The sequence below is a fragment of the Paenibacillus sp. 01T431 genome (genome assembly GCF_056398625.1).
This window is the reverse complement of sequence record NZ_JBFTPT010000029.1, coordinates 1-57,671: the sequence shown is the minus strand read 5'-3', so window position 1 is coordinate 57,671 and position 57,671 is coordinate 1. Positions and strand designations below refer to the sequence as shown.

Here is a 57,671-nt window from a genome sequence, read left to right as displayed (position 1 = left end):
GCTAAGCAGCTTGTCTCCAAGCGTGCGTTCGATTTCACGGCATTGCCCCGTTGTACGCGTATCATTCCATAAGATAGCGTTGCGAACAGGATTTCCTTCACCGTCCAGCAGTACAAGTCCGTGCATTTGACCGGAGAAGCTAATCCCTTCAATTGACTGGGCATCGATGCCTGCTGTTGATGTCAATTCACGCAAAGCCTCAACTGTACCTTCTACCCAATCATCTGCCCGCTGCTCGCTCCAACCGGAGTAAGCATGAAACAGCGGGTAGCTGCGGGAGACTTCCCCAGCTACCGTGCCATCACGGTCAACAAGCAGCACTTTAACGGCGCTCGTTCCTAAATCTATACCGATTACATAGCTCATTTGTCAGAGTCCTCCCGACTTAAACGCTAAAAATAACTTCGCTCAACATAAGGCGGATTCGTTCTTGACGTCCGGACTCATTTTTAATTGGATTGTTTTGAAGCGCATATTGCTCAAGTGAAGCAAGCGTTGCTTTGCCAGACACGATATCCGCGCCGATGCCTTCTTTAAAGCTGCGGTAACGGTTGTCAACGATGTTGTCGAGAATTTTCTCTTCCGTCAATTTGGCAGCTGCTTTCAAGCCCCAAGCGAAGCTGTCCATACCAGCAATGTGAGCAAGGAACAGATCATCCGTTTCGAACGATGCACGGCGAACCTTCGCATCGAAGTTAACGCCGCCGCGGCCAATACCGCCAGCTTTCAATACTTCAAACATCGTTAGTGTAGTTGAATATAGATCGGTTGGGAATTCATCTGTATCCCATCCAAGAAGCAGGTCGCCTTGGTTCGCATCAAGCGATCCAAGCATGCCGTTAATTGCAGCCGTACGAATCTCGTGCTCGAACGTATGACCAGCAAGCGTAGCATGGTTCGCTTCAAGGTTAAGTTTGAAATGATCCTTCAAGCCGTATTTTTGCAGGAATGAAATCGTTGTTGCTGCGTCATAGTCGTACTGATGTTTAGTTGGCTCTTTTGGTTTTGGCTCGATCAGGAATTGCGCGTCGAAGCCAATTTCCTTCGCGTAAGCGATTGCCATATGATACAAGCGTGCTAGGTTATCAAGCTCAAAGCCCATGTCCGTGTTAAGAAGTGTTTCGTAACCTTCGCGGCCGCCCCAGAAAACATAGTTTTCCGCACCAAGCTCTTTACCCACTTCAAGACCTTTTTTGAGCTGCGCACCAGCATAAGCATAAACGTCAGCATTGCAAGTTGTGCCAGCGCCATGAACAAAGCGCGGATTTGTGAACATATTAACAGTGTTCCAAAGCAGCTTTTTACCGGAGGATTTCATGTTGTCCTTCAATAAAGCTACGATGACATCAAGATTTTTGTTCGTTTCTTGCAGCGTTTCGCCTTCAGGTGCAATGTCCACATCGTGGAAAGCAAAGAAAGGAATATTCAATTTAGTCATGAATTCAAAGTTAGCTTCAACACGCGCTTTCGAGCGGTCAAGGCCTGTATATTGATCCCAGCCGCGAACCATAGTAGCTGATCCGAATGGGTCCGAACCATTCGCATTAAATGTATGCCAGTAAGCAACTGCGAAGCGAAGATGCTCTTCCATCGTTTTGCCCATAATAACTTGGCTTGGATCGTAATGTTTGAATGCAAGCGGATTGTCTGAGCCCTTACCTTCAAATTGGATTGTGTTAATATTTTTAAAATAAGTCATCGTAATCAAAATCCTCCTTCATGGATTAGAAGTTTATGATAGTGCTTACATAAAGAATAACATGCCTCCACTTAGTTTGTCTATTAAACAAACTAAGTTTTTGTGTTAAAATAAATGCAGTACTTATTTGGCTTAGCTGTCTCAAAATCCGCATCCCCATCTAGTAGGCTCTAGATTAGGCTTTTCATGATACAATAATAAATATTTTCATTTGGACGGAGGCATTCTTTTTTGAAAAGGAAACCAACAGGCGACTTAGCGCTCATCAAAAAAATAAATACAGCCATCGTGCTTGAAGCGGTGCTTGGTTATGCCCCGCTCTCTCGAGCTCAAATATCGGAGTTGACCGGATTAAACAAGGCGACTGTTTCCAGTCTCGTTCAGGATTTGATCGACACCCATCTCGTCGTTGAGAATGGTCCCGGACTATCCAGCGGCGGGCGCAAACCTGTCATGCTGCTCTTTAATGGTACGGCTGGTTATGCTGTCGGCATCGATCTTGGTGTCAATTATATTCGCGGCCTGCTCGTAGACCTCGAAGGCAATGTGATTGCAGAGCAGCAGCGCAGTCTGAAGCAGCAGGATGCTGATCATGTAATTGGGCAGTTAATTTCATGTATTGAGCTGCTTATTAATGATGCGCCGGAGAGCTCGTACGGGATTGTCGGAATCGGCGTCGGCGTACCAGGTATCGTGGATGACAATGGCACGATTCTTTTTGCACCAAACTTAAAATGGCGGCAAGTTGAGCTGCAGCGGCAGCTCGAAGAGCGCTTCAACCTTCCCGTTACGATAGACAATGAAGCGAATGCGGGCGCGCAAGGAGAGCAGAAATACGGGGCAGGACGAGGCATCGCCAACCAAATTTATGTCAGCGTCGGGATCGGTATTGGAACAGGCATTATTTTGAACAAGGAATTATATAAGGGCGCATCAGGATTCTCAGGTGAGCTCGGCCATCTCTCGATTGAGTATGATGGCAAACCTTGCAGCTGCGGCAATCGGGGCTGTTGGGAGCTATATGCTTCGGAGAATGCTTTGCTTGAGAGTACAGCATCGTTAGGCTTTAAGAACTTGGAAGATCTGCTGCTTGCTGCAACAGCTGGAGATGAACGCGTTATTGCGCATATACTCTCGATTGGCGATTATTTGGGCGCAGGCATTGCTAATATCGTCAACGTATTTAATCCTGACGTTGTCATTATTGGCAACCGTATGAGCCGTGCTGCTCAGTGGCTGGAGCCAGCCGTACAAGCTGCCGTCGATCAGCGCACACTATCGTATCATCGCGAACGTATGCGAATATTGTTTGCAGAGCTTCAAGAGCAGTCAGCTGTACGCGGCGCGGCATATTACGCGATTAGCACATTTTTCACGAAGATTAAGAGCGGGCAGTAGCTTCGTTATGCATTGCTGAACATTGCTAAACATTGCTAAACATTGCTATACAAATAGTAATTTTTTTCTCATGGCTTGCAGCAGATCAACTCTGATGCAGGCTTTTTTTAACAGGACAACATTAAAATAATAAATCGCCCAGCTTGATCTGCTCCTTTTCACCCCCTCTTTTTTGCTCTTTGCACGATACCTCTCGGAAAATAAAAGTGCTCACATTTAGGTTTAGTACGGCTACTTAGGTTATTGTATGGCTGTAACTTTGATCAGTATTTTTAATCAGTAATGGTACTCAGTAATGTTACTCATTAGTATTGATCAGTATTTTTATTAAGTTTTTTTATTCAGTATTGTTAATCAGTTAATAGCTTCGATTTAATACCATCTTCTTTTAGATTGGTGTTTTAAATAAGCATTATATTAATTTAAAAGTTAATTATAAAAGATTTAAATTAATTATTCATTGACAATTCGGTCTAATATTCATTAAAATCAATAATATAAGAACTTATTATTAACTTTTAAATTAACATAATGGAGGAATGAAAAATGGAACAGCAGCAAATCCCTCGCCCTGAATACCCAAGACCTCAGTTTACTCGAAATTCATGGCTCAATTTAAATGGTGAATGGCAATTCGAAATGGATCCTGGAAAAAGTGGTATCTCGCGCGGATTAAACCAAGACGAGCAAAAGCTAACTCAACGCATCATCGTCCCCTTTTGTCCAGAAAGCCGGCTGTCAGGCATTGGGCATACAGATTTCATTCCAGCCGTTTGGTACAAACGAAGCTTCAAGCTTCCTGACAACTGGAACGGCGGACATACATTATTGCATTTTGGAGCGGTAGACTACGAGGCTCAGGTGTGGGTTAATGGCAAACATGTAGGAAAGCATCGAGGCGGTTACAGTTCTTTCTCATTCAATATTACTGATTCCCTCCAGCAAGGTGAAAATGTGGTTACCGTATATGCCGAGGATGATACTCGCTCTGGCTTACAACCGCGCGGCAAGCAGAGCGGTACCTACCATTCACAAGGCTGCGACTATACCCGCACGACTGGCATATGGCAAACGGTTTGGCTTGAGCATGTGTCGGAAACATATATAGAATCCTGCCGTTTCGTTCCAGACCCGGAGAACAGCTGCCTGCACGTAACTGCCAAGCTGTCTGGAAGCACAAAAGATGTACAATTCCGCTGTAATGCGCTGCTCGATGGCCTGTCGGTAGGAAAACAAACGGCAAACGCCGGCTCGATGTCCGTTTCATTAACGCTGCCCCTCTCCAAAATCAAATTATGGAACACCGATTCACCTGTTCTTTATGATCTGGAGCTTGAGCTCATTCGTGATGGTGAAGTATTGGACTCAGCTTCTTCATATTTCGGTTTGCGTTCCATTCAATTGGATGGCAAGGCGTTCCGTATTAATGGCAAATCCGTATTCCAACGGCTCGTTCTTGATCAAGGCTTCTATCCTGAAGGCATTTATACAGCACCTACTGACGATGATTTAAAACAAGATATTGAAATGTCGCTCGCACTTGGTTTCAACGGTGCAAGATTGCATGAGAAAATGTTCGAGCCTAGATTCCTATATTGGGCAGATAAGCTTGGATATTTGGTGTGGGGAGAGCATGCTAACTGGGGTCTCGATATATCAACAGCTGCCAGCCTTGCTCAATTTCTACCGGAATGGATTGAGGGTGTGGAACGAGACTTTAACCATCCAAGCTTGATCGGATGGTGCCCATTTAATGAAACATGGGACTCATCGCGCGGCACTCGTCAAGATAATGACGTACTTCGCGTCGTTTATGAAACGACTAAAGCTATTGATCCAACGCGACCGGTCATCGACACAAGCGGCAACTTCCATGTTGTAACGGACATTTTTGATGTTCACGATTATGATCAAAATCCTGTTACATTCAGGGAACGTTATCGGCCGTTTGCCGAGAAAGGCGAGGCGTGGGTCTCCTTCCCCGATAGACAAAGCTATAACGGCCAACCTTATTTCGTCAGTGAGTATGGCGGAATTTGGTGGAATCCTAACCAGTCCGATGAGAAAAGCTGGGGCTACGGGGATCGTCCACAAAGCGTCGAGCAATTTATTGAAAGATATGACGGCTTGACCAGTACTCTTCTTGAGAATCCTAATATGTTCGGGTTCTGTTATACACAGCTTTATGACGTGGAACAAGAAGTGAATGGGCTTTATACTTACGATCGACAACCGAAGTTTGATGTTGAACGAATTAAAGCGATCAACAGCAAAAAAGCAGCTATCGAGGATTAGTGCTCATTAGTCTCAAACAAAAAACAGGCATGCTGCKATGGCAGCATGCCTGTTTTTATTGCTTTTCTACTTACAATTGACCTAATAACCCGCTCCATTATTGAACACGATGTACGCCAACAATATCTAATGTTTGTCCATCGATCGTTATGTCTACTGATTTCGTTTTCACTGTGCCATTATTATAGTAAGCAGAGAATATGAATGTAAAGGTGCCTTTAGCAAGCTTTGTGAATGATGCATCCCAAAGTTCACCGTGCCAGCTGGTTTGCCCTGCGTTTAATGCGGTTAGAGACGTTTCGTAAGTACGCATACGCACCTCTACCCGATCCGCTTTTGTAGCCGTGCCTGTAATGGTTGTATCTGCCTCCAGTATAAATTTCTCTCCCGCCCAAAATACCGAATAACCGCGCGGCGAATTCTCATCTCCTGATTGTTTTAAATTAAAAGCCTTACGATGCTGATCCCATTGCTCCGTATGTCGTACATAAGCATTGACATGTAGCGGCAGCACCTGCAACGTTTTGGTCACGCTAACCGGCTCAGCTATACCGTCGCTAACCGTTAGCTTCATACTCCAAAGTCCTACCGTTGTTAACCTCAGTGAAGGCCCTTTTACCGGATAGTTTGGACCATTAACGGTATAGAAATAGCTGTTCTTCACGCCGAGCGGACTTGTCAGCTCATAAGCAATCGTAAGCGTATTGCCATCAGCATCTGTCACATTCGATAGAAAAGTTGTCATATCTCCTTCATATACAGGTTTGGGCGTCCAATCAAAGTCAGCCGTCGGAGGTCGATTGGTAACGAAATAAATATATTCATAATGCCCTTCATTGCCGGCAACGTCATAATCGATTACGGTAAGACGATATGCTTGTCCAGAAATCAACCCAGCAACTTTGTATGATTGCTTAGAAAGTGCTAAAGGAATGCTGTATTCCGTTTTACCGTCACCATTTAAATCAATATTCGTCACACTGCCATCAGCGTTCACTTTTTGCAAATAGAAGGTGCGAGCAGCATGTCCCGAGGAAGGTTCGGCATCATAGAAAGTATTAAACTGAACCGTTACGGCCGTAGGTTCAACAGTAAGCTGTTCATTCACATCTGCAGGTTTAACCGTATCGACAAAGAAAAACCCGTTGCTTGAATACGGTCCCCATATATAGCTGTCGTTCGCTCTCGCTCTCCAGTAATGCAGCCCCTCAGCTAAAACAGGTGTTGTGTAATTAGCAGCAGCCAAAGCAGAGTTCGTGTCCACTACCATAACACCGCTCGATGCTTTGAACACCTCATAGTCTATCGCTTTAATGGGATGGTTCTCTGGATCAATCGTAAACGCGTGCAGCTGTGGACGATTTGAGTTTGTATAAATAGGATTATTAGCATCAAGCCCGTTAAATGAAAGTAAATAGGTTTGCGGTGGGAGATCCAGTACAAAATATTTAATATTACTTAAATTAGACCATCCCCCTGCTGAGTAAACCTGCCCTTGCACCTTAACGACGCGACCAGGAACGATGCTTTCCGCAAGCATAGGATACGTAAGTGCATTTCCTTCATGCTCAATATACAAGGCCGTTTCATTGTTATCGACATAGTTTAGCATTAGTCGATATCGCTCTTGTGGATCATTCTGAGCATCATAATATGTCCATCGAATCGTCGGTTCTTTAATCAGCACCGTTGGTGTTGTTGGAGTTGTTCCAGCAGGAACCGTAATGGTCATAACAGGCTTCGTTTGGTTAACTGGCAGTATTCCGTCCTTATAAACAATCGATTGCCCCCAATAAGACCATGCTCCGTGTATATCTCGAACTTGCTCCTGTACAATCAGCTCCACACCAGGGCGATTATAGTACTCTCGTTTCCCGACTGTCCATGTGGTTTGATCAGCCCACCGTGTACGGAATAACTTGTCTGATAAAATATGAGCAATATCAGGATCATAAGAGGTATCAAATGTTTCATAATCTAGTGCTTCACCATCTGCAAAAACCTTGCCTGTAAACCTAACATCCGGCTGTGCGACCGGTCGTCGATGTACATAAAGCAGCTTTTTCACTGGCTCTGACCATTTGCTATAAGCAGAAAGACCAGGATTGTCTTTAGCACGGAAGGTGATTTCATATACCCCAGGTTTCTCTAGCGCGTTTATGGTTGATCCATACGTTTTTCCGCTATAAATGCTCAACCCTTCTGGATTTTCAAAGAAGTTTGGATTATGGCTGTAGCTCCACTCTTCTGCTCCCATTGGATCTTTTTCAACATCATTGAATAGTTTCTCATAAGAGATCGGATCATTGACGAGAACGGAATCATAGGTTTGTTCGATGTAAGTGTCACCATAGTTCGTTTTCTTTACATTAGAGAATACAGCGTTGGATTGCCCAAGTGACATTAATCCCGCGTAGCCTCTTGTATACGTACCATCGGCAACCTCTAGTACTTTCGCATAATTCACATATACACGCTGGATGCCATTAACCGATTCTACTTTAATCGGATACGTGTTAAATGCAGTTCGTGTCATAGGTGTAGATTGCAATAACGTTTTCGCACCATTGACTACACGGAATAGCGACAGGGTGTTCTTGCTCCACTCCATTGCAAACATATTCTTCTCATTCTGAATCTGAAAAGCAGCTCCGATAACCTTGTCGTTTCTTATATCACTTACATTTGCATGAAATTCTAAGGCGTAGTTTTTCATAGCACTTCCAGCATCATAGAGCAGTCCGCCCCAATCGTCGCTCGTAATTTCAACGGTATTTGCATCTATTTCCTTTAATGTTCCATTAGCGTTAGCTGAAACAAACGGCATGACATTTCTTTCGTAAAAAACATAAATGGAGCCATCAGGTAAAATAGGGGTTGATGTTCCTGATTGCTTTTGATTATTTCCTGGTTCTGGTCCGGAATATGGCGTCTGGGCAATGACACTATTGGTTGTTGCGTTATACAACGTGGCCCATATTTTTTTAGGTGCATCGGGATCACCCCAAGAGGTTCCCACACCCATAAACACAGGATAAATAATCTGATCGTATTGATTGATAAATATTTTACCAAGGTTTGCACCGTAATCTACACCTTGAAAACCGCCGTGTTGGTCTCCATAGTAATTAAAAAATGCATTATACGATTCGTGCGTTCTGCCTTGGGAATACGTCAATAAATTGGAAAATACGATTGGATTTGCATTTGGTGCTACATCTGAATAACCTAATGAATGTGAACTTTCGTAACTGACAATCCTTCTTCCAAAAGCGCTCTTAAATATTTCTTCACCGTAATAGTTAGTACCGCTCTCAATTGCCTCAAACATAGTAGTACCTGTTTTACTACTACCCATGGACACATAATTTACATATACAAATCTTTTTGAATCAGATATGGAAGCCGCAGATAGTCCAATTGCACCCCCTACAGTAACGGTACGAGTTACACCATTTTTTTTCACTTGTACAACGAGACCTCTCACTCCTCCTAATCCAGAAGAATAGCGATCTTCAAAGTTATACGTAACGTACGCATCTCCGTTATCATCTTCGGTCAAGTTGATGTTTGTAATAAATCCACGATCCAAATTCTCTCCTGGCGCTTCCCACACTAAGCTTTTCGTTTTTAAGGAGTATTTGAAAATTCGCAATTGATTATTGTAACCATAGTTATATTCTTCTGGCACATCATACGAGAATTTACTAGCCACATACATATATTCGCCATCATTTGATATTTGCACAAGAGCCGGTCCAATTCCGCTGCCTAGTCCGCTAGGTGATGTTAAACTAGATTGCAAATTAATTGAATCAAGATATACACCATTTTTATCGTACCTCGCAATGACCGCTAAATACGGGTTGGCTGCATTTTGTCTACTATCTTTAAAGTAAAATGTTTCATCTCCGCCAATTTCCATAAGTGTGAAGTTACTTGGGGTATCAAAATTAACCGTCCTTAAAAGCTCACCTGTAATTGAATTTCGTTCATAAAATGTATAGGGATAGTTAGGCAAGCTATAATTTTGATTATAAGAATATAGTCGGTTTCCACCGAAAACCTTGTTGAATAATATTTCTGTAACTGGCACACTCCAAGTGGGTTTAGCAACAATATCTGCAGCAAGCTGATATTTTGTTCGTGAGTTCGCTCCATTTCCTGAGTTCGGGTATCCCACAGAAAAGTTTGTGTATACTCCATTTTTTGTCGATAGTGTAGTAGCATCCGCTTTCCATGCCGCTTTTTGGGCATTTCCACCTTTGTATGGCGTTTTAGCCGTCCAAGAACGGAAAATCGATTGTGTTGAATAGTTCGTAACTGGTGGACCGCTGTCTTCTCCCTGTCCTGGCTGCTGTGTAGTTCCAAACACGTTGAAGTTAGCAGACGGCGCGTAGTTCAGAATATCAGTAGTGGCAATGCCCGAAATGCCTTTTAACCCATAGTCTTCTGTCACGGTAGCACGATATTGCCTCTTCCCTACTTTGGAGTAATTGAGCGAGTGCGTTGTTTTAAAAACTCCATCATATAAGGGTTTCCACGCTTCTTCCTCAAAGTTTCCATCACCATCTTGGTCATATCGCTCTTCGAGAAAAAGATGATTTAGAATATCGCCGTCAGGACTCTCTGCATCAATATAAAGCATGAATCCGTTACCTCGATATGATTCTTCAGGTGCTATCACTTCGACTGTAGGTGGTTCATCAGGTATAACCTCCATAATCAAATCATCCCATTCACTAACTCTTCCAGTCGTGTCATAAACCTTTCCTTCGATACTATATTCGCCTAAATTAGCAGGCGTTACGGTGAACCAACCATTTGTATAGGCTGCATCCCCTACTTTTTTATAGCGCATCTCCGACTTGCTAAAATCTATTTTTTCGCCTCTATCCTCTAATGGTGTATACGAGTTTAAAAGATTGTAAGGCCGCTCTAAGGGTCTTCCTTGTATTACACGCGTTATTCCCGATACAATGGCTACTGGTTTGGGATCGACAACCCGAAGCAATGCAGTATCTTTTTGCGATCCGCCAAATTCATCAGTTACGATAATTTCAGCCGTATAAAACCCAGGATTTGAATACGTCTTGTACAAAAACTCAAAGTCTGTATTATTTGGTAGTACTGCGCTCAAGTTGTTCGTGAATGTCCATGTGTAGCCATTCAATCCTTTTGACCGATTTATAAGCGAGGACTTTTCCCCAGCAATGATACTAGGGGGATCAAATTCTATATCCGCTTTCAAATCAGGTTTAGGTGTAGGTGTTGGCTCAGGAGTTGGCGTAGGGCTTGCGCTTGGGTTAGGCGTTGCTTTATTTGCCACGTTTATTATCAGCTGCGCCCATTCCGAAACTTTTTTTGCGCTATTGGTGACCCGCAGCTCAATTATGTATTTCCCTTCAGCAGCAAAATCTTTTGCTGTTGGTTTTGTCGCAATCGTTTTACCTGTTGGGTTTTTATATTTCCATTCTCGAATGGTGATTGATTCCTTGCCTGGTGAATAGGAGAGTTTGTCATCAAGCATCGGCTCTGTTGCCGGCTTCATGGTTATTTCGGGGGTTGTTCGATGGTCTCCCTCTTTATGAGAGATGATAGCTATTGGAGTAGTGGGTTCGTTCTTTTTGTTGAATGCAATTTTAAAATCTTTGGTGTTGTTATTTTCGTTTGATTCGATGACGGCTTCACCAAAATCAGTCTTCGCTGTGAAGCTCTTAATTCCGCTTGATGTAGAGGATACATTAACGGTAACTGTTTTGATTTGTCCGGGTGGTATGTTTGAAATGATTTCTGATTTAATTGTTGTCCCAACTATGCCCACTGTAAAAGCTCCGCTACTTACCGTTTTACTTTTATTCTCTGTAGTAATTTTAATTGGTACAGAGTCGCCAACCCATGCATCTGCCGGATTGACTATTGCGCTAATAACAAGATCAGGTTTTGAGGGCGGCGGCGGAAGCGGTTCAGCTGGAACTGTAAAGATTTCATACCACCATGAGCCATCAGGTTGCCATATGTTCCACATTTGTATTACGCCGGGAGAAAACTTCGTGCGTGCTTGTTGAACAATGGCATAGTTCCATAGTGTATCTGCTGTCCAATTAGTGCCTTTAAGCTTGTTATAGCTTTCTAAAAAAGTTTTTGAATGTATATATGGGTCATTCATTTCTGTGAGCCATTTATTCACATCTGGATGCAATGATAAGTTTGTCTGTCTAATGTCTTTAGATTTTCCTATCGCAGTATCCCAAGGAGTTTTCACCCAATTTTTAGCTACGCTCTTTGTCACATTTGAGTCACTTTCAAACATCCAATTACGATAGAGGTTGCCTTCATAATCCCAACCAAGAAATCGATATTGTCCTTTTTTTAAATCTTGCACAGATTTGTCGATATCCGATGGACAACCGTATACGATAACATTTGAACCAATGTTAGATTGATTCAATAAAAACTTTTCATTTAATGCTCCTTTAGAATTTTTCAACGGTATATCGTAGAAGTCAATGTACACTTTTGCTTCATCACTATATGTAGATGGCGCAGGACAATTAGTAGCAGCATTCACGTATGCTGGTATTGAAGTTACTAAAAATGAAATTGTTAAAGATAATAATAAACAAGCTCGAAGAAACTTCCTCACTTAGTTAACCTCCGATCCAAAAAGACACTCCGGTATTATCGCTACCTTTGTACACTACAAAACTTCTGCCATCGTACGTTGTTTCAACCTCACTAGCAGAGTCTTTATTTTCAACTCCATCCACCTTTATATAACTGCTATATGCCTTTTCATAAGATTTTGGATAATAGACTTTTAGTAAGTCTTTAACTAAAGCCTTAACATCTGCCGAAGAGTCATATGTATTTAAAGTAGTCCTCTTTAAATCCGGTTTATATTCTATGGTTACAGTGTTATCTGAAAAAACATCAGTTCCCTTTAAGTTGATCAGCAGAGCATGTCTAGATAAAGTGGTGTTCCCCTTAAAACTAGGCAAAGATTGAACAAGTGTATTTAGTTCCTCTCTTGTTTTCGGATAAGCCACCGGCTTCCCATTCTTCGCCATCAACGTATTCAGAATCATCACCACTGCCTCAGCACGAGTTGCATTCTTCTCCCCGCCCATCGAACCATCGGGATAACCCTTCATAATTTCCAGTTTCTTTGCCACAGCCAAATAACCCGACTTTACGCCTTCGGCATCTTTACCTAGCGCACGGATCGTCATACGCGCGATCTCTTCTCGCGTAATCATACGATTTGGTTCAAATGTATTTTCTGGATAGTCCCCAACCTTAATAATGGATTGCTTCAATCCTGTTGCAATGTACGAGCGGAACCAACCCGTATCATCAACAAAAGGCGTATCTGTATCTTCCACTTTCACCTTCATCGCCGCCACAATCGATTTCAAAAATTCTGCGCGTGTCATGTTCGCATTTGGCTTAAATGTTTTTGCATCATAACCATTAATCCATCCTTGATTAACAGCCGTCGCAATTTCATCCTTTGCCCAATGCGTTTTTGTATCTGTAAAAGCAACCGCTGCCGCAGCTGTCTCCGTATTTATCACAATCGTCACCAATAACGTAATTGCGAGCATGATTTGTCCTATTTTCCGCATATTTAACCACTCCATTTATTAGGATGATAAAAATTCACCAGTGAACTAAAAAACATTTTTAACACATTTTTTTACAGCAACATCATAATCATTCTTCTTGCCCGTCTCTTTTCCCTTCTTTTCTTATCCCCTTTCCCTCCAAAGTTTCCCGTATTTCGACAACATTCCTTCCCCCCATCAGCAGGCCACTCTCCCAAGAAACACTGCTGAAGCAACGCAAAAAAGCACGCCCCTCCCTCTATCGAGGGAATAAGCGTGCTTCGCTATCCTACATATCAACTACAGCAAATGTTACTTCACACCGGAGAATCTGTCAATATATAGGTTTAATCACTTCTATCGTTAATGTTTTTTGATTTTATTATATTCTGCTGCTTTTGATTCTTTTTATAATATCTCATAATAAAAGATACAATAACGAAAACCGATCCTAATAACCCGATATACATATAGTAATCAGGATTGTCCGTATTAATTAAGCCGCCGCCTCCAAAGATGACTGCTAGTGGAATCCCAAATATGAGCAATAATCGATCCACCTTCATATACAGACCTCACCCTCCAAGTTTTAAAGATACATTTAACGCTTTGAAATTCACATCATCTTTTATAGATTAACAATCAACTTACCAATCAACAACGAAAATAGATTTAGTGTTTTCCGAAATCTATTTTGCGCACGCACATTTTTGCTTTAATAAAAAAATACAGAGCATTGAGGTTTATTCCCCATCCATGCTCTGTATCCCTATTCATTATGACTATACTTTCTCTCCAACTAAGAACTAGACTGAACAACAAGCGGTTTATGCTTGAACAACGGAACAAGGAGCAGCATTCCCAAAAACATAATCGATCCTGCGACGCAATAAATGCCGACGAGCGGAAACACCGTTTTGAGCTGTCCGGCAACAAGCGTCATAATAACCATCATCCCCATAAACATCGGGGTAAGCACGCCATTGACCCGTCCCGTATAGGACTCCTCCGAATATTGCAAAATCATTGTGCTAATACCGATTTGAATCATCGGGAAGCCTAAACCGCTAATAAATTGCAGCACTAATGTAATGGGTATGCTTGTTGATAAGCCTACACCAATCATACAAAGCGAGCTCATTAATAGGCCAATTGCGAGCAGCTTTTGCGGAGCTACTTTTTTGGCTATAACCATGACAGCCCCGCCGCCAACCAGCATCGCTATCCCGTTAACCATCAGAATATATTGCAAAAACTCCTTAGGCTGACCCAGTCGTTCAAGCACGATGAACAAGCCAAGCGTCTGCGCAATTCCTACCGCCGTACCCGCTAATGCAAACGTACCACCAAGTGCTTTTAAGACTGGACTGCGCCATACATATTTGAATCCATCCTTGAACTCCTTCCAAAAATGCTTCTCTATTGCAGCGTCTGTTTTCTCCACTTCACGATCACGCGGAATTCTGAACAAAACGACAGCGGAGAGCAAGAACGCTACGCCCATGACTCCAATGGAAACTTCGATGCCGAACTTTTGATACGATATGACACCAAGTGACGGACCAAGCACCATGAATATCGCCATAAGCGATTGGAACATCGCCATCGCCGATTGCAATTGTTCTGCGGGAATATGCTGCTTAAACAGCTTCATAGCAGAGGGCTGTGAAAATTGCGATAGGATTGCCGATACAAACGTTGCAAAATACACCATATGCCATGAACCGTAAAGCAATGTAATCAGTACAACAAACACAGATAACGCTGATAAAAAGTCACACCAAATCATCGTGAGCCGCGGCTTCCAGCGATCTGCAAATGTTCCTCCGATGAATGAGAATACGAAAATCGGTAAAAATTCCACGAAGCCCATCAAACTAATCGCAAACGGGTCCTCGTTCGTCTTGTCTGTCACATACATCAGAATAGCGAAGTTCCTTACCCAAATTCCAATTTGAAGCAATACGTTTGAAAATATAATCGTTTGAAAAAACTTGTTCCGAAGCAAACTTTCTCCCGCTCCTGTTACTTCTTTAGCAGACATTTCAATCAGCACTCTCCCTCAACCAAAAAATGATTTATTTCTCCACCTTCTCGGCTGGGCCATGATAACCCTTTTCACCATAAGGCTGCAGCTTTTGGGCCCATAGCTCCTTTAAATCGTTGACTTCTCTGTTGTATTGTCGCACCATGTCAACGGGTTGACGGCCTTCCGGGTCCAATACGTCTTTATAATCATAACGAATTTTTTGTTCCAATTTAACGGTCTCTAGAACGAGAAAAGAAAAGTTTTCGAAGCCAAATTGCTTCCATTCCTTCTGCAGCTCCTTATTCGCATGACCATTCATATTCAGTACAAACTGCTCTTTTCCCCAAAGGGCATCTAAATTAGTGGAGCTTCCTAAATAAATTTTTCCGTTCACATTATTTTTGATCTGAAAAACACCCATCTGCCGCTCACGCTCTTGGTATTCAGCTGTCAGCTGCTTCCTCTTTGCCTTATCCATTTTTGGTTCACCCTTTCGTTCTTCCTCTTGCTCCTGCACTTTAGCCTGAGCTTTCTGTTTGTCCGTTTTTCCTTGCTTGCCTTTAGCAGATTTCTTTGGGGTTGTCATTTGCTCAACCTGCTCGGTCGACCCACTCTGTTCAAGCTCATTTTTCTTAATTCCTGAACCCTTCACCCAATACACTTTGCCATCATCTTTACGATCCAAGTAGCCATAATCGATCAGATAGCGGCGCAGTGTTGCATAATCCTCTTCCCAAAAAGAAATTAACCGCTCATTCACTTCTTTCTCCGTATAGCGGACTCCGCTTTTGAAATAAGAGGCGATATGACGCAGCACTGCTACTTTACGTTTCTCCTTGCGCGGAAATGAAGCGAGCGGACCTTCAGGACCATCCGGAAAATATTGCTTCAAAAGATCTGCGTATTCATCCTCTGTAATCGCATAACGTTCATCTATTTGTGTAGCCGTCCGATGTACAGGCACGAATCGCGGAGCCCCAGTGTTGCCATGGTCCATCATTTCAATAATCGCGAGCAGCAGCTTTGCTTGCTTGGCCTTCTCCTTCAGCACGAAACGATGATTTCGAATGGTCGAAGCGCTGCCTATTCCAGTACGGCTCATCATTTCATTGTCAGTCAGCTGATCGGCAAAGCCTTGAATAAGCTCCTTCTGCAAGTCGGTCAGACCCGTCTGCCGCTTATCCAGCTCAAGTAAATAATCAAGCATGGAACCATGCTCCTGCTGGACATGATAGGCTGCATATTTACGCGCCTCATACCAGCGTCCAGACTGTTCATCCCGAAAAATCTCTCCATCCTCAAAACGTTCTCCGCAAATAAGGCAATAATAAAATCCTTCGGCTTCCTCATATACATAACCCTGCTTCAGTTCTTCTACCGACGCCGACCAAAAATGTTCTTCAGTAACCATTTATACAAACACCTCTCAATAACGTCTACTTATTTTATAAACATTATATAATTATGTTTGGTTTTTATCAAATACTTTTTCAAACAAAAAAAAGTCGCCTTAAGGAAATATCCTTAAAACGACTATTCTGTCACTCCTATTCGAGTTACACCGATTCCTTCCTATCCTTTGGCAGCATAAGCGCCAGCAAGCCCATCAGCGGCAACACGCTGCAAGCGACCATAACAAAGCTGAGTGAACGGGCGTCCGCCAAATATCCGAGAACAACCGCACCAAGTCCACCCATTCCAAAAGCAAGACCCGTTATAAGCCCTGAAGCCGTCCCTACCTTGCTGGGCATTAGCTCCTGCGCATACACGACGCTGACCGAGAAGCCGGATTGCAAAACAAAACCAAGCACTACGATTACTGGATATACCCAGGCTAGAGGCAGATGCGGCAAAATGAGAGCGAATGGTGCTGCACCTAGAATGGAAATCAGCATCATTTTTTTGCGTCCGATCCGATCCGCCAATATACCGCCAAGAAAGGTGCCGGCAACACCAGCTGCCATAAATAGAAATAATGGAATCTGTGCTTGCTTAATCGTCAGATGATAGGCTTCCACCACATAAAACTGATAAAAGTTACCGATCGCTGCCGCATACCAGGATCGTGCAAATACGATCACGAACAAGATAGCAAGTGCAAACGCAACAACCTTGGGTGCAAGAGCGGGCTTCGCGCTGCCTGCCGCTTTGCGCTGCATTTTGCCATCGTGTACAGCTAACTGCGTCTTATACCAAGGAACGACTTTCGTCAAAATAATAATGGCTGTAGCAGCAAGCAATGTCCCCCATATAGCGCCCTTCTGTCCAAACGGCAAGAAGATCAGCATCGTCATCAACGGACCGAGCATTTGACCAAAATTACCGCCAACCTGATAGATCGACTGGGAGAAAGCTCTGCGATTGCCTGCGGCCAAATGAACAACCCGAGAGCCCTCTGGATGGAACACGGCTGAGCCAAGCCCCACAAACACAACCGCGAGCAGCACCAAGTAGAAGTTCGGTGCGAAGGCTAAGCCAACCATCCCGAGCATGCTGGCACACATCCCGACAAGAAGCATCCAAGGCGCAGGCCTCTTATCCGAGATCAAGCCCACAACAGGCTGCATAACGGATGAAGTCATATTGAGCGTAAAAGCAATCCAGCCGATTTGTGCCAAGCTTAACCGCAGAGATTGCTCCAATACGGGAAACAGCGCGGATACAACCGATTGCATCATATCATTCATGAGATGAACGGAGCTGATACAAATGAGTATCGAGTATACAGTAGCAGATTTTATCGCTTCTTTATTGATTTTTCTCGTTTCTTGCTGTGCAGACATGTTTAGTAGGACCTGCCTTTCTTAACGAAAAACACTCGTTGCCCTCAACGAAGCGTGCAGCAAGCATGAACTAAGCTATTGCAAACTTCATGCAAACAGGACTAGGCAGTTCAAGCTCCGAATCCAGCTTGGACAGCAGCCCGCTTTCCGCATCTACTGAAAATACAGTAATATTGCCAGTTTTCTGATGAGCAACTAGCAAATGATCGCCGCTTGGCGTAAGGACAAAATTTCGCGGCGACTCTCCGCCGCAATCGATATGCTGAATAAGCGAGAGCTGTCCATTTCCTTGATCCACTGCAAAAACAGCAATACTATTATGACCACGGTTAGAGCTGTACAAATAACGTCCTGAAACTCCTAAATGAATATCAGCTGAATCGTTATATCCATTGTAGTCCGCTGGCAATGCTGATATCACCTGGTTTGCTGTTAATGCGCCCAGTTCCGCATCCACATCAAATTGTGTAATCGTCGAATCCAGCTCATTCATCACGTAGCCTGTGTTTAAATGAGGATGGAAAATCAAGTGACGTGGACCAGCACCCCGATGAACCTTGCTAATCCCATGAGGAATAAGCGAGCGCCGTTCCTCATCAAAGCGATAAATAACGATCGCATCGATACCCAAATCGACTGCACATACATAAGAAGAACCAAACGGAATGATGCAATGAGCATGCGGTGCATCCTGCCTTGCTGCGTTTGGACCGAGCTCACCGGCATTTTGCTGAACAGATGTTGCCTCCTCCAGCCCGCCATCAGCCTTAATCGGTAATAACGCAACGTTTCCGCCTGTATAGTTGGCAGCTAAGAGAACCTGCCCCGCATTGTCCGTGCTAATGTAGCAAGGATGAGCGCCATATGTAAGCAAGCGGTTGCCTGTAGATTTCAACAAGCCCGTTGCTTTATCAATCTCAAACGAAGCGACTGAGCCGCCGCTAGCATCTCCGGTTACTTCAGTTTCACTAGCCGCATATAAGCTGCCGCCACTTGGATTTAAAGTCAAATAAGAAGCGTTTTCGAGCCCGCTAAGACGCTGCAATATCGCTAACTCACCTGTCGTTTCGTCAAACGTACACACATGAATCGTTGAGTCCTCCGCTGTTCCATATGACCCGATATAAAGGATGTTTATGGGTGTCGGTTGTTCCTTTAAATTGCTCATTTTTTATCCTACCTCTCTGACTTTTTGGCTTTACAGTGACCATAGCATAAGCGGCTTCATCAAACAATGTCTTTTTTTTATAAAAGACTTCACAAATACTATTGTGACATGTTACAATGTAAGCGCTAACAAATTCAGCGATTCACATTTCTAAAGGGGGAATTGAGATGATGAATGTTGTAATGAGCGAACGGAATGTGTATGAGGATTTCGAGTTGGAGACAGACGTGCTCTATTTCAAGCTCGGTATGCAAGGACTCGTAAGCTTCCATGGCAGAAACTATAATATAAAGAGACGAATGACTGCCGAACAGATTAGCCAGTTGACTAACGAACGCAGCTTCTATCAAGTCAGCTCTAATTGCTACATCAATATCGGAAAAATCAAGACGATTGATGCTGGTACGATTTATTTTGACTCCGAAATAACAGACTCTAAGCAAGTAACCGTAAATCGCCGCAAGCAATTCGTAATCCAACAGCTGTTTTCACAGCGTGCTTCAAGCAAAGAATATCGGATAACAAAATAGTTGTACATACAACCGCCCCATTTTCCGCTATTATCGGAATAGGGCGGTTGTTTGTTGTCTACCGTCCTGCTATTCTAAAGTTGAATATTATTATATTTTTTGCACAAATGAAGTCAATTATTAATCACTTTTAGGAGGACTACCATGTCTACGCAAGGACAAGCGTTTGAAAAATTATTTCATGATGAGCAAGCTGTATGGCTGCAATGGGGCGCATATGAAGCAGCTGTATTGCCAGCAGTTGGTGCCAATCTTATTGCGTTTCGCGATAAAGCAAACAACTATACCTTCCTTCGCGAACCATCCCTAGAGGAAATGGATAGCTTCAGAGAGAATCCGGGCATTCACGGCATCCCCGTTCTGTTCCCCCCAAACCGTTATGAAGATGGTACTTTTACATGGAACGGCAGAACGTATAACTTTCCAGTTAACGAAGCAAAAACGGGCAACCATTTGCACGGATTTTTCCATACAGCAGCTTGGAGTGTCGAGGATTTTGGCACAAACAAAACGGAAAGCTACGTATCGCTCAAAATTTCAATCGATGAAAGCCACCCGATCTACACGTATTTGCCGCATCGCTTCACGATTAAGCTTCGTTATGCTTTGAATGATACGGGTCTACTGCAGCATGTATCGGTACATAATGAAGGAACGGACGTTATGCCTTGCCTGATCGCTTTCCATACAACGATCAATGCACCGTTCGCAGCGAATAGTACAGCAGATGATTACCGCTTCACGCTAACAACCGGCAAACGCTGGGAGCTTAACGAGCGGATGCTGCCAACAGGCAATTACCAGACGCTAGTTGCAGACGAGGAAGCCATGAAAACAACAGGCATCTCCCCATTCTGGGAGCCGATGGATAATCACTACACAACCGAGCCGCAAAATGGCCGCAACGCGATGGAGCTGACCGATACACGCAATGGCGTAACGCTAGTCTACGATATTGGAACAGCTTACAAGCAGTGGATGATTTGGAACAACAACGCTACGCCAGGCTTCTTCTGTCCGGAGCCGCAGCTGAATCTCGTCAATGCGCCAAATGTGAACTTGCCAGCTGAGCAAATCGGGCTTGTCTCACTTGAGCCAGGCGGCATTTGGGAAGAAACAAGCCGCTTGTACGTTAGAAAATAGGAACTGATCAAGGATAGCAGCCATTTCGCTGCTATCCTTTTTTTTATGTAGAAATAGATTTTTAACGAAGCCGAATCATTTTTTCCATCCAAATACAGGACAGGAGTGACTATTGTCGAGAAAGGCTGTAAAATGTAAGCATAAGCCCCTCTTATGTCGAAAACTGAAGGGAGAATATGATGCGGCAATCATTATGGAAAGCACTTGTCATTACAAGCTTCTTATCCTTTATTCTCATCATCATTCCACAACCAACTGTCCACGCAGGTTTAATTGATCGAATCAAAGACATTTACAATACACCTGAGAAAATAAGCGAGCTCCAGCAGCAGTATATTGAAGCCACAGAAGCACTCGCTAAGCAGCAGCAGCAGCTTGAGGAATCTGCAAAGGCTGCAGCAGAGTATGCAATGAAGCAACAGGAGCTGCTTGAACAAAACAATCAGCTTATCGCGCAAAATGCCGAGCTGCAAGCTGAGATGGATCGCATGAAGCAGGACAAACAATCGTTTATCAGCAAGCTTATTAATACTGTCATTATAATCGCAGCTGTTTTTGTTGCTTATATCGTATCCCTGAGAGTTTGGCGTTATGTCGTATGGCGCAAGCAGCGCAGCACAAGCAGTAGAGACAGCAGAGGCAGCAGAGGAATTAGCGGATGAAAATAACCGTTCCTGCCCAAGTCGGCCATGTGCATCTCACCCTTGATACTGCGGACAAGCTTCATGTTCTGCATCCAAAATCAATCATCGCCTTTCAAGGCGATCCGCAAAATCGCGAGGATCGTTTCATGGATTTAGCTGGCATGTATCGCAAGAAACGCTGGATTCGCTCCCTTATTTCTGGACCGGCCGAATTCATTGTCGGCTTGCCTGCAGGCTGCTCGCTCGAAACGCTGCACATCGATGAGAAAAGCGACTTGCTGTTTGATTTCAGGCATATTATCTTTTTCTCGGACGGCATGAAGCTAAAGTCTGTCGTGCAGAAGCTCAAAAACGCATGGATTACGAAGGAATTTGTGAGAATGCGATTTTCCGGGCCGGGCTTGCTCGGTATCATTACCGCTGGTGATGTGAAATCCATTCAGCTCCATCCGGATCGTCCTTTGTATGTTGAGACTGGAGCACTCGTCGCATATCCAGAGCATGCTTCCATCCAGCTGTCCGTTTACGGCAACAAGCTCGCAAGCCAGCATATGAATGTGCAGTGGGAAATTCGCGGCACCGGCCCAGTACTTATCCAAACAGGCTCCCGCGATGCCGAACTGGAGGAGCAGCTGCAAAACGGCGGGTTTATCAAAAGAATTCTTCGCGAAGTGCTGCCGTTTGGCGGCATCTATATCAAATAAAACAGAGGCCAGCCGACCGTCAGCAGACGGAAGACAAGCCTCTTTTTATTTTAAACCCCTTTAATTGAAAACTGATGGGAGTATGCTTGGTTCGCAAAGAGAATGTATTCCTTCTCCGGAAGCTGTCCCCAGCTGTCATGTCCGCCCACGCCGGTTTGCTTATGGTTGACGCGTACGACCGTTTTGTTGCTTGGCGGCAGCAGATGAATATGATCATGCGCCTCCAGCTCCAATGGCGTATAAGGCAGTACATTTAGTTCAAAATGTGGCGCACCCTTCAGCACGATACCCTCGCCCTTTGCATTCGTAACCGCAGCATGGCGAACGTCCATCTTATTGCCGCATTCCTGTGGCCTGATATACGGTACAAGCTGATCCTGAACACTGCCAGCGTAAAGCCCAAGCTTGCCTCCCGTTTGGCGATCCCAATACGTCTCGTCTGGGCCTTTGCCATACCAGCTTACTTGATCAAATGATGCCGGCATCTGGAAGAGCATGCCGATTTCCGGAATTTCCGGTAAATCCGCTCCAGGCTGCAGCTTCTCGTATACATTAATCTCTCCGTCTCCACTTACTGTGTATATAATCGACAGCAAGGATTCTGTCGTGGTAGGCAAGCTATACTGCACATGAATTGTTGCACTGCTTGCCTCAAGCTTCCAAGTCATCGCTTGCAGAACGCGCTCCGTCCCCGCTTCACGCCATGTTGCACAGCGCACATGCTGCTGATTGCCTCGATCATTATCCGTGTATGCACGCCAGAAGTTCGGAGTCAATCCTTGCAATAACCGCTCTGAGCCATTCCATTCGTAGGAAGTAAGACTGCCATTTGCTAGATCAAATTGCGCAGTGAAGCTTTCGCCGCTTACGTGAAGCGCCGTTGCCGACTGTTCAGCATGAACAGCAGGCTTAGCTGGTACAAGACCAATAATCGGCTCAATAGGCGCAGGCAGCACAAATTGCTCAAACGCGATTTCATGACCCGCTTCGGCCCAAAGGGTTTGCTCCTTCAGCAGCAACTGTACCGTTAATACAGCCTCTTCCGAAATGGAAGAAAGCTTAGGCAGCGTATAAGGAATCGTTAACGTTTCCTCACTCTCCGGTTGTGCGGCCGCTTCTACCGTGCCTGCCTCCACAGAAACACCGTTAATCGCTATTTGCCAAGCAAGCGTAAAGCTATTTAAAGCGCTGAATAGATGACGATTGGTCACCTTAATGGTGCCATTCTTCAGATCAATCGCTTCAAACTTAGCATTTTGGTATACCTTCTTCACCTCTTGAAGCTTAGGCGACACAGTACGATCTGCGAAAATAAGGCCGTTGCCGCAGAAATTGCCATCATGCGGCGATTCGCCAAAGTCGCCTCCATACATCATTTTCACTGTGCCGCTCTCGTCTGTTACTCGAATGGCTTGATCGATCCAATCCCATATAAATCCGCCCTGCAACACAGAATACTTCTCAAAAACCTCCCAATACACATGTAGTCCCCCGCAGGAATTGCCCATCGCATGACTGTATTCGCATAAAATATAAGGTTTTTTCGGATTGCTTCTCGCATACTGTTCAACGCCCTGAGGGCTCGTGTACATATGGCTTTCGATATCAGAAGCTGCATCCGATTCGCGGTAGTGAAACGCTCCCTCATAATGAACGACGCGCGATGGATCAGCTTCACGTAAAAAATCATGCATTTTTATGAAATTGTCTCCGCCAAATGCTTCATTTCCAAGCGACCAGATGACGATAGACGCATGGTTTTTGTCTCTTTGCATCATCGAATTGCAGCGATCGAGCACAGCCCCTGTCCATTCCGGTCTGCTTCCTGGCACCGTAGTGCCAAGCTCCTTCTGTCCATAAGTCCAAGAACCATGTGTTTCCAGATTCGTCTCGTCGATGACATACAACCCATATTCATCACAAAGTTTGTACCAGAGCGAGTTGTTCGGATAATGTGAAGTGCGGACGGCATTGATATTATATTGCTTCATCAGTTCAATATCTTTGCGCATATCCGCTTCATTAATTGCACGGCCTGTATCGCATGAGAATTCATGACGATTTACCCCTTTGAACATGATCCGGCGTCCATTGATTTGCATCAGGCCATCTTTGATCTCAAACTTGCGGAAGCCGACCTTGCAGCTTATCGCTTCAAGCAGCGTGCCGTCCTCTGATTTCAAGCTTAGTATCAGTGTATATAAATTCGGCTGCTCAGCACTCCATTTGAGCGGATTAGAAACAGCGGCGCGCAGTTGAACAGAAGTGAGATCCTCCCCTTCCACCTGCGTCTGGATTGTCAGCGGGCTTGGAAATACGGCAGCTCGATTCGCGTCATATAGCGCTGCCTCTATCGTTATTTTGCAAATTGGCCTTACAAAATAGTTAAGCAGCTTCGCATCAACTATCAGTTCTGCGTCATGGCACTGCTCATCAAGCTCTGTATGTACAAAAAAATCGTAGATATGCGCCTCTGGAGTGGAGTACAAGTAGACATCTCGGAAAATACCGCTCATTCGCCAAAAATCCTGATCCTCCAGCCAGCTTGCATCGCTCCAACGATAAACCTCTACGGCCAGCTTATTCTCTCCGACTGCAAGGTAAGGGGTTAGATCAAACTCGGAAGGTGTAAACGTATCTTGGCTAAAACCAACAAGCTCTCCGTTCAGCCATACGTAGAAAGCCGACTCCACACCTTGGAAGCTGATAAATACAGGTTTACCATCCCACTCGGAAGGTACTGTAAAAGTACGAGCATATGAACCAACTGGATTATATGCAGTAGGGGCAAACGGCGGCTTTATGTCCTCGTTGCCATCCCAAGGATATCTAACATTCGTATATTGCGGATAATCATAGCCCTGCAGCTGCCAATGCGCAGGAACCGTAATGCTGTCCCACTGGCTATGATCATAATCGGCTTCATAAAAGTTGGCGATTCGTGATTCGGCATTCGCTGCAAACGCAAATTTCCACTGGCCGTTCAGCGACAAATAATTCGAAGACTTGTTATGATCGCCAGCCCATGCCTCCTCTATCGTATCGAAGGGCATTAACGAAGCATGCGCATCCATTCGGTTCAACCGATAAATTTCAGGGTTATTGTTCCACTCCGGGTAACCGTTGGCCGGCGGCGTATATACTAGCTTTTTTCGCATAAAATCAACCACCTCATCACTATTAATGGATATGATATTCACATTATAAGGCATTGCTATTTCTTATATCATAAAACAATTTTCATATCTTCTATAAAAATATGAACATAACTATACAAACGGTGCTCGTGATTGGAAGCGTAAAGCAAAAAAAAAAGCTGACCGAGGTAAAAACACCCGATCAGCCTTAACCGCCATATCTAGAAGCAGACCCGCCTCTTCTAGAGCTGCAGTTGCTTCAAATTATAAAACTCGCCTTTGCTTGCCATCAGCTCATCGAAGGTGCCGACCTCAACAATACGTCCATGCTTCATGACGACAATACGATCTGCATCACGAATCGTGGACAGGCGGTGAGCGACAATGAATGTCGTCCGGCCCTTAATCAGCTCCTGCATCGCCTTCTGAACATGAAATTCTGACTCGTTGTCGAGTGCGGAGGTTGCTTCATCCAAAATAATAATTTTTGGCTCGCGTATAAGCGCACGTGCAATCGCAATCCGCTGACGCTGGCCGCCAGACAACTTGCCGCCATGTTCGCCAACCATTGTATCGAGGCCGTCCGGCAGCTGCCCGATAAACTCGGATAGATTAGCCATCTCAACAACACGATTCACTTGCTCATCGGTAATATCGCGAAGGCCATACGTAATATTGTCTCGAATTGTTCCTGAGAACAAAATATTCGTTTGCGGCACGACCGCCAAATGCTTGCGATAGCTGCGCAGGTCAATGTCCGCCAGATCAATGCCGTCCATCAGCACTTTCCCGCCCGTTGGCTGCAGGAAGCCGATAACTAGATTGAGCACTGTTGATTTACCTGCGCCGGATGCGCCAACAAATGCAATACATTCGCCTGCTTCAACTTCGAGGGTAACATCCTCAAGCACATGATGTTCACTGCCCGGATATGAAAGCTCTACGCCCTCGAAAGAAAATTCACCTCGTACATCGGCAACTTTTCTTTTGCCGCTATTATTTTCAATATCGGTCGATACCAAAATCTCTTTAATGGAATGAATTGATTCAAGACCTTTTGCAATTTGCGGATAAATGTTAATGAGACCAGTAACGGAAGCCAAAATCATCGCAAAAAAACCTTGGTACATAACGACGTCGCCAACCTGAATTTGCCCATTGTAAGCTAAGTATGCCGTGAAAATTAAACAAAGCACCTGAAAAATTTGAAACGTCACCCAGTTTGTTGAGCCAAAATACGCCTCCACCAAATCCAGCCGATACCCTTTGCCTTGAATGTTGTTCAGCGTCTGGTCAATACGTGCGATCTCTACCTTCTCCAAGCCGTGTGCGCGCGTAATCGGAATCATCTCGACCATCTCTGACACGCGAGAGGACATTTGTTCTATTTCTTTGCGGAATTCCTTGTTCGACTTACGGATTTTGCGCCTGAAAATCGTTACAATCGTTATGGACATTGGAATGGTCAGTATAAAAAACAACGACACAATCCAGCTGCTGTTCAGCGTTATAATAAACGATACGATAATGTTAACGACAGCCGGCGCCAAAGCAATCATGAACTGCTTTGACATCATCTCAACCGCTTCGACATCGCGCAGCACCTTCGATTGCAGCTTGCCCGCAGGCAGTTCCCTGTGTTGATTAATGGACAACTGCTGCAGCTTGCGCACAAGCGCGCTGCGAAGTCCCGCTTCTACATATCTTACCGCACGGCTCAAAAAAGAAATGTAAGCGGCGTGGGTTGGTATGTTCTGCAAGATGACGATCAAAATAATAACAAAGTTAATCCAAATGCCGCTTAGCGGATATTTTGCTGGATTCGTCGCAATGTTGATAATATTTGCCGTTACAATCGGCAGCACATAAACGGGCGCGCTTTTGATAAACAAAAATAATAATGAAATCAATAGATTGGCAAAGTTGCCTTTGTATAATGACAATAAAAACTTCAACGGGCTGACATTTTCCTCTAGTGCCGCGTTTTCAAATGTGCTCGCTAGTCCCTTTGCAGCACCAAGCTGAGTTTTTACAACCCTCTCTGACATTTCTCTCTCCATCCTTCTGCAGCTCTGCATGCTGTCCAACCATTCTAAATCCGGCAAGCTACCGCATCATCTTACGCTCATTCCACCTTCCTGTAAATGTGCGATATTGCACTTCTTATATTCAATTTTGCTCTTCAATACTAGTGGTGCTTAGCTTTATAATCCTTTGGCGTTTCACCGACCATTTTCTTAAAAAGCTTGTTAAAGTAAACAGGATCACTATAGCCGACCAGCTGTGATATTTCGTAATTTTTCAAATTTGGATGATCGCTCAAAAACTGCTTTGCCTTCTCTATTCGAATGTCGATCAAATAGTCTGTCAGCGTCATGCCTGTCTCCTGCTTAAATAAGCGGCTCAAATAATTGGCGCTCATGCCGACGGTGTCAGCGATACGCTCCATTTCGAAGTTTTTACCGTATTCTTGCTCCAAAATCGTTTTCATTTGCTCAATAACATGATGCTCTTTTTCCTTCGAGATCGTCTCTTGTGCTGGAGCAGATACCGTTGATTCCGATGTTTGCCCGTTTTCGCTGCGCTCCTGCTCAATCTTAACCAGTATGTCGTACAAGTTCACCTTGTCCACCGGCTTGAGCAAATAATCCCGCACGCCAGAGCGAAGAGCCTTGCGTGCATACTCAAATTCACTAAATCCACTGAGAACAATCGTATCAATCGACTTATCGCGCAAGTGCTCAATTAGACGCAAACCGTCCATCATCGGCATCTTTATATCAGTAATCAGCACATCCAGCTCGCCTTCACTGAGCTTCGAAATTTGCGCCCAAGCGTCCATTCCGTTGCTGTAGGAGCCGATAACTTTGATTTCCAAATCCATTTTCGTTAATATTTTTTCTAGACCCAGCCTTATGAATTCTTCATCATCCGCGATCATAATGTTCAACAATCCTGCTCGCTCCTCCCCGCGTGTTCCTCTTCTAGTTTGTGCTAAAATCGGTACATCTGCAATGAAAAGAAAGCGGACGGTTTATTTAACCGCACCGCTTGTCACACCCGCGAAAATATATTTTTGCAAGAACACATAAAGAATTGCGGTAGGAATCATAATGATAAGAATGGCTGAGGATATCATTTGCCAGTCCCCGCTGTTGACCCCGAAGAAACGCATGAGTGACGTTGATACGACGACATGTTCGGCCCTAGGCAGATATAGGAGCGGAATAAACATGTCATTATAGATGCTGATTGTTTTCAAAATAATGATTGTCGCTGTCGCTGGCGCAAGCAGCGGGAAGATGATGGAGCGGAAAATACGAATCAATGAAGCACCTTCGATCATCGCGCTTTCATCTAGTTCATAAGGGATATTTCTAATGAATTGCAGATAAATGTAGATTTGCAAAATATCTGCGCCTACATAGATTAGTACAGGCCCCATCAAATTATTCGTTAAGCCAAGCGCCTGAATCGTTTTGTAGTTGACGACTTGCGTTGTAATCGCTGGAATAATCGTGGCGAATAGGAACAAGCCGACTAACGGGCCTTTAAATTTGAAATTGAAGCGCCCAACGGCATAACAGAACGCCGATCCGATCAATATGTTCAAAATTAGCGTGATCGCGATAATAAACAGCGTATTCCCGAACGCATGGAGCATATCCGCCTGCTTGAAGGCTTGCGCAAAGTTTTTAAAATAAAGAAAGCTATCCGGCATGGAGATCGTCGATTTCGTGTGAAATTCATCCTTCGTCTTAAAGGCGTTGACGACGATGATATAAGGCGGGAACAAAATCGCAAACGCAGCCAATAGAAGGCTTAAATATTTGATTGTGTCCCAAAGCTTATTGGATTTATTCATCGATTATTCCCCCTTTCCTTTCAACAAAAACCGCTGAATCGATAATACAATGACAACAAAGAGTAACAAGACGACGCTCATTGCGGATGCCAAACCATAGTTGTTGAACTGAAAGGCGGTCTCAACAATTTTCATAACGAAGGTTTCACTCGATCCTGCCGGCCCGCCCTTGGTTAAAATATAAGGCAGATCAAACACCTCTAAAGCGCCGGTTACCGTTAGGAACAAATTGAGCTCGATGATTTTGTAAATGTTCGGCAGCGTGATGCTAATAAATTTTTGCCAGCCGTTTGCCCCGTCAATCGATGCCGCTTCGTAAATATCACTTGGAATCGATTGAAGCGCCGCCAAATAAATGACCATATTGAAGCCCATAAAGCGCCAGAAGCCAATAGAAGCAAGCGTATAGTTTACAAAAGAACCACTGCCGAGCCAGCTTGTTTTGGAGAGTGCATCAAAGCCGAGCTGTCCTAGCAAATAGTTTAATGATCCGTTTGTCGTATCGAATACGTAACCGAATAAGTATGCTACAGCAACGCCATTTAGGATGTACGGTAAAAAAAGCAGCAGCCTGAAAAAGTTTTTCCCCTTCAGCTTGCTGTTCAGCACCACTGCGAAATAAATCGCGGCAATATTTTGTACAATTCCAACAGCGAAATAGGCAAAGTTATGTTTGAAGACGCCAAATATAGCTGGATTTGAAAATACTTCTTTGTAGTTCGACCAACCAATCCATGGTTTGTTTTGACTTAAGCCGTCCCAGCTCGTAAAGCTTAATCGAATGAGTTCCATTGCCGGATAATAGGCGAATGTCAGCAGCAGCAGCAGCGGCAATGCGACGAAGCCAATAATGACATAGTTCTTCTGTGTTTTAAAAGGCAATCTGCTAAACATGAGACAACCCCATCCTCCCTGCGTCTTTCTAATCGGAAGGTGCAGGATAGACAACCGTTAAAGGTAATCCATCCTGCACGCAGCCCTTACAATCCTAAATCTTTTTTCGCTTTCGCCCACGCTGTGTTCACTTTATCCAATACCTTTTGCGGGTCTTTAGCTAATACGAATTCTTGTACAACTGCAGCTTGATCAAGCTGCGCTTTGTTTTGAATTTCTGTCGCTGCATCTACCGGTGCAGCCGGCTCGAAAAATTTAGGGGTAAAGCTGTTGAATTCCGAAAGCTGTGGAAGCTTCGATTCTTTGGCTTTCAAAGTAGGAATGAAACCTGCGAAATCATCATAACCGGATTCTTCGATCATCCATTGTACGAATGCTTTGCCTGCTTCAACATTGCCGTTTTTGTTAACTGCATAGAAGAAATCCGGGTTAAGCGGTGCTTTCGCTTCGCCAGTGTTGTCGACTGGGAATGGGAAGAAGCCAATGTCCTCAGCAGGAGCGCCGTTTTCGATTACTTGGTTAATTACCCAGTTGCCAAGCAGATACATACCGAATTTGCCAGTTGCTACGTCTTTTTTCGATTGCTCCCAGTTCGTCGAGTTCACGTCTGTTTCCAGGAAACCTTTTGTGTACAACTCACGAAGAATTCCCCATGATTTGCCGTATGCATTATCAAGCGTGTACGGTGTTTCAGATTCAGCACGTTTGTTTTGGTGGTCAGAAGCTCCGCCAATTAGCGTTGGAACATCGTATACCCAAGTATCAAGCGGCCATTTATCTTTGAAGTTTGATGCTAGCGGCACGATGCCAGCGTCTTTAAGCTTTTGCGATGCAGCTAGAAATTCGTCGTATGTTTTTGGAAGAGCTGTAATGCCTGCTTTCTCGAAAGCTTTCTTGTTGTATACGATACCGACTGTCGATCCGCCAGAGGATACACCATACATTTTGCCTTCTTGCGCCTTCAAATCCTTGAAGTGAATTTCACCTGAGAATGCAATGTCGTCAAGCGGAGCGAAATAATTAGGCAGCTCTGCGTTTGGAATCGTTGGTACAAATACGACATCTGGGAAGTCTCCGGAAGCGATGCGGATTTTCAACGTTTTATCATAGTCCGTTATGGCTTCAAATTTAAGATCGACACCAGGATATTTGTCTTCAAAACGTTTTTCGTAATCGACGTACTGTTTGTCAATCATGTCGGTACGGTTTGTTAAGAATACGACTTCTCCTTTTATCGTTGATGCTTCTTCTGTTCCACCGTTTTCCGGTTTGTTTGTTGCGGTGTTATCCGTGCTCGGCTTGTTCGTAGGTGTATTCGTGCTTGCGTTATTTCCACCACATGCAGCTAACGATGTTAGCATAACTACAGAAACAAGTGCTAACGAAATGACTTTTTTCATTTTCTAAATCCCCCTCAGCTCGTTTTGATTCCGCTTACATTTCGATAATACCTCATAAAATGTGGTTCTAAAATGGTTTGAAATATGATTTATAGTCTTCAACTGTCATTTTGTGAAAACGTTTTTTTACGCATTTTCACTCATTATTGTGCATACACATGCCGCTTTCTGCGTTATTAAATGAAGCAATTTTATAAGGTTGCTTGCTGTTCAAGAAAGGTATTGCAAACAAGACTAGAATCATGTTTACTTGTTATATAACAAAAATATTATTAGCAATAACAAAAATACCAAATATAAAGTGAGGCGACTCCAATGACAACTAAAGCAGCCTATATAGGCGGAATGACATGGGGCTGGACAGGCATTCGAGGCACATGGACTGGCGAAAAAGCGGATCGTTCGATGGAACTAATGGCCGAGCGGTTAAGCGTGAACTGGACAGCTATTGCACTTGGCGCACTTCAAGATCATGCCCACTCCACCGAAATTAAGTTTCGCGAGGCGCCTACGGTTACCGATGAGGAAGTTCTTGGTGCCATTCACAAAGCGAAGGAACTAGGTCTTAACGTTTGTTTGAAGCCGGTCGTCAATTGTGCGGATGGCACATGGCGTGCACATATTAATTTCTTTGATCTCGATGTGCCTTGCGAGCCAAAATGGTCTGACTGGTTCGCTTCTTATACTACATTCATTTTGCACTATGCCAAAATGGCTGAAGAAACAGGTTGCGAAATGTTTTGTGTTGGATGCGAAATGGTACAAACCGATCGCAGGGAATCTGAATGGCGTGAGCTCATCGCAGAGGTTCGCAAAGTTTATTCGGGCATCGTTACGTACAACTGCGACAAATATCAAGAAGGCCAAATTAAATGGTGGGATGCTGTTGATGTCATTTCTTCCAGCGGCTACTACCCTATCGATGCTTGGGTAGAGCAGCTGAACCGGATTGAAAAGGTCGTATCCGAATACGACAAGCCTTTTTTCTTCATGGAAGCAGGCTGTCCTAGCCGCGAGGGCTCGCAGTATATTCCGAACGATTGGGGACTTGCCGGCGCGCCTAGCGAAGAGGTTCAGCGTCAGTTCTACGAGACGATGTTCTCCCATACGGACAAACGTGATTGGGTTGGCGGCTTTATGCTTTGGGATTGGCCGGCGAGGCTATATGAAGAGGCCGATGCGAGTGCCAACGACGATTATTGTATGTATGGCAAGCAAGCAGAACAAACGGTTCGTCAATATTATGCAGCCAAAATAGCTGAATCGAGTGACGGAGGTTTGGGCGAATGAACGTAACTAACGAGCAGTGGCTGGCAAGCATCAAGCAGGAGCTGGAATCTAACATTCTCGGCTTTTGGATGAAAAATACGATCGATGAGCAAAAAGGCGGTTTCTACGGCAATATCAGCAGAGATTTAACCGTTAACGATGAAGCTGGCAAAAGCCTGGTGCTTAACACACGTATCTTGTGGACCTTCGCCTCCGCTTATCGCATGACTGGCAATGAAGCTTATCTCGAAATGGCTGACCGTGCCTATCGATATGTAAATAAATACTTTGTAGATCAAGAATACGGCGGATTATACTGGATGGTCGACGCAGCTGGCAGCCCAGCCGAAACGAAAAAGCAAGTATATGGCCAAGCCTTTGCTATTTATGCTTACTCCGAGTATTACCGCGCTACCGGGAATGAAGCTGCGCTTCAGAAAGCGATCTCACTATTTCATACGCTTGAGAAATATAGCTACGACGAGCAATATAAAGGTTATTTTGAAGCTCTTACACGCGAGTGGCTGGAAACCGACGATAATAGCCTGAGTGAAAAAGATTTGAACGAGAAGAAATCCATGAATACTCATCTCCACATCATGGAGGGTTATACGAACCTATACAGGGTATGGAAGTCGGATGTGCTGCATGCCAAGCTGAAAGAACTAATCGAAATCACAATAAAACATATTATTAACCCAGATAACGCGCACTTTATCCTTTTCTTCGATGAAAAATGGAACGGCAGATCCGAGCATATTTCTTACGGTCACGATATCGAGGGCAGCTGGCTGCTGGTCGAGGCCGCTGAGGTGCTTGGAGATGCAGCATTGCTGGCTGAAGCCAAAGCTATTGCCATTCGAATGGCAGAAGCGACGCTGAATGAAGGCGTTGACGAGGACGGCGGTCTTATTAATGAGGCAGGTCCAGATGGAATAATCGATTCGCACAAGGATTGGTGGCCGCAAGCAGAAGCTGTTGTTGGTTTCTATAATGCTTATCAAATGACGGACGATGAGAAATACCTTGAGGCTGCTTTGAAATCGTGGCAGTTCATTGAAAATTTTATCGTCGACAAACAGTTTGGCGAATGGCACTGGAGCGTAACACGCGATGGAGCTCCAAGCGACAATTTACAAAAGGTTAGTCCTTGGAAATGCCCTTATCATAATGGACGCGCATGCTTTGAAATGATCGAACGCTTGTCTGGTACTGCTACTTCACACTAATGGAGGTTTATTCAATGAGTAAATTTAATGAACGCAAGCAAATGCTAACAGACCGTTATGAGGCGCTTGTACAGCGTAAAAACGAGCCAGTAGAAGTTAGCAACGGCGTTTTTGATCGTTACATGCACCCTGTTCTAACAGCAGAACATGCTCCGCTAATTTGGAAATATGATTTTAATCCTGAGACGAATCCTTATTTCATGGAGCGCCTCGGCGTTCATTGCGTATTCAATCCAGGAGCAATCTTCTTAAATGGCAAATTCCATCTCGTAGCTCGCGTTGAAGGCAATGATCGCAAATCATTTTTCGCCATTGCAGAGAGTGACAGCCCCGTTGATGGTTTCCGCTTCTGGAACCACCCTATTTTGCTTCCAGAAACAAGCGATCCCGATATTAACGTCTATGATATGCGCCTCGTTCAACATGAGGACGGCTGGATTTATGGTCTGTTCTGCACAGAGAGGAAAGATCCTTCCGCTCCAAAAGGAGATCTGTCGAGCGCAATTGCACAATGCGGTATCGTAAGAACGAAGGATTTGAAGCAATGGGAGCGTCTTGCTGATCTAAAAACAGCGTCCAACCAACAGCGCAACGTCGTGCTTCACCCTGAATTTGTAGACGGAAAATACGCCTTCTATACTCGTCCTCAGGACGGCTTTATCGATACGGGTTCTGGCGGCGGTATTGGCTGGGGACTATCCGATACGATCGAGAATGCAGTTGTAGAGCGTGAGATCATCATTGATGAACGCCATTATCATACAATTAAAGAAGTGAAGAACGGTCAAGGTCCCGCTCCAATTAAGACGGACAAAGGCTGGATTCATATTGCTCACGGCGTTCGCAACACCGCGGCAGGCTTGCGTTATGTACTTTATGCATTCCTATCCGACTTGCAGGAGCCTAACAAAGTAACGCATCGTCCTGGTGGCCACTTGCTTGCACCAGAAGGCATTGAACGTGTCGGCGACGTATCGAACGTAGCTTTCTGCAACGGGGTTATCGCACAGGATAACGGCAACGTCTATATTTACTACGCTTCCTCCGACACACGCTGTCACGTTGCTGCAACTACCGTTGATCAACTGCTCGACTATTGCTTAAACACACCGGAAGATCCGCTTCGCTCCTACGCATGTGTAGAGCAGCGCATCGCTTTAATTGATCGCAACTTGCAGCTATAATCCTCTTCGCCATTGCAAGGAACTTTAGTCTTTCCAGCCTAAAAGAAAGAGCTTCCCAGAGAGCAGCATTTCTGCTTTTTGGGAAGCCCTTTTTCATTTATTGTTTGATACAAATTACTTTTTGATATCCATAGGAATAGAGATGGTCTTATCGTAGGTTTTAATATAGGAAAATCCGTTAAGCAGCAGCTGTTCCGGTTCCTCTTCCGTGTTAAAAGAAAACGTCTGCTCCCACAAGATATTGCCATTTTTCAAATCCCACGGGCGTGATGAGGAAATGGATGAGACGGGAACTACACTATCACCCGATTGAACAGATAAGTTTTCTGTTTCCAAGATTGTAAATTGTTTTCTGGCGATAACGATATCATAACCTGTATCGGTTTTTGTAACGCTGCGAATCCATAACTTTTCATTCCCAATCTTTATGGACAGATCTGATGGCGAGGCTAGGGAGATCGGCTCTTCTATTTTCTGATAGCCAGCAAAATTTTCGAGTACGAGCTCAATGTTTTCCAGCTTGTCTGTCGGCAGCACATCAAATTCAAGTTCAAATGCTGCCTTGCCCTTTTCACCGGAATGATCCGACTGCATTCCCCATGATTTCACTTCTGTTCCATTCACATAAAGCTTTGTTTTGCCTGAGAACCTCGGGTATCCCCCATCATTCATTTCATAATGTCCCTTTACGATGGTAGAAGTAGGTGAAGCTGTGATGGCGTCATAGTGGACCGATCCCTCATCGACCGAAACAGATTTTGAGATATCCTCTTTAAGCATGCTTTTCATCGCTTTATTCGCTTCAAACTTGAAGGAGATTGGGTAAGATGCCCGTTCCCCATTTTCTAGCCACTCACTAAATGTAACGGTTAATGTTCTAGAGAATGGACTAACCGATTCAAATTTATAGACGCCCTCGTACTGGGTCTCGTCTTTGCTATAATTGCCGCTTCCTTCTTTGGGATCGGAATCCGTTAAGAACCCTTCCATTTGACCCACGTTGTAACGCAGTGAACTATTGTCAGTAAATACAGAGCCTTCGGGTCTATCAATGCTATAATACATGAGTAAAGCGTTATCGTCCGCAATAACCCCGTTGATGGTAATGACAGTACCGTCCTCTAGCGTTTTGCTTTTGTTGACCGATTGTCCGTAGCCTTGCTCCGCCACTTCAGAGAAGCTAAGCGAGTTCAGCTCGATTTTGTTAAACAACTTGCCTCCGTAATAAGCAAACGCAGGATATTGATAAGTGCCTACAATCAGAAGGAGTGCTGCAGCTGATGAGACAACCCATGTCATCGCTCTATTCAGCTTTCTTTTCTTCACGGGAACATGCTCAAGTGCATTTCGAAGTCTGTCCTCAAGTCCTGATGGTGCCTGCACGATATTCAAGCTCTGTTTGTGCTCCTGTAATCTCTCCTCGATCGTTTTCATTACGATCCCCTCCGATCATCGCTTTCAATTTTTGTATGCCTTGCGAAATTCTTGATTTGATTGTTCCAATCGGCGAACAGGTCATGTCCGCAATCGTCTGATACGGAAGATCATGTACGTAGCGAAGCTCGATAGCTTCCCGCTGCTGTGCATTTAGATTCGAGAGCAGCACCTGCATGTTCATCTCAGACTCCGTGTTGCGATAAGGGTTATCTTCCGTTAATCCAGCAAAGGACGATTCTCCCTCGTCTCCCAGCGGAACAAATCGTTCTTTTTGGCGGAGTAGTTTTTTGCAACGATTGACGAGAATGGTTTTGCTCCAGCTGTAGAAGGCTTCGCTCTTTTGCAATTGATCCAGCTTTTCATAAAGCGTAACAATCATGTCTGCCATGGCATCCATCGCGTCATGCTCATTTCTCAAATAGCTGTAGGCAAGTCGATAATAAGCGTCCTGATCGGCTATGATTAGTTGTAATAAAGCTTCTTTGTTGCCTTTTTGAGCTTGTTTGACAAGACGGCTTACATTCATGTTCTCACCCCTTTCATAGATAAGAGATCACAGAGGCTCTTAAAGTTCATTTTGCGAAAAAAAAATCTCAACTACCACTTCACTGCGATGTTATTAGAAGATGTTGACATCAACTAAACCTGCATAATAACATCCATATAAATCTAATTTTACGGAGGCTCGCTATTATGGAGATTTCAAAGGGTGTAGAAATGCTTCAACTAGATTTTCACGGAACGATTATTCATCCCATTCTTTTGTGGGATCAAGATACGGCTGTTTTAATAGATACAGGTTTTCCAGGGCAAATCGAAGATTTACGCGCTGCCATTGAAAAAGCAGGCGTGTCATTAGACAAACTAAAATCTGTCATTTTAACGCATCAGGATATGGACCATATAGGCTGCCTTCCTGAGATTTTGAAAGAGTATGGTCATCATATTAAAATTTATGCGCATGAATTGGATAAGCCATATATTCAGGGAGAGATACCGCTTTTAAAAGACCGGCACCTTGAGAACCCTCCGAAAGGCAGAGTGGACGATACGCTGATCGACGGTCAAGAACTGCCGTTTTGCGGCGGTATACGCGTCATCCACACGCCTGGGCACACTCCCGGCCATATTAGCCTTTATTTAAAGCAAAGTAAAACGCTCATTGCTGGTGATTCAATGTATAGTGTAGACGGAAATCTCGGGGGAATTCATGTCCCGACTACACCGGATATAAAAGAGGCTCGTCTCTCTTTGAAAAAATATGTAGACCTCGATATTGCATCCGTCGTTTGTTATCACGGGGGATTAAGTACCGAAAATGTTAATGATCAGTTGTTAAAGCTCAGCCAAGAGTAATTATATATAAAGGGTTCCACATACTGATCAAGCAATATATGTGGAACCCTTTTAAGTTTTATTTTAGAAGCATAACCTATCCATAAAGGGGAGAAAATACCCAAAGATCAGCCACTTTCTAGAAAGTTGTGTGAATGCTTTGGAAAATAAATATGTCAAAGAAACGCGATCCTTTAAGGTTTCGAGAGTATTCCCAACCGATGTAAACAATCATAATACGTTGTTCGGCGGCAAACTTATGTCTTATATCGATGATATTGCTTCGATATCCGCTTCCAAATTATGCAGAGTTACCGCGGTAACCGCTTCGACGGATTCCGTTGATTTCTTGCATCCAATCCGGCCAACAGATTCCGTTTCCCTAGAGTCCTTCGTTACTTGGACGGGCAAAAGTTCAATCGAGGTTTTTGTGAAAGTGATACGAGAAGATTTAAGAAGCGGCGAGCGAAAAATAGCAGCAACCTCTTTTCTTACTTTCGTTGCCCTAGATGAACAAAATAAGACAATACTTGTACCTCGTATTGTCCCTGAAACGGAAGAAGAAATTAAATTATATGAAACAGCCGAGCATAGAACGGCAATGAGGAAGCAGCGCAGAGAAGAGAGCAAAAAGTTTGCAGACTTTTTGCTGACGAAGTTTCCGTGGGAATAATCGTCCCCTTTTATTACTATTTATTTTGACGAACAGCATCATTGCTATTGCTGCGTGTTCCCTCGCCCAGCAATTTCATCGTAACCATGCCGATTGCCAAGCACCAAACAGGGGCAGAAACGCCGAGAAAGGCGACATTCGCTACCGCAATTGCAAATGTAAAGGCCGTTGAGTAGCGGTAGGCAGATTCCGAAAAAGCTGACTGAAGGCTTTGAATGAATACCCCCATCAATGAAAAACCCGTTAGAAGCCAAATAAATGAAGACGGAAGAATATTAATAAAGGCAATAACCTTCCAAGCAAATAATCCAAACAACGCCACTAATGTGCCCGAGACAATCGCTGCATAAGGACGAGATTCCTTTGCACCAGCTTCTTCGCTGCTGCACAGCATACTCATCATTCCGCCAACATTTACACTATGACCGCCAAGAAACGCTACAGCAGTCGTAGCAAAACCAGTTATCGTAATCGTCTTGGAAGCGGATGGCTCATAGCCATTTTTGCGAAGTGCTGCCAAAGCTACAAACAAATCGTTGCTAAGCACGAGTATCGACAAAGGGATAGCTAACGATAACAGCCCATTAATCGAAAACTCAGGGCTCACCACATGCGGCAGCGCAAACGGCAGCACCTCCATTGGAGGCAAATCGTAGCCAATCCATAGCGCAAGCAGCCCCATGCAAACGACGCCGAGCACAGGCGGAAAGCCCTTGAATAAACGGGGAAATAAGAAAAAACCGACCAAGGCCATGAACCCGACAAAGGGAGCATCCTTGACCGCGGGAACGATTTTTACAATATGGTTGAATATTAAACCGGCAAGCATCGCGTCCATCAGCGGCTTGGGCAGGAAAGCCAGCAGCTTATCAGACAGACCAGATAAACCAAATACAGCGATAATAATCCCGGAAATAATGCTCGCACCAGCTAACTCCTGCACTGTAAACTGTGTCGCAGAAGTGCTTAAGAAAGCAACAGCGGTTATCGAATGCGCGCCGCCAAACGGAATCTTATAAATCAATGTCAAAGCTATGTTCAACAGTCCGCCAAAAAAGTAAACGGCGAACAGCCACGCGACGAGCTCTAAGGTTGAAAAACCTGCTTTTTCAGCGCTGCTAACGATGAGTACGGCTCCGCCTGTACATGCTAGCATCGCAGATAATATACCAGTAAACACATTTTGCCGATTGAGCTTGGATTGGGTTTTTATCATCAAATCGCTTCCTAATCGTATAATAATAAGGCTTCCGAGTTGTTCAAGTGCTTAAGTATAACCGTTTCTATGCAATTTGTACCCATCCACTGCTCAAACTTTTTTCAGCCATTTCTGCGCATAACATATCAAGGCATCCCAAGACATCCCAAGATCAACTCTCTAACGAACTGTATTATTCTTATTGTGATGAAAACTAGCTTACTTAAGTTTTAACGAACCTCATGAACGTTATAGCATGCTGAATTGGGTGTCATAAGCTATTTTTCTCGAAATAACGATTCTGTAGTTCGTTGCACTTTTAATCCATTACGAAAGGTTAAAATAAGAGCTACTAGGTTCGTAAGTTATAGGTCCGAAAACGTTCATTCTGTCTGAGCTCCAGCTCCATTTCACACCTCGATCATACGCCGCCGCTACTCTATAAGCGCATATTTGTGCTTACAGACAACAAACCTAGCTTCTTCTCTCGCTGTAAGAACATATATGTGCTTATTGCTCCATTTCTTACCTCGATCATACGCCGCAGCTACTCTATAAGCGCATATATGTGCTTATAGACAACAAACTTAGCCCTTTCTCTCGCTGTAAGAACATATAAGTGCTTATTGCTCCATTTCCCACCTCGATCATACGCCGCAGCTACTCTATAAGCGCATATATGTGCTTACAGACAACAAACCTAGCTTTTTCTCTCGCTGTAAGAACATATACGTGCTTATTGCTCCATTTCCTACCCCGATCATACGCCGCAGCTACTCTATAAGCGCATATATGTGCTTACAGACAACAAACCTAGCCCTTTCTCTCGCTGTAAGAACATATATGTGCTTATTGCTCCATTTCCTACCTCGATCATACGCCAAGATTCGCTTGTCCACTATTTGCTTAAGCAAACATCAATAGACCAAAATAGAAAAATGGCGTCACAGGATTAAATCTCTGTGACGCCATTTTTTCAATATTCATATCCAGCTATCTCTCCAGTGAGTTCATCACTTTGGGACAGCCCCTTCAATCGTTTGTTTGTTATCGCATTACCATTCCACGCTTACTGCAATTCCTTCCGGAATGCCTGGATAGCGAAGAAGCACCGTTCCTGACTCTCCATCATACTCGTATGATGCCGCTTGATCACCAGCTGTGACGCTGCTAGGCTCACTTGGAACACGCAGGCGCGTACTAACCGTGATGTCCAGCGGTGACTCTGAAACAAAGGAAATTCCGTTTTCAGCCAACAGCTCCTCACGAATGCGTGACGAACTAACAAGAATACTTGTTTCTCCCAGCTGTTTATCCGAGTAGTTCAAATCAAACAACAAGCTGTCCTCGCCCGATTTGATTTCCACGGAATGTTTCACAGGCATGCTCGCTTCGAACAAATCAACGAACAATCCTTCCAGAATGATTGAATCATCCGCTTCCCTCTCATCCAGCACATGAGTAATGACATAAGGCCCCCGTCTAATATGCAACGAGGTGCTTTCCTTATAATCAACCATTTCTCCGCGGATCTCGAGCGACCTTTTTACAGCACTCCGTATAAGAGCTGCACCCGCTTCAGAACGGGACAACTCCGCTGGATTCTCACGGTAAAATAAAACAGCACCGCTGCCTACCGTAAACTCTCCTTGCTCCGGGTTTCTACCTAAGCCAAGCGACTCGAATAAATGTTCTTCCGGACGCATGTAAGAGCGGCGGCTGTTCTCACGGTTCCACCATTCCCGTACTTCATGATAGGGGTCCGAGCCGTCACCGACATAGATGAGTATGCCGCCCTCCCTCACCCATTGTCCGATAGCTTGATGAATGCCCGGATGCTCCGGCTTCATAAATTCGTAGCTGAGCAGCAGCACCCGGTAATGATCCAAATACCCTGGGAAGGTCAAAATATTGTCCAGCTGTACCGGTCTTAGCGGAATGCCTACCTTCACGAGCGGAAGCGCGAGTCCGTAAAAGGACGACCAGTCAAGAAGCTCCTTCTGCTCTTCACTCAGCTCTTCAGCTGAACTCGTTCCGTCATATTTGGCGGCTTCGCCTTCCTGCTCGCCTTCACGGATAACGTCCCCGCGTTGATACATTGCAGAGTTGGATAAGCAAAGGCCAATGCCAGCTGTATAGGCGTCGTCTCCAGCAACCTCATCATGGTTATGCATGTCGCGCAGCACATTCATGACCGTCAGAAGCACGGTCGCATAGTCACCCGGGATCATTTCTTTTCCTTTCCCGTCCTCAGTCGGGTAGCTGCCCTCGAATACACGGCGCGGCCATGGGCATACCTCGTATTGCTTCACCTCAGGATGCAGCAGGGAAGCAACAACAGTAGAACGATAGTTTTTACGATAGTCGCTCCAGCTGTATCTAGGGTTATCCTCTATCGGATCGTGAAGGAACCACATTTCACGCCCCGTCCCACGAGTGAGCTCCTGCATAATTCCATATTCCAAATATGCCGTCTCGAAGGTTCGCTCTCTGCGCAGCCCCTTATAAACGTTCGGAGTACGAGCCGTTCCCGTCCAGATCTGAGCAATGAAACCGTCACAGCCAGGCATCGACACGAGCAGCGCCTCAGGACTTATAATTCGCCACTGCGTGTAATTGATCAAGCTGTGAGTTGGGACATAGAAACGCACCGTTCTACCGTAGGTTACTAAGGAATATTCCTTCATTTGACTGCAAAGCCGGTCAAGCGCACGATAGTACATTGCCGCCTTCAGCTTGGATGCTCTATACTGAGCGTCCGGCGAGGAGTGGGGAGGAATCCAATCCTCCCCGTAATAATTCAGCCACTCCCGCTTGAACGCATCGGAATAACCAGATGCCGCCCAAAATTCCGGCTCCTCCAAATGAATCGCTTCTGCACCAGAGTCGATTGCCCGTTTAATATGAGAAGCCAAATATTCAGCGAAGGCAATGGTCGGAACCATATAAGGAACATCCTTGCCATGAAGCAGATGATTTCCGCTGCGGTCCATTTGAGCTTCATCCCAGTGCTCCCGTCCGTCGAATCGACCGTACAAGTAGTCCTGATACTCCCCCCAAGATACACCTGTCATCAAATGAATCTTATAGCCGGCATTTCTCCAGCCTTCGATCCGCTCAGGCAAATCATCAGATATTCCGTATACCATGACAAAATCGGTCCGCAAATCATACTTCGGGCCATACGGCCTTGATTCTTGAAAACCGGTCCACTCTGCTCGTTGTCCCAAACCCTTCGTCAAAGCGAGAAGCCTCCTTTAGTTTGCCATTCCAAACAAAGCAACTTCCTTGCCTTTCAAGTTGTCATTAGTAAACTGCATTGCTTCTTTATAGCCTGTTTTATTCATCTGACCGCGAAGATCATTAATGATTTTTAGTGCCGCTTCATCCGATTTCGCATAAATCGCTTCTTTCCAGACGTCGCCTATTTTGTCCATGGATGGCTTCAGCATTTCCCACTGAGGAGACTTAATCATAACGTCGCCAGGATTGTATGCCGAAATAACACTAATACCGTTAGGGCGTAAAATTTTACGCGCATTATCCATTGCTGCCAGACGATCCTGATCAGACCAGATGTCTCCAGCGCCAACGGAGTTGATGCGGTCTTGGCCAGACATGCTCTCAAGGCCAATGCCAATTCCTTCATTTTTCTTCATCTTGCCAGTTGTATCCGCTGAGAATTTATCAAACCATTCTTTTTTGGCTACAGGCTTGCCGTTTTCCATATCCCAATGTTCGCCTTGAATGCCGTAACGTACGAGAAGGAAACCTTCATCAGAAGCAAGATAGTCCAGCAAGCGAAGCGCTGCATCTACGTTTTTCGATTTTTTCGGAATAACGGTTACGTTGTTTCCTTGAATAGAAAGGTCAGCAGGACGGTCTGCAGCAGCGCCAGCACGCTCAAGCGGGCCAACTGGAATATAATCACTGCCTGGATGCGCTTTCACATAGTCCTTGGAAGCATCGAGAATCGCTGGATAGTGAGCAGCCAGCACTGCAATACGGCCTTGCTTGATTTTCTCATTCGCGATTGGATCAGTTTGCGTAAACGCTTCAAGATCAAGCAGACCTTCGGAGATCAGCTTGCGGTAATACAGCGTATAATCCTCGTATTGTTTCGAGAAGAAGCTGTTTTCCAGCGTTCCATCACCTTTATCTACATAACCAGAGCCATAGAACATCGTATTGCCGATACCGACAGCCCAGCCGTTATGGAAGCCTCCGAGAGGAATAACAGACATGCCATTTTCCTTCAGGTCAGCGTCCTTGATTTTTTTCAGGAAGCTGTAAAGCTCTTCCTTTGTACGTACGGATTGCGGGTCTACTCCAACCTTCTCAGCAATATCCTTGCGGACATAGAAGCCATAAAGCCAATCCATTGCATCCTCAGGTGTTGCAGGGTGGTTCTGGTAAAGCAAGAACTGCTTGCCGTCATACACATCAAAAGCTTTCTCATAAAGCGCTGGCGGAACATTGTCTTTCTGAATCGCTTTTGCTAGATTTGGATATTTGTCCAGCTTATCCGAAAGATCGACCAATTGGTCTTCCTTCGCTGCTTTTATAATTCCATCTAGCTCTCCGCCCCAAGCTGGACCTGTGTAAATATCAGGCATATCTTGAGTTGCAAAAATGGTGTTCACTTTCTCAACTTCACTGCCCTTTGTATATTCCCACTCGATCGTAATCCCCGTTTTTTCTTTAATAACCTTCTCGATCGCCGTCGTGTCTGTGTCGCTGCCGCTGGAGCCGTTCCAGTTGTGAAGAACTTTGAGTTTCACCTCTTTTTGCTCTGTACCGCTGTTAGTTGTGCCTGCGTTGTCCGAAGGCTTATTGACGGCGCCACCGTTGTTGTTGCTGCAGCCAAACAGCGTAACCGCCATCAGAGTTACTGCGAGAAACAACGAAGTGCTTTTTGCTCTTTTGTTCTTCATAAAAACCCTCCCGTGAACTGTAATGAAATATGATAAAGTCCCGAATGCGGACGATTATCCTTTGACCGAGCCAATCATAACGCCCTTGACGAAGTAACGCTGCAAAAACGGGTAAATACACAAGATCGGAAACACCGTGATAACGAGCAAAGCCATTCGAAGCGATTCCGGTGTTGCCCCAGCCACATTGACGCTGACGGTCTGACCGCCTTGCTGCGCCGCTCTCTGCATGGAGGATGATAGCGCTTCCGCTTCGGTCAGCAATTCTTGCAGCAGCGTTTGAACTGGTATCAGATTTTTATCCGACACATAATAGGCGCCTGTAAACCAGTCGTTCCAATGCGAAACCCCGATAAACAAAGCGATAGTCGCAAGAACTGGACCCGATAACGGTAGTATGATTTTAAGGAATATTTGAAAGTCACCGTAGCCGTCAATTCGTGCCGATTCCTCTAGCTCCTCCGGTATGCCTTGCAGGAACGTTCGAAGAATGACGATATGCATGAAATTGAATAACATCGGAATGACATATACCCAAAAACTGTTGATCAGATGCAGCTTCTGCAAAGTGATGAAATACGGAATGAATCCAGCGCTGAATATCGTTGGCAAAAAGATGTAATACGTAAAAAATGTTCTTCCTGGCAGCGTTTTTTTGGAAAGCGCATAAGCCATCAGCGTACAAAGCCCTACGTGCAGGAATGTGCCGAGCACCGTTCGAAGCAGCGTGATTTTGTAGGCCTGCCAAATGCGGGCATTATCAAAAACCTCTACGTAATTGTCCAGTGTAAATTTACGAGGGAAGAAATAAAGCGCACCCATCATCGAATCTTTTCCATCGTTGAGCGAGTAGACCAGAATGTAAATAAACGGGTAGATCATCGACAATCCGAACAATGTTAAGAAAATATAATTACAAATGCTAAATATAGAAAATCGGCTTTTCGCCATATCAAACCACTCCTTAAAACAGGGATACGTCGCTAACCTTGCGAGCAATTCGGTTGACAGTCACGATAAGAATGAGTGCAATGACACTCTGGAATAATCCTACAGCAGCCGCATAACTTAATCGGCCTTCACCTATACCGGAGCTGATAACATGCACATCGAGTACGCTGCCGATTGCGGCGGTAGCCGGACCGTTCAGCAGGAGCAGCTGCTCATAACCAGCGCTCATTAAGCTGCCGGCCGAGAGTATGAACAAAATAACGGCAATGTTGCGAATACCAGGAAGCGTTACATGCCACATTTGGCGAGTGCGCCCAGCGCCGTCGATCTTAGCCGCCTCGTAAAGCTGCTGGTCAATGCCGGCGATTGCTGCCATATAGATGATCGAGTTCCACCCGATGTTTTTCCAAATATCTGAGCCTACAACGATTTGATAAAACCATGTTGTATTGTTCAAGAACTGAATCGGTTCTACACCAAACACACCAAGCAATTCATTGATTGGACCTCCAGATGGAGTAAGAAGACGCTGCATCAGCGTAACAACGACAATCCATGAAACGAAATACGGTAAATAAGAAAGCGTTTGCACGGTTTTCTTAAATTTAATGTTGCGAACCTCGTTCAATAGAATTGCAAGACATATAGGCATTGCAAATCCGATAAGAAGCTTCATGAGACTGATGATAATCGTGTTGCGGATCAACTCGAATGACTGATAATAGGAGAAAAACTGCTGGAAGTATTTCAGTCCTGCCCAGGGGCTTCCAGTGAAGCCCCCAGAGAACATGAAATCACGAAATGCCACTTGTACGCCAAAAAGTGGGACGTAGGAAAAGAGGAAAAACCAGATGATGCCGGGCAGCATAAACAAATAAAATAGTTTGTGCCGCCAAATTCGTTTCCACAATACTGACTCTGTCATATGCTTTACCTCCTTGCCAAACGGATCGTTTTTATTTCAAATGGAGTAAAGGCCAGGTGGTATGCCCCTTCCTCCGCATGGATTCTATCGATGGGTGTTTCCATCAAATCAGTAAGCCAAGCATCCGCTTCGTTCATAGCTGCAATGAGTTTTGCCTTAAGATGTGTTCCTGCGGTTTCATATAAACGGATGATGAGATCATCTCCGTCCTCTGCCTGCTTCACCGTTTCAACCATTACATTGGAATGGTCAACGCTGAAAAATGATTTTGCTGCTGGCAAATGCTGCGCCTCGTCGCTTGCTGTCATGCTTACCGAACGCAGTGGTACGTTAAGCTCATATCCACGCTTATAAACCTCTGCCTGAACATGATCCCCTTTATGCGGGTACAAAGAATACGTAAACTGATGCTCTGCTTGATCGGCTTCTGGATCTGGATACGATGTACTGCGCAAAAGATTCAAATCCAGCACATTCTGCCAAGCACGATGTCCGTATTTGCAATCATTGAGAAGTGCGACGCCATAATCCGACTCCGAAAGATCGATCCATTGATGAGCGCAAATTTCATCCTTCGCATAATCCCACAGCGTATTGCGATGTGTAGGGCGTTTCAAGTAGCCGAACTGAATTTCACAGCTCGCACTGTCCGAACGAATATTGACAGGGAAGGATGTACGCAGCATCTTCGCTGATTCCTTCCAATCAACGTCCGTAACGAAATCGATACGGCGGCTTCCTTGAGTCAGGATGACCTTCTGCGTCATTGTTGATTGACCAAACCGATATACAAGCAGCAAGCCTACCGTTGGTCCATCTTGGAAAGCTGATGATTCAGATGGCTCAAGCGGTACTCCTCCCGAGAGGCGATAATCTTGTTTAATATCCCATGCATCGCCCTCATCATGATACAGGCTGAGTTCATTCGCCTTCTGGCCATGCGGGATGATTTCCCGGCCAAGCTCTTTATCAATGATGGATATAATCGTGAAGTCTTCAGCGAACGTAACCGATAACATATCATTTTCCATTATCCGATCGATAGCCGATGCCCTCATATCAGGAAAGAGGTTATTTGCCGCTGTTTTCTCTTGCGTCCGGGCAGCTGCAATTTCTGCTTCAGCTGCTGCCGTCTCAGCAAGCGCTAGTGAACCAGTTGCAACGGCATATCCCATAGCAGGAATACGAACCCGCTGCCATGCGCCATTGTTTTCAATCCATTCTTCCCGATCCCATGACAGGGAGTTAAAGATCACCTCAGAGCCTTTCTCAGCAGATACGGATTGTGCAACCGCTTCGTAAGCTTCGGAAATTAACTGCTCGACACGTTCCAGCAGTATTGCGTATCTCTCCAACGATTCATCATATACGCGTTTAATAGAGGAGCCTGGCAATATATCATGGAATTGATAGAGCAGCACTTCTTTCCATATCGTTTCCAGCTCCTGCGCAGGATAAGGTTTGCCCTTTGTTCTTTCAGCCAAGACAGCTGCATATTCAAGCTCGCGCAAAGCTTTCTCAAGCTTACGGTTATACCGTTTATTGCGCGCTTGGCTCGTCAGCGTTCCTTGATGGCGCTCCAGATAAAGCTCCCCGGACCACACTTGATAACGATCAGAGCCAACTGCAAGCTTCTCAAAAAATTGCGAAGAATGCTCTTGAACAACTGGGCTAAGGCCCAGTAAATTTTTCTCCCGCTGCAATCTCTCGAGATGCTCCTCGCCAGGACCGCCTCCGCCATCGCCGATTCCGAACAACATGAGACAATTCTCCGATACGTTTTTGTCCATGTATTCATTCTCTGCCTTCACAATAGAACGAGGTGCAGCCGGGCTGTTATACGTATCCTCAGGCGGCATATGAGTCAGGACACGCGAGCCGTCGATTCCTTCCCAGTGGAACGTATGGTGGGGATGACGGTTGTAAATGCTCCATGACAGCTTCTGCGTCATCATGTAATCAACGCCTGATTTTTTCAAAATTTGAGGCAAGCTCGCTGTGTATCCAAATACGTCCGGCATCCAAAGCGACTTCATCTCTTGACCAAACTCTGCTTGGAAATACCGTTTTCCGTAAAGGATTTGACGGATCAGGGCTTCTCCGCTAGGTACGTTTGTATCCGATTCAACCCACATCGCGCCTTGCAGCTCCCAGCGCCCTTCTTGCACACGCTCTTTGATGCTGGCATACAGCTTCGGATAATGAATTTTCATCCAATCATAAAGCTGTGGCTGGCTTGCTCCAAAGATGTAGTCAGGGTAACGTTCCATCATCCGCAGCACCGTTGAAAATGTGCGTGCTCCCTTACGGATGGTTTCACGGATAGGCCATAACCAAGCCAGATCCATATGCGCGTGGCCGACGGCACTAATAGTAAGCACTGGATCTCCGCCGCGTTTATCAAGCTGCTCACGCAGCAGTTTCGATGCCTTAGCCACTCTTTCTTCACTCAAAGATGTAAGGATATGAGAGACTTCATACAAAGACTGCAAAATGCGTGCTCTGCGTGCTGACCCTTCAGGCAAACGATCTGCCGTCTCCAGAAGTACCTCAGCGTCATAATAAAGCTGATGGATATTCTCGTGGCAGATTGCGATTTGGGCTTCCTTCAAAGTGCCACTGCGGAAGCGACCGAACAAATCATTGCAGCCTGCGTCGCCCCACAAATCAATTTCTTCATCTCCCTGCGCGCTTTCACTAATGTGTACAACACGTTTGCCAGGAAGGCCAAGGCTATAATCAAACTCAGAATTTATATTCGTTAAACCCTGAGTAGGTGTTCCCTCTTCATCTACTAAACAAAGCTCACCATTCACATCGATAAGAAGTACAATTTTGGTGCCCTTCGCTTCTTGCGGTACTTTTCCGCTAAAGTGAAACCAAGCGCAGTCCCAAAGATTTCCCCAGCGGTCTCCCGCAGCGAGTTCAATCTTCCTGCCTGACTCCCTATCCTCGTAAGAAACCGGCTCCTCAGTAACCCAAGCGGTTACTTTCAAATCCGTAAGCGGCTTGTAGATTTGTTCCTTCAACCGGTCCAACAGCGACTTCAACTGCTCCGTTCTCACTTTTTCGTATGGCATTTGTAGGTCTCCTTTATCATCCAGTTCTATATTTCATACAGGCTTTTTCCCATACATGCCTATCGACTTCAAAATGTTAGCGTTTTCAGATCGTACTCGCGAAACTATTCAAAACTTCGCTATATGACTTTGCAACCAAGCTTTATAAACATTCGTCTTATTCATAATATAATATATAGATTCAATATATTCAATATATAAATAAAAAAATCTTTTCCTTAGCGGAAAAGATTCTCAATTTTATCGCTTATTCAATTATTGAACTGGTCTTGGTCCAGTCGTTTGGCGGATAACCAGCTCAGGATTAAGCAGCGTTTTGCTATATCTATTGTTTGGGTCTACCCCATTCTCAATAATGTTGATCAGTGTGCTTGCTGCACGATAACCCATATCATGCTCAAACTGATTGATATGTGTAAACAAGCTGAACTCATCTACGATAGATGTCGGGTCATCGAAGCTGATAATAGACAAATCCTCAGGCACGCGAAGCCCCGCTTGCCTAGCCATTTGATAAATTCGAACAGCCAGCCTTCCGTTAAGCGTAATATACGCTGTAGCCATTCGGTTGCGAATATAGCGGTATAACGGATGCTTCTCCGCATCCTTAAGACTACCAACATTAAAATCGGTAATAATATGAGCCGGATTAATGAGTGCGCCTTTGTTTTTCAAAGCGTCCATATAACCTTCAATCCGCTCCTGTACCGTAACCGTTTGCAGCGGAGAATCTGAGCAAATCGCAATTTCCCGGTGCCCAAGCTCCCACATATATTCGACTGCAAGGCTTGTTCCAAGCCTTCCATCCGCAGCGATATAATTGGTTTCTACGCCAGGCAGGAAACGATCGATAAGTACAAAGGGGTAGCCATTGAACTTCATATTTAATATTTCTTCGTTATAATTCTCTTCATCTACGGGAAATACAAGCAAACCGTCCGTACCGAATTCCTTTAGCGTCTTAAACGCTTCTTTCTCTTTATCCACATCGCCCTCAGACAGCAAAATCATGCTTCGGTAGCCCTTTTCTCTTAGCGCCCTCTGCACTCCCTCAACTAAACGGATGGCAAAATAATCATAAATAGATGGCATAACGAGACCAATCATATGCGTTTTATTCTGGGTTGCCGCTCTTTCTAAACCAACTGTCGGCGTAGCCGGCACTGTCTCATCCACTTCTACCTGCCCATCATTGCTGACGAAGCTGCCCTTTCCCGGTACTCGGGAAATGATTCCATCGTTCGCAAGACCGACCATCGCATTCACTACAGTTATTTTACTGACGTTAAACAACTTCATAAGATCTTTTTCGGTCGGAATGCGGTCCCCCGCCTTCAAGCCTTCCGTAGCAATCAACTCACGGATATAATCCTGGATTTTCTGGTAAAGCGGCGTACGGACTGTTGAATTCATTTGCTATCACCAAGCTCCATATTAATATTTGTAATATATAATATAGGTTAGCCTCTTTTTAGGCAATACCCACATCTTTGTCGAATGAAGTAAATTACCCTTCTTTAGAACTAAGGAAGACGCTAATTTATAGCTTTTTTCCTATACATCGAGCGTTTTTAACCACTTTCCTTGTCGAATATCGCGAATTTTGTATATATAATATATACAATATATATTTATAATTGTATTCGAAATCGTTATCAATATGACAAATCATAAGCCATTCATCCATTTAAACTTCATTGTTCATACATCAACCTATGTCCTAAGTCATGCTTTCACCTGCGCCGTTGACTCTCGGTACAAGATCTCTCCAGCTACAAGCAGCTTCTCCATCGGCTCCTGCTTGTTCGTTATTCTGCTAATCAGCCTCTCTACCGCACGCTTGCCAAGCGCTTCCTTAGGCACATGCACCGTCGACAAAGAAGGTGTCATGCGATAGGAATCGTCAATGTTGTCATAGCCTGTAATGGACACCTCTTCCGGAACCGCAATACCTAGCTCCTTCATGGCATCAATCGCACCGATACCGATCATGTCATTTGCACATAGAAGCGCCGTTGGCATCGTTTTTGCCTTGAGCCTTTTGATTGCCCACTGTTTTATCGGCTCTTGAAACTGCTCATGCTCAAAACCTTCAACGGGAAGATAACAGTCATTGCTCATTTGGAACCTAGGCTCCACCAGAGCCTGCTCCTCCAGTACACTTCGGAACCCAAGAAACCGATCCTTAAAGCTCCGCGAATAATTCATATCCCCAATAAAGCACAGCTGCGTATGTCCTTTACCAATCAAATGTTTCGTCAAGCGATACATTGAATCATAATTGTTCGTAAACACCGTATCACTAGGAATCAACATATCCTCATGATCCACGAGCACCATTGGCAAGCCGATGCGATGCACCTCTAACAGCAGCGGAGTTGAAATTTCTCCCACGCCGATAAGCCCCAATATGCCATTCGGGTTCAAGAAATGAAGGAAATGATCGACGCTTTGCTCTGACACAATGACCATGCCATAACCATCTTCCTCCAATCGCGAAGCAATCCCATCGAGGATTCTTCCCCAATACAGCGACTCCTTCGTTTGGAAGCGAATATTTGGCATAAGAACAAGCACCGATTGTTTGTGGGCGGCAGGCGTTTTGGGAAGCTGCTCAAGCTTCATTGTTTTCACATAAGCATTCTTTTGCGTAAAATAACCCAGCTGCGATGCCGCTTGAATAACCCGCTCCTGTGTTGCCTCACTGACGCCGCCTTTGCCGGAGAGCGCCTTCGAGACAACAAACTTTGATACGCTTAAATAATCAGCAATTTGCTGCATGGTAACCTTGTTTGACATCGGTAGTCCACCTTAGCTTTCAGTAATGGTTCGCGCTTCTTTCCAGCGCCTATTGTATTCGGTAAACACCTTCTGCAAATCTGGAGAGGCAATCCACTCTTGAATATAATCGCCGGACCAAAATGCAATTTGAGCTGTATTCGCAATTTCAAGCAAGAGGTCGTCTGGCACTCTTCGCTCCAGAAATTCGATGTTGAACGATAGAAACTGTTGAAATTGCGGCAAGGAAGGCTGCTTATCCTCAATCACAGGCAAGAAGCCCGAATCATCAACATAACCAGATTCGTTTACAAAAAATTTGACCCACGCCTCGGCGAGCTCTTTATTCTCGCTAAATTTGCTTACACCCACAAACCAATCCGGGCTTAGCGGCGAGAAGCGCTTCTCGCTATTGTCGTAAGGGAATGGGAAAAAGCCGATATCTTCCGATTTCGCACCCGCTGCAATAACTTGATTGATGACCCAGTTACCCATTAAATACATGGCGGCTCTACCGTCAGCAAGCTCTTTTTTGGATGTTTCCCATTGATTCGTGAGCAATTGGTTTTCCACATACCCTTTTGATATTAATGTTTTGACGATGGAAATTGACTGTCCCCATGCATTATCAATAGTCCACGGCTCGTCCGTGTTGACCATATTATTTAAATAGTCGGCATTACCAGTCATATAGCTGACTAGATCCTCGCCCCAAGTCATAAGCGGCCACTGAGCGCCATAGTTCAGATAGACAGGCACAATGCCGGCTTTCTTCAGCTTCTCGCATGCTGCATAAAACTGCTCCAACGTCGTTGGGATTTGTGTAATGCCTGCCTTTTTGAAAGCTTGCTTATTATATACGATCCCTGTCGTGGAAGCGCCGGTAGCAATGCCAAAGCGTTGTCCAGCATAGGCTTTAAAGTCTGCAAAATGAATATGCTCGAACAAGCTATCGCTTAGCGGCTCAAAATAATCAGGCAAGTCTTCATTTTTAATATTGTTCGGAAGCAGCAGCACATCGCCTAAGCTGCGAGTGGATAAGCGCAGCATAATATCGCTGGCATAATTGGTTATGCCCTCAAACTTGACCGTTACGCCAGGATTCAGCTGTGCAAATTGATCGGCATATTTTTGAAACACGCCATTCTCCATCAGATCAACACGATTGGTCATTACGTTAATCGTCACATTTTGACCAACTTGTTCCTCTTTGCTAACGGGCTCCTTTTCCTTTTCGCTGTTGCCTTGTGCCTTCTGGCATCCCGTCAAGCCTATGCTGGACAAAAGAACAATAAGCAGCAGCATACAAATGTATTTGTTCATGCAGCGTCTCTCCTCATTATAGTGGAAACTGTAAAATAACCTCGGTGCCTTTCCCCCGTTCACTGGTCACCTTCAAGCCATATGCGTTTCCGTAGTGGAGCTTGATACGCTCGTTTACATTTTTCAAGCCGATTCCGCCTGATTTGCGCTTGACGACCGCTTCCTCCGATCCTGCAAGTGAACGGTTTAAGCGATCTAATGTATCCTCATCCATGCCAAGCCCATCATCTTTTATGCGAAGCAGCACACCATGCGGCGTACGCTCGCTGCTCATCACAATTCTCATCGAGGCCTTATTGTCATCCATGCCGTGATAAATCGCATTCTCGACAATGGGCTGCAGCACAAGCTTAATCATAGGATACTTCAGCATATCATCGGTTATATGCGTTTCTAAATGGAAGCGGTTCGGATAACGATAATTAAGCATTTCCACATAGTTGCGCATATGCAGAACCTCATTCTCCAGCGTTACTTCCTCATGCAAATCGCTTATGCTGTATCGCAGCAGCTTCCCGAGTATGGCAATCATGTCGGCTGCGATCTGATCGTCATTCAGCTCAGCCGCCATTCGGATCGATTCGAGCGTATTATACATGAAATGCGGATTGATCTGACTTTGCAGCGCGTGCAGCTCAGCTTCCTTCTTTTTTGTCTCCATCAAATAAATATCCTGAATGAGGTGATCAATTCGGACAATCATTCGGTTGAACTGATTGCCTAGCTGGCCTACCTCGTCCCGATATTTCACTTGAAACTGAACGTTAAAGTCACCCTCCTGCACGTTCTTCATCAATCGCATCATTTTGCGGAGCGGATTCGTTAGTGCAAAGGAAAACACAACAGAAATAAAAAGCGCGACGATAATCGTAATAATTGTAGCGATCCAGGTTACGTTGCGAATGACAACAGCATCTTTCGTCAGCTCACTGTCCGGAATGGAGGTCATTACCTTCCATTTCGTATTGGGCGAGGTCGTATAAATGTATAAACGATTAACACCGTCACGCTCAAAATAAAAGCTCCCCTTCGTGCCCTTTGCTTGGGCTACCGTAGGATCACTCATAATGTTTGTGGCCATTCGCTGCTTGTCGCTGTCATAAACGACATTGCCAAGCTCATCGATAATGACCGATTTTCCATTTGTCACCTTATCGAGCTCGCTCATTTGATCCTCAATGACGCTAATATTCGCATCCACCGCAATCATGCCGATAGGCTTAAGCGATTTATCAATCACCTTGCGAACGACGGTAAACGCATATTTGACGCTCTGCAAATTGCTCGTATATTTTTGCGTGCTGAACAGTCTCGCTTCACCGCCGGAAGTATTAATGAGCTCTCGCCATTTCTCATAGCTCTCCTTCACGTTCAACCGAATGCCGCCGCCAGCTGTTGAATAATAGCCATTGCCGAACTGATCAAATATATAAACCGAGTTGGCGCCGCGTTTTATCGTATTGATGAACGAAATATTTCCCTCTATGCCTCGCTGGATCAAGAGCAGAAGGTCAAAATCGTCAGGCACCTGATTGCTATTATCGATCGATGTTTGCTGCCTTTTCTCGTAATAGCTGTTCGAGAGAATCAGATTTTGTTTGATATCGTTCTGGTACGCAGGAATAGAGGAAATACGAATCATATCCTCGATATAATCGTCAACACGAACCATCATGTTCTCAAGCATTTTGGTCGAATAGACAATCGTTTTCTCCTCAATCGAACGCGAGTAATTGCTATATGAGATGTAGCCTATAAACGATAACGGCAGCGTGATTAGAAGCAGGAAAACGATAAATAGCTTCCCCTCCATTCTCATGCTGCCTAAAGCTGCCCATATGCGCCACAATCGTTTTCTGGGGCTCATCCTCTTAACTCTCCCTTATTCTAGATGGCAGGCATAACGTTTCCGCCGTTTACAGGAATGTAAGCGCCAGTTATAAAGCTTGCTAGATCCGATGCTAGAAAAGCGACCGTATTGGCAATCTCTTGGTCCGTTCCTCTGCGTTTAAGCGGAACGTTTTGTGAATAAGCAAGGTTCTCCTCCGTACCAGTGGCACGATCGCGATCACTGATGGTCCACCCTGGCGCAACCTGATTAACCGTAATTTGATGCTCCCCAGCTTCTTTGGCTAACACACGATAGACGCCATCCATCCCGCGTTTGCCAGCTGTATAGGCTGATTGTCCCACAAAATTTTGCATCGCGCATTCAGTGTTGATGCCAATGACTCTACCGCCGCCCCGCTCGATCATTGCCGGCACAAAAGCTTTCGCTAAAAAGACGCTATGCAATACGCAGGATTCGAATTGGCTGACATAATCAGCAACAGGCTGTTCTAGTATGCTTGTCCATTGGTACTGAATGACCGCGTTAGCGACAACGATGTCTACATGGCCGAGCTCCTCTGTTACCTTAGCTTTCATTTCATTAATATGCTGCTCATTCGTTACGTCTGCCTGTACGATCATCGCTTTTCTGCCCATAGCTGTAATTTCCGTCTGCAATTCTTTGGCCTTTGCTTCGTTATTATTGTAGTGCAGAACGATGTTAGCGCCGCAGCTTGCCAGTGTACGTGCCATAACCCGTCCTAAATCGCCAGTAGCTCCTGTGATTAAAGCTGTTTTATTAGAAAGATCAATGTGCATGAATAAGGTCACCTTTCTTTATGGAAACAGATTTGTTAGATCATTTACTAATAATTATGCTACCAAAAAATATTCATTTTATAAAGCTTATCCAAAAAAAATGAATTTGTACACACAAGTAAACGATACGGCGAATTAATTTACAATATGGTTATCTTCTTCATGGCTTGCAGCGGCTATTTCAAGCAATATTCCTTGTGATTTCGACTATTTTCATGTATATTACAGACTATAGCCTACTCTAAACATTCACATATGTATTAATAATAACTCTTATTCGGAGGTAACCCTTGAAAATCGAGCTATCAGAGCAAAGCCTGCCTATATTTGAGGCTATATCGAGTAATGTACGCATTCAAATGATTCACCTGCTCTCCAAAAAATCAATGAACATTCGCGAGCTGGCAGAGGCTTTAGGCTTAAGCAGTGCAATCATGACAATGCACGTAAAAAAGCTGGAGAAGGCCGGAATCATCAAATCCGAAATGACCCCCGGCAAAGGCGGTGCCGCTCAGAAGGTGTGCTCGCTTAGCATGGATGGACTTGAAATAGCATTCCCTCGCAAGGACGTCGTACAGCGCGAGTCACGCAGAACCGAGGTTTCCATCGGACATTATACCGATCTCAACATCGTTCCTACTTGCGGCATTTGCACGACGGAAAAGGTTATCGGAATTTTCGACGACCCCCGCTACTTTCTTGATCCCGATCGCGTGAACGCCAAAATATTATGGTTCTCGCAAGGTTATATCGAATACAAAATTCCTAACTTCCTATTAACGAGCGAGAGTCCAGACGAGCTCGAAATTTCGATGGAAATTTCGTCTGAAGCGCCTCTCACCAATATGAACTGGCCTTCGGATCTTACGTTTTTCTTTAATGGTGTAAATGTTGGCATGTGGACGAGCCCTGCCGATTATGGCGGAAAAGGCAAGCTTAATCCACCTTGGTGGTTTGATGATGTCAACCAGTTCGGTTTATTGAAGCGGTTGATTATTAAGAAGGATGGCACTTACATGGACGGCCTTAGGCTCTCGGATGTAAGTCTCGACCAGATTGATATTAGCAACAGTCACTGGACGTTCCGTATTGCGATTTTGGAGGATGCTGAGCATATTGGCGGCTTTACTTTATTCGGCTCTGGTTTCGGAAACTATAATCAGGATCTCATTTTCAAGCTGTACTATACGAAGCTGGCGCAAGAGGATCGGACAACCGTCTAATCTGCTATATACGAAGAAAAGAAGAGGGGCCCCGCATGGCAATGTCATTAAGTTAAGGTGCAGGATCAAAAACCATAAATAAAGAGTAGGTTATCAAAAAGATAGCCTGCTCTTTTTTTTTGAAAAAGTGAAATAGGACTTGACACGTAGATGGAAATGTGTGGCGAAGCCCCTTGAAAAAACGAGG

Annotated in this window: 40 protein-coding genes (1 of these 40 running past the window's edge); 12 read left to right on the top strand and 28 right to left on the bottom strand. The window is 44.7% G+C overall.

The features are described 5' to 3' along the window. Both xylB and xylA read right to left on the bottom strand, forming a co-directional pair. On the bottom strand, nt 1-366 hold the beginning of the coding sequence (gene xylB, locus AC1DM9_RS32200; RefSeq protein ID WP_477512390.1) for a xylulokinase. The gene continues 1,131 nt to the left of window position 1, outside the view; the window shows 366 of its 1,497 coding nt (coding positions 1-366); it begins with the start codon at nt 364-366; its stop codon lies off the left edge, out of view. Between the two features lie 19 nt (nt 367-385). After that, nucleotides 386-1,699: a xylose isomerase gene (gene xylA, locus AC1DM9_RS32195; RefSeq protein ID WP_477512391.1), complete on the bottom strand. Its 1,314-nt coding sequence runs from the start codon at nt 1,697-1,699 to the stop codon at nt 386-388. 231 nt (nt 1,700-1,930) lie between these two features. Between xylA and AC1DM9_RS32190 the strand changes: the two genes are divergently transcribed. Further along, the gene (locus AC1DM9_RS32190; protein ID WP_477512392.1) at nt 1,931-3,097 is read left to right on the top strand and encodes an ROK family protein; all 1,167 of its coding nucleotides are present in this window, start codon (nt 1,931-1,933) and stop codon (nt 3,095-3,097) included. Between the two features lie 546 nt (nt 3,098-3,643). Further along, nucleotides 3,644-5,392 carry a glycoside hydrolase family 2 protein gene (locus tag AC1DM9_RS32185; protein WP_477584052.1) on the top strand — a complete coding sequence of 583 codons (1,749 nt, stop codon included), beginning with the start codon at nt 3,644-3,646 and terminating at the stop codon, nt 5,390-5,392. Nucleotides 5,393-5,489: 97 nt separating this feature from the next. Here AC1DM9_RS32185 and AC1DM9_RS32180 read toward each other — a convergent pair whose 3' ends face one another. The 7 genes from AC1DM9_RS32180 to AC1DM9_RS32150 form a co-directional block, all read right to left on the bottom strand. Then, nucleotides 5,490-11,882, bottom strand: coding sequence for an Athe_2463 domain-containing protein (locus AC1DM9_RS32180; protein ID WP_477584050.1), 6,393 nt, complete (start codon nt 11,880-11,882; stop codon nt 5,490-5,492). Between the two features lie 160 nt (nt 11,883-12,042). After that, on the bottom strand, nt 12,043-13,035 hold the full coding sequence (locus tag AC1DM9_RS32175) for an S-layer homology domain-containing protein (protein ID WP_477584049.1): 993 nt from the start codon (nt 13,033-13,035) through the stop codon (nt 12,043-12,045). A gap of 311 nt (nt 13,036-13,346) precedes the next feature. Continuing rightward, nucleotides 13,347-13,565 carry a hypothetical protein gene (locus AC1DM9_RS32170; protein ID WP_477584048.1) on the bottom strand — a complete coding sequence of 73 codons (219 nt, stop codon included), beginning with the start codon at nt 13,563-13,565 and terminating at the stop codon, nt 13,347-13,349. A gap of 233 nt (nt 13,566-13,798) precedes the next feature. Beyond that, on the bottom strand, nt 13,799-15,043 hold the full coding sequence (locus AC1DM9_RS32165) for an MFS transporter (protein ID WP_477584046.1): 1,245 nt from the start codon (nt 15,041-15,043) through the stop codon (nt 13,799-13,801). Between the two features lie 34 nt (nt 15,044-15,077). Next, the gene (locus AC1DM9_RS32160) at nt 15,078-16,439 is read right to left on the bottom strand and encodes a DUF2087 domain-containing protein (RefSeq protein WP_477584044.1); all 1,362 of its coding nucleotides are present in this window, start codon (nt 16,437-16,439) and stop codon (nt 15,078-15,080) included. 145 nt (nt 16,440-16,584) lie between these two features. Next, entirely contained in the window at nt 16,585-17,811 is a 1,227-nt protein-coding gene (locus tag AC1DM9_RS32155; RefSeq protein WP_477584042.1) for an MFS transporter, read from the bottom strand. A 70-nt stretch (nt 17,812-17,881) separates the two neighbouring features. After that, nucleotides 17,882-18,979, bottom strand: coding sequence for a lactonase family protein (locus AC1DM9_RS32150; protein ID WP_477584040.1), 1,098 nt, complete (start codon nt 18,977-18,979; stop codon nt 17,882-17,884). A gap of 167 nt (nt 18,980-19,146) precedes the next feature. Between AC1DM9_RS32150 and AC1DM9_RS32145 the strand changes: the two genes are divergently transcribed. From AC1DM9_RS32145 to AC1DM9_RS32130, 4 genes are all read left to right on the top strand, one after another. Continuing rightward, a complete protein-coding gene (locus tag AC1DM9_RS32145; protein ID WP_076268974.1) occupies nt 19,147-19,509 on the top strand; it encodes a LytTR family transcriptional regulator DNA-binding domain-containing protein in 363 nt (120 codons plus the stop codon). Nucleotides 19,510-19,653: 144 nt separating this feature from the next. Beyond that, nucleotides 19,654-20,652 (top strand): aldose 1-epimerase, encoded by a 999-nt coding sequence (locus tag AC1DM9_RS32140; RefSeq protein ID WP_441959679.1) that lies wholly within the window; start codon nt 19,654-19,656, stop codon nt 20,650-20,652. Between the two features lie 176 nt (nt 20,653-20,828). Then, nucleotides 20,829-21,314: a hypothetical protein gene (locus tag AC1DM9_RS32135; protein ID WP_477551033.1), complete on the top strand. Its 486-nt coding sequence runs from the start codon at nt 20,829-20,831 to the stop codon at nt 21,312-21,314. Next, nucleotides 21,311-22,000, top strand: a complete 690-nt coding sequence (locus tag AC1DM9_RS32130; RefSeq protein ID WP_076268977.1) for an AIM24 family protein — start codon at nt 21,311-21,313, stop codon at nt 21,998-22,000. Before AC1DM9_RS32135 ends, AC1DM9_RS32130 begins: the two co-directional genes overlap by 4 nt. A 50-nt stretch (nt 22,001-22,050) precedes the next feature. On the opposite strand, the gene lacZ is transcribed toward AC1DM9_RS32130, so the two are convergent. The 6 genes from lacZ to AC1DM9_RS32100 form a co-directional block, all read right to left on the bottom strand. Next, the gene (gene lacZ, locus AC1DM9_RS32125; protein ID WP_477584037.1) at nt 22,051-25,158 is read right to left on the bottom strand and encodes a beta-galactosidase, LacZ type; all 3,108 of its coding nucleotides are present in this window, start codon (nt 25,156-25,158) and stop codon (nt 22,051-22,053) included. Between the two features lie 221 nt (nt 25,159-25,379). Further along, the gene (locus AC1DM9_RS32120; protein WP_477584035.1) at nt 25,380-27,185 is read right to left on the bottom strand and encodes an ABC transporter ATP-binding protein; all 1,806 of its coding nucleotides are present in this window, start codon (nt 27,183-27,185) and stop codon (nt 25,380-25,382) included. Between the two features lie 140 nt (nt 27,186-27,325). Then, nucleotides 27,326-28,090: a response regulator transcription factor gene (locus tag AC1DM9_RS32115; RefSeq protein ID WP_477584033.1), complete on the bottom strand. Its 765-nt coding sequence runs from the start codon at nt 28,088-28,090 to the stop codon at nt 27,326-27,328. Nucleotides 28,091-28,171: 81 nt separating this feature from the next. Then, nucleotides 28,172-29,002: a carbohydrate ABC transporter permease gene (locus AC1DM9_RS32110; RefSeq protein WP_441886451.1), complete on the bottom strand. Its 831-nt coding sequence runs from the start codon at nt 29,000-29,002 to the stop codon at nt 28,172-28,174. Between the two features lie 3 nt (nt 29,003-29,005). Then, nucleotides 29,006-29,896, bottom strand: coding sequence for a carbohydrate ABC transporter permease (locus AC1DM9_RS32105; protein WP_076268981.1), 891 nt, complete (start codon nt 29,894-29,896; stop codon nt 29,006-29,008). 86 nt (nt 29,897-29,982) lie between these two features. Continuing rightward, complete coding sequence (locus AC1DM9_RS32100) at nt 29,983-31,296, bottom strand: ABC transporter substrate-binding protein (RefSeq protein ID WP_477584029.1); 1,314 nt, start codon at nt 31,294-31,296, stop codon at nt 29,983-29,985. Nucleotides 31,297-31,611: 315 nt separating this feature from the next. On the opposite strand from AC1DM9_RS32100, the gene AC1DM9_RS32095 reads away from it, so the two are divergent. The 3 genes from AC1DM9_RS32095 to AC1DM9_RS32085 are packed head-to-tail and all read left to right on the top strand — an operon-like array spanning nt 31,612 to nt 34,978. Beyond that, the gene (locus AC1DM9_RS32095) at nt 31,612-32,586 is read left to right on the top strand and encodes a glycoside hydrolase family 113 (protein WP_477584028.1); all 975 of its coding nucleotides are present in this window, start codon (nt 31,612-31,614) and stop codon (nt 32,584-32,586) included. Next, a complete protein-coding gene (locus AC1DM9_RS32090; RefSeq protein ID WP_477584025.1) occupies nt 32,583-33,794 on the top strand; it encodes an AGE family epimerase/isomerase in 1,212 nt (403 codons plus the stop codon). The genes AC1DM9_RS32095 and AC1DM9_RS32090 overlap by 4 nt, the downstream gene beginning before the upstream one ends. A 14-nt stretch (nt 33,795-33,808) precedes the next feature. Then, a complete protein-coding gene (locus AC1DM9_RS32085; protein WP_477551039.1) occupies nt 33,809-34,978 on the top strand; it encodes a glycoside hydrolase family 130 protein in 1,170 nt (389 codons plus the stop codon). A gap of 114 nt (nt 34,979-35,092) precedes the next feature. Here the strand turns inward: AC1DM9_RS32085 and AC1DM9_RS32080 are convergent, their stop codons facing one another. Both AC1DM9_RS32080 and AC1DM9_RS32075 read right to left on the bottom strand, forming a co-directional pair. Further along, entirely contained in the window at nt 35,093-36,412 is a 1,320-nt protein-coding gene (locus AC1DM9_RS32080) for a DUF4179 domain-containing protein (RefSeq protein WP_477584023.1), read from the bottom strand. Beyond that, nucleotides 36,339-36,941, bottom strand: a complete 603-nt coding sequence (locus tag AC1DM9_RS32075; protein WP_477584021.1) for an RNA polymerase sigma factor — start codon at nt 36,939-36,941, stop codon at nt 36,339-36,341. The genes AC1DM9_RS32080 and AC1DM9_RS32075 overlap by 74 nt, the downstream gene beginning before the upstream one ends. A 167-nt stretch (nt 36,942-37,108) precedes the next feature. Between AC1DM9_RS32075 and AC1DM9_RS32070 the strand changes: the two genes are divergently transcribed. Beyond that, the gene (locus AC1DM9_RS32070; RefSeq protein WP_477584019.1) at nt 37,109-37,771 is read left to right on the top strand and encodes an MBL fold metallo-hydrolase; all 663 of its coding nucleotides are present in this window, start codon (nt 37,109-37,111) and stop codon (nt 37,769-37,771) included. A 139-nt stretch (nt 37,772-37,910) separates the two neighbouring features. Further along, entirely contained in the window at nt 37,911-38,423 is a 513-nt protein-coding gene (locus tag AC1DM9_RS32065) for an acyl-CoA thioesterase (RefSeq protein ID WP_076269129.1), read from the top strand. A 16-nt stretch (nt 38,424-38,439) separates the two neighbouring features. Here AC1DM9_RS32065 and AC1DM9_RS32060 read toward each other — a convergent pair whose 3' ends face one another. The 11 genes from AC1DM9_RS32060 to AC1DM9_RS32010 form a co-directional block, all read right to left on the bottom strand. Continuing rightward, the gene (locus AC1DM9_RS32060) at nt 38,440-39,639 is read right to left on the bottom strand and encodes a benzoate/H(+) symporter BenE family transporter (protein WP_477584017.1); all 1,200 of its coding nucleotides are present in this window, start codon (nt 39,637-39,639) and stop codon (nt 38,440-38,442) included. Between the two features lie 1,037 nt (nt 39,640-40,676). Then, the gene (locus tag AC1DM9_RS32055; RefSeq protein WP_477512635.1) at nt 40,677-42,863 is read right to left on the bottom strand and encodes a hypothetical protein; all 2,187 of its coding nucleotides are present in this window, start codon (nt 42,861-42,863) and stop codon (nt 40,677-40,679) included. A 15-nt stretch (nt 42,864-42,878) separates the two neighbouring features. Beyond that, nucleotides 42,879-44,555, bottom strand: coding sequence for an extracellular solute-binding protein (locus tag AC1DM9_RS32050; protein ID WP_477512634.1), 1,677 nt, complete (start codon nt 44,553-44,555; stop codon nt 42,879-42,881). A gap of 54 nt (nt 44,556-44,609) precedes the next feature. Continuing rightward, nucleotides 44,610-45,506: a carbohydrate ABC transporter permease gene (locus AC1DM9_RS32045; RefSeq protein WP_339204670.1), complete on the bottom strand. Its 897-nt coding sequence runs from the start codon at nt 45,504-45,506 to the stop codon at nt 44,610-44,612. 13 nt (nt 45,507-45,519) lie between these two features. Next, a complete protein-coding gene (locus tag AC1DM9_RS32040) occupies nt 45,520-46,431 on the bottom strand; it encodes an ABC transporter permease (protein WP_076268992.1) in 912 nt (303 codons plus the stop codon). A 5-nt stretch (nt 46,432-46,436) separates the two neighbouring features. Next, the gene (locus AC1DM9_RS32035; protein ID WP_477584014.1) at nt 46,437-49,511 is read right to left on the bottom strand and encodes an alpha-mannosidase; all 3,075 of its coding nucleotides are present in this window, start codon (nt 49,509-49,511) and stop codon (nt 46,437-46,439) included. A 255-nt stretch (nt 49,512-49,766) separates the two neighbouring features. Continuing rightward, on the bottom strand, nt 49,767-50,924 hold the full coding sequence (locus tag AC1DM9_RS32030) for a GntR family transcriptional regulator (RefSeq protein ID WP_477512523.1): 1,158 nt from the start codon (nt 50,922-50,924) through the stop codon (nt 49,767-49,769). Nucleotides 50,925-51,236: 312 nt separating this feature from the next. Continuing rightward, nucleotides 51,237-52,310 (bottom strand): LacI family DNA-binding transcriptional regulator, encoded by a 1,074-nt coding sequence (locus AC1DM9_RS32025; RefSeq protein ID WP_339204673.1) that lies wholly within the window; start codon nt 52,308-52,310, stop codon nt 51,237-51,239. Between the two features lie 12 nt (nt 52,311-52,322). After that, nucleotides 52,323-53,612, bottom strand: coding sequence for an ABC transporter substrate-binding protein (locus AC1DM9_RS32020; RefSeq protein WP_477512522.1), 1,290 nt, complete (start codon nt 53,610-53,612; stop codon nt 52,323-52,325). A 16-nt stretch (nt 53,613-53,628) separates the two neighbouring features. Next, entirely contained in the window at nt 53,629-55,479 is a 1,851-nt protein-coding gene (locus AC1DM9_RS32015) for a cache domain-containing sensor histidine kinase (RefSeq protein WP_477512521.1), read from the bottom strand. A 20-nt stretch (nt 55,480-55,499) separates the two neighbouring features. Next, the gene (locus AC1DM9_RS32010; RefSeq protein WP_477512520.1) at nt 55,500-56,261 is read right to left on the bottom strand and encodes an SDR family NAD(P)-dependent oxidoreductase; all 762 of its coding nucleotides are present in this window, start codon (nt 56,259-56,261) and stop codon (nt 55,500-55,502) included. 290 nt (nt 56,262-56,551) lie between these two features. On the opposite strand from AC1DM9_RS32010, the gene AC1DM9_RS32005 reads away from it, so the two are divergent. Then, the gene (locus AC1DM9_RS32005; RefSeq protein WP_076268999.1) at nt 56,552-57,484 is read left to right on the top strand and encodes an ArsR/SmtB family transcription factor; all 933 of its coding nucleotides are present in this window, start codon (nt 56,552-56,554) and stop codon (nt 57,482-57,484) included. The last annotated feature ends 187 nt before the right edge of the window (nt 57,485-57,671 follow it).

Bases quoted from the DNA above. Each gene is read 5' to 3' on its own strand.
- AC1DM9_RS32135 (WP_477551033.1), top strand. From the start codon at position 20,829: ATGATGCGGCAATCATTATGGAAAGCACTTGTCATTACAAGCTTCTTA.
- AC1DM9_RS32095 (WP_477584028.1), top strand. From the start codon at position 31,612: ATGACAACTAAAGCAGCCTATATAGGCGGAATGACATGGGGCTGGACA.
- AC1DM9_RS32040 (WP_076268992.1), bottom strand. From the start codon at position 46,431: ATGACAGAGTCAGTATTGTGGAAACGAATTTGGCGGCACAAACTATTT.
- AC1DM9_RS32155 (WP_477584042.1), bottom strand. From the start codon at position 17,811: ATGTCTGCACAGCAAGAAACGAGAAAAATCAATAAAGAAGCGATAAAA.
- AC1DM9_RS32020 (WP_477512522.1), bottom strand. From the start codon at position 53,612: ATGAACAAATACATTTGTATGCTGCTGCTTATTGTTCTTTTGTCCAGC.
- AC1DM9_RS32025 (WP_339204673.1), bottom strand. From the start codon at position 52,310: ATGTCAAACAAGGTTACCATGCAGCAAATTGCTGATTATTTAAGCGTA.
- AC1DM9_RS32165 (WP_477584046.1), bottom strand. From the start codon at position 15,043: ATGTCTGCTAAAGAAGTAACAGGAGCGGGAGAAAGTTTGCTTCGGAAC.
- xylA (WP_477512391.1), bottom strand. From the start codon at position 1,699: ATGACTTATTTTAAAAATATTAACACAATCCAATTTGAAGGTAAGGGC.
- AC1DM9_RS32035 (WP_477584014.1), bottom strand. From the start codon at position 49,511: ATGCCATACGAAAAAGTGAGAACGGAGCAGTTGAAGTCGCTGTTGGAC.
- AC1DM9_RS32070 (WP_477584019.1), top strand. From the start codon at position 37,109: ATGGAGATTTCAAAGGGTGTAGAAATGCTTCAACTAGATTTTCACGGA.
- AC1DM9_RS32170 (WP_477584048.1), bottom strand. From the start codon at position 13,565: ATGAAGGTGGATCGATTATTGCTCATATTTGGGATTCCACTAGCAGTC.
- AC1DM9_RS32120 (WP_477584035.1), bottom strand. From the start codon at position 27,185: ATGTCAGAGAGGGTTGTAAAAACTCAGCTTGGTGCTGCAAAGGGACTA.
- AC1DM9_RS32160 (WP_477584044.1), bottom strand. From the start codon at position 16,439: ATGGTTACTGAAGAACATTTTTGGTCGGCGTCGGTAGAAGAACTGAAG.
- AC1DM9_RS32130 (WP_076268977.1), top strand. From the start codon at position 21,311: ATGAAAATAACCGTTCCTGCCCAAGTCGGCCATGTGCATCTCACCCTT.
- lacZ (WP_477584037.1), bottom strand. From the start codon at position 25,158: ATGCGAAAAAAGCTAGTATATACGCCGCCGGCCAACGGTTACCCGGAG.
- AC1DM9_RS32185 (WP_477584052.1), top strand. From the start codon at position 3,644: ATGGAACAGCAGCAAATCCCTCGCCCTGAATACCCAAGACCTCAGTTT.
- AC1DM9_RS32075 (WP_477584021.1), bottom strand. From the start codon at position 36,941: ATGAATGTAAGCCGTCTTGTCAAACAAGCTCAAAAAGGCAACAAAGAA.
- AC1DM9_RS32085 (WP_477551039.1), top strand. From the start codon at position 33,809: ATGAGTAAATTTAATGAACGCAAGCAAATGCTAACAGACCGTTATGAG.
- AC1DM9_RS32045 (WP_339204670.1), bottom strand. From the start codon at position 45,506: ATGGCGAAAAGCCGATTTTCTATATTTAGCATTTGTAATTATATTTTC.
- AC1DM9_RS32175 (WP_477584049.1), bottom strand. From the start codon at position 13,035: ATGGAGTGGTTAAATATGCGGAAAATAGGACAAATCATGCTCGCAATT.
- AC1DM9_RS32100 (WP_477584029.1), bottom strand. From the start codon at position 31,296: ATGAAAAAAGTCATTTCGTTAGCACTTGTTTCTGTAGTTATGCTAACA.
- AC1DM9_RS32105 (WP_076268981.1), bottom strand. From the start codon at position 29,896: ATGTTTAGCAGATTGCCTTTTAAAACACAGAAGAACTATGTCATTATT.
- AC1DM9_RS32030 (WP_477512523.1), bottom strand. From the start codon at position 50,924: ATGAATTCAACAGTCCGTACGCCGCTTTACCAGAAAATCCAGGATTAT.
- AC1DM9_RS32060 (WP_477584017.1), bottom strand. From the start codon at position 39,639: ATGATAAAAACCCAATCCAAGCTCAATCGGCAAAATGTGTTTACTGGT.
- AC1DM9_RS32110 (WP_441886451.1), bottom strand. From the start codon at position 29,002: ATGAATAAATCCAATAAGCTTTGGGACACAATCAAATATTTAAGCCTT.
- AC1DM9_RS32150 (WP_477584040.1), bottom strand. From the start codon at position 18,979: ATGAGCAATTTAAAGGAACAACCGACACCCATAAACATCCTTTATATC.
- AC1DM9_RS32140 (WP_441959679.1), top strand. From the start codon at position 19,654: ATGTCTACGCAAGGACAAGCGTTTGAAAAATTATTTCATGATGAGCAA.
- AC1DM9_RS32015 (WP_477512521.1), bottom strand. From the start codon at position 55,479: ATGAGCCCCAGAAAACGATTGTGGCGCATATGGGCAGCTTTAGGCAGC.
- AC1DM9_RS32080 (WP_477584023.1), bottom strand. From the start codon at position 36,412: ATGAAAACGATCGAGGAGAGATTACAGGAGCACAAACAGAGCTTGAAT.
- AC1DM9_RS32145 (WP_076268974.1), top strand. From the start codon at position 19,147: ATGATGAATGTTGTAATGAGCGAACGGAATGTGTATGAGGATTTCGAG.
- AC1DM9_RS32050 (WP_477512634.1), bottom strand. From the start codon at position 44,555: ATGAAGAACAAAAGAGCAAAAAGCACTTCGTTGTTTCTCGCAGTAACT.
- AC1DM9_RS32090 (WP_477584025.1), top strand. From the start codon at position 32,583: ATGAACGTAACTAACGAGCAGTGGCTGGCAAGCATCAAGCAGGAGCTG.
- AC1DM9_RS32010 (WP_477512520.1), bottom strand. From the start codon at position 56,261: ATGCACATTGATCTTTCTAATAAAACAGCTTTAATCACAGGAGCTACT.